Annotated in this window: 48 protein-coding genes and 2 pseudogenes (2 of these 50 only partly in view); 41 read left to right on the top strand and 9 right to left on the bottom strand. The window is 34.6% G+C overall.

What is annotated here, in order from left to right; genetic code table 11:
* The 3 genes from CM54_RS09450 to CM54_RS09440 form a co-directional block, all read left to right on the top strand.
* Positions 1 to 813, top strand: the 3' portion of a protein-coding gene (locus tag CM54_RS09450) for a phosphotransferase (protein ID WP_037550757.1). Its footprint begins 144 nt before the window's first position; only the last 813 of its 957 coding nucleotides appear in the window; its start codon lies off the left edge, out of view; it ends in the stop codon at positions 811 to 813.
* 15 nt (positions 814 to 828) lie between these two features.
* Entirely contained in the window at positions 829 to 1,707 is an 879-nt protein-coding gene (locus tag CM54_RS09445; RefSeq protein ID WP_037550755.1) for a T3SS effector HopA1 family protein, read from the top strand.
* Between the two features lie 94 nt (positions 1,708 to 1,801).
* A complete protein-coding gene (locus tag CM54_RS09440; protein ID WP_037550752.1) occupies positions 1,802 to 2,914 on the top strand; it encodes a quinone oxidoreductase family protein in 1,113 nt (370 codons plus the stop codon).
* 68 nt (positions 2,915 to 2,982) lie between these two features.
* Here CM54_RS09440 and CM54_RS09435 read toward each other — a convergent pair whose 3' ends face one another.
* The 3 genes from CM54_RS09435 to CM54_RS09425 all read right to left on the bottom strand — a co-directional run bounded on the left by CM54_RS09435 (position 2,983) and on the right by CM54_RS09425 (position 7,457).
* Complete coding sequence (locus CM54_RS09435; RefSeq protein WP_037550750.1) at positions 2,983 to 3,930, bottom strand: S41 family peptidase; 948 nt, start codon at positions 3,928 to 3,930, stop codon at positions 2,983 to 2,985.
* A gap of 166 nt (positions 3,931 to 4,096) precedes the next feature.
* Positions 4,097 to 4,798 (bottom strand): response regulator transcription factor, encoded by a 702-nt coding sequence (locus CM54_RS09430; RefSeq protein WP_037551010.1) that lies wholly within the window; start codon positions 4,796 to 4,798, stop codon positions 4,097 to 4,099.
* Between the two features lie 4 nt (positions 4,799 to 4,802).
* Positions 4,803 to 7,457 carry a sensor histidine kinase gene (locus tag CM54_RS09425; RefSeq protein ID WP_037550744.1) on the bottom strand — a complete coding sequence of 885 codons (2,655 nt, stop codon included), beginning with the start codon at positions 7,455 to 7,457 and terminating at the stop codon, positions 4,803 to 4,805.
* Between the two features lie 267 nt (positions 7,458 to 7,724).
* On the opposite strand from CM54_RS09425, the gene kdpA reads away from it, so the two are divergent.
* The 12 genes and pseudogenes from kdpA (at position 7,725) to cntE (ending at position 21,739) form a co-directional block, all read left to right on the top strand.
* A complete protein-coding gene (gene kdpA, locus CM54_RS09415) occupies positions 7,725 to 9,407 on the top strand; it encodes a potassium-transporting ATPase subunit KdpA (RefSeq protein WP_037550742.1) in 1,683 nt (560 codons plus the stop codon).
* A 19-nt stretch (positions 9,408 to 9,426) separates the two neighbouring features.
* Positions 9,427 to 11,448, top strand: a complete 2,022-nt coding sequence (locus CM54_RS09410) for a K(+)-transporting ATPase subunit B (protein WP_037550741.1) — start codon at positions 9,427 to 9,429, stop codon at positions 11,446 to 11,448.
* Positions 11,449 to 11,463: 15 nt separating this feature from the next.
* Complete coding sequence (kdpC, locus tag CM54_RS09405) at positions 11,464 to 12,024, top strand: potassium-transporting ATPase subunit KdpC (protein ID WP_030061405.1); 561 nt, start codon at positions 11,464 to 11,466, stop codon at positions 12,022 to 12,024.
* 553 nt (positions 12,025 to 12,577) lie between these two features.
* A pseudogene (gene cntK, locus CM54_RS09400) lies at positions 12,578 to 13,420 on the top strand (histidine racemase CntK).
* Positions 13,417 to 14,232, top strand: coding sequence for a staphylopine biosynthesis enzyme CntL (cntL, locus tag CM54_RS09395; RefSeq protein WP_030061407.1), 816 nt, complete (start codon positions 13,417 to 13,419; stop codon positions 14,230 to 14,232). Before cntK ends, cntL begins: the two are co-directional and overlap by 4 nt.
* A complete protein-coding gene (cntM, locus tag CM54_RS09390) occupies positions 14,225 to 15,535 on the top strand; it encodes a staphylopine biosynthesis dehydrogenase (RefSeq protein WP_037550740.1) in 1,311 nt (436 codons plus the stop codon). Before cntL ends, cntM begins: the two co-directional genes overlap by 8 nt.
* 50 nt (positions 15,536 to 15,585) lie before the next feature.
* On the top strand, positions 15,586 to 17,184 hold the full coding sequence (gene cntA / locus CM54_RS09385; RefSeq protein WP_030061411.1) for a staphylopine-dependent metal ABC transporter substrate-binding lipoprotein: 1,599 nt from the start codon (positions 15,586 to 15,588) through the stop codon (positions 17,182 to 17,184).
* Between the two features lie 12 nt (positions 17,185 to 17,196).
* Positions 17,197 to 18,129, top strand: coding sequence for a nickel/cobalt ABC transporter permease (gene opp1B / locus CM54_RS09380; RefSeq protein WP_037550739.1), 933 nt, complete (start codon positions 17,197 to 17,199; stop codon positions 18,127 to 18,129).
* Entirely contained in the window at positions 18,126 to 18,995 is an 870-nt protein-coding gene (gene cntC / locus CM54_RS09375; RefSeq protein ID WP_037550738.1) for a staphylopine uptake ABC transporter permease subunit CntC, read from the top strand. The genes opp1B and cntC overlap by 4 nt, the downstream gene beginning before the upstream one ends.
* The gene (cntD, locus tag CM54_RS09370; protein ID WP_030061418.1) at positions 18,992 to 19,822 is read left to right on the top strand and encodes a staphylopine uptake ABC transporter ATP-binding protein CntD; all 831 of its coding nucleotides are present in this window, start codon (positions 18,992 to 18,994) and stop codon (positions 19,820 to 19,822) included. Before cntC ends, cntD begins: the two co-directional genes overlap by 4 nt.
* Positions 19,800 to 20,549, top strand: coding sequence for an ABC transporter ATP-binding protein (locus CM54_RS09365; RefSeq protein ID WP_037550735.1), 750 nt, complete (start codon positions 19,800 to 19,802; stop codon positions 20,547 to 20,549). Before cntD ends, CM54_RS09365 begins: the two co-directional genes overlap by 23 nt.
* A gap of 11 nt (positions 20,550 to 20,560) precedes the next feature.
* Positions 20,561 to 21,739 carry a staphylopine family metallophore export MFS transporter CntE gene (cntE, locus tag CM54_RS09360; RefSeq protein WP_030061422.1) on the top strand — a complete coding sequence of 393 codons (1,179 nt, stop codon included), beginning with the start codon at positions 20,561 to 20,563 and terminating at the stop codon, positions 21,737 to 21,739.
* A 268-nt stretch (positions 21,740 to 22,007) separates the two neighbouring features.
* Here cntE and CM54_RS09355 read toward each other — a convergent pair whose 3' ends face one another.
* Positions 22,008 to 22,247 carry a hypothetical protein gene (locus tag CM54_RS09355; protein WP_227959558.1) on the bottom strand — a complete coding sequence of 80 codons (240 nt, stop codon included), beginning with the start codon at positions 22,245 to 22,247 and terminating at the stop codon, positions 22,008 to 22,010.
* Positions 22,248 to 22,491: 244 nt separating this feature from the next.
* On the opposite strand from CM54_RS09355, the gene CM54_RS09350 reads away from it, so the two are divergent.
* The 9 genes from CM54_RS09350 (at position 22,492) to CM54_RS09310 (ending at position 29,894) form a co-directional block, all read left to right on the top strand.
* Positions 22,492 to 23,040 carry a TetR/AcrR family transcriptional regulator gene (locus CM54_RS09350; protein WP_002454293.1) on the top strand — a complete coding sequence of 183 codons (549 nt, stop codon included), beginning with the start codon at positions 22,492 to 22,494 and terminating at the stop codon, positions 23,038 to 23,040.
* A gap of 135 nt (positions 23,041 to 23,175) precedes the next feature.
* Positions 23,176 to 24,066 carry a 3-keto-5-aminohexanoate cleavage protein gene (locus tag CM54_RS09345; protein WP_030056870.1) on the top strand — a complete coding sequence of 297 codons (891 nt, stop codon included), beginning with the start codon at positions 23,176 to 23,178 and terminating at the stop codon, positions 24,064 to 24,066.
* The gene (locus CM54_RS09340) at positions 24,063 to 25,025 is read left to right on the top strand and encodes a 3-hydroxyacyl-CoA dehydrogenase NAD-binding domain-containing protein (RefSeq protein ID WP_030056867.1); all 963 of its coding nucleotides are present in this window, start codon (positions 24,063 to 24,065) and stop codon (positions 25,023 to 25,025) included. Before CM54_RS09345 ends, CM54_RS09340 begins: the two co-directional genes overlap by 4 nt.
* 5 nt (positions 25,026 to 25,030) lie before the next feature.
* Positions 25,031 to 25,498, top strand: a complete 468-nt coding sequence (locus CM54_RS09335) for a thioesterase family protein (RefSeq protein WP_030056865.1) — start codon at positions 25,031 to 25,033, stop codon at positions 25,496 to 25,498.
* Between the two features lie 175 nt (positions 25,499 to 25,673).
* Positions 25,674 to 26,861 (top strand): betaine/proline/choline family ABC transporter ATP-binding protein, encoded by a 1,188-nt coding sequence (locus CM54_RS09330; RefSeq protein WP_037550727.1) that lies wholly within the window; start codon positions 25,674 to 25,676, stop codon positions 26,859 to 26,861.
* Positions 26,858 to 27,493: an ABC transporter permease gene (locus tag CM54_RS09325; protein WP_023350900.1), complete on the top strand. Its 636-nt coding sequence runs from the start codon at positions 26,858 to 26,860 to the stop codon at positions 27,491 to 27,493. Before CM54_RS09330 ends, CM54_RS09325 begins: the two co-directional genes overlap by 4 nt.
* Positions 27,494 to 27,511: 18 nt before the next feature.
* Positions 27,512 to 28,474: an osmoprotectant ABC transporter substrate-binding protein gene (locus tag CM54_RS09320; protein WP_023350901.1), complete on the top strand. Its 963-nt coding sequence runs from the start codon at positions 27,512 to 27,514 to the stop codon at positions 28,472 to 28,474.
* On the top strand, positions 28,464 to 29,111 hold the full coding sequence (locus CM54_RS09315; RefSeq protein ID WP_002454286.1) for an ABC transporter permease: 648 nt from the start codon (positions 28,464 to 28,466) through the stop codon (positions 29,109 to 29,111). Before CM54_RS09320 ends, CM54_RS09315 begins: the two co-directional genes overlap by 11 nt.
* Before the next feature lie 21 nt (positions 29,112 to 29,132).
* On the top strand, positions 29,133 to 29,894 hold the full coding sequence (locus tag CM54_RS09310; RefSeq protein ID WP_023350903.1) for an alpha/beta hydrolase: 762 nt from the start codon (positions 29,133 to 29,135) through the stop codon (positions 29,892 to 29,894).
* 241 nt (positions 29,895 to 30,135) lie between these two features.
* Here CM54_RS09310 and CM54_RS09305 read toward each other — a convergent pair whose 3' ends face one another.
* Positions 30,136 to 31,173: a PTS sugar transporter subunit IIC gene (locus CM54_RS09305; protein ID WP_002454284.1), complete on the bottom strand. Its 1,038-nt coding sequence runs from the start codon at positions 31,171 to 31,173 to the stop codon at positions 30,136 to 30,138.
* Between the two features lie 294 nt (positions 31,174 to 31,467).
* Between CM54_RS09305 and brnQ the strand changes: the two genes are divergently transcribed.
* Positions 31,468 to 32,826 (top strand): branched-chain amino acid transport system II carrier protein, encoded by a 1,359-nt coding sequence (brnQ, locus tag CM54_RS09300; protein WP_037550725.1) that lies wholly within the window; start codon positions 31,468 to 31,470, stop codon positions 32,824 to 32,826.
* Positions 32,827 to 32,947: 121 nt separating this feature from the next.
* Here the strand turns inward: brnQ and CM54_RS09295 are convergent, their stop codons facing one another.
* The 3 genes from CM54_RS09295 to argF all read right to left on the bottom strand — a co-directional run bounded on the left by CM54_RS09295 (position 32,948) and on the right by argF (position 36,670).
* Positions 32,948 to 34,513 (bottom strand): YfcC family protein, encoded by a 1,566-nt coding sequence (locus tag CM54_RS09295; RefSeq protein ID WP_002454282.1) that lies wholly within the window; start codon positions 34,511 to 34,513, stop codon positions 32,948 to 32,950.
* Between the two features lie 201 nt (positions 34,514 to 34,714).
* Positions 34,715 to 35,647: a carbamate kinase gene (gene arcC, locus CM54_RS09290; protein WP_030063354.1), complete on the bottom strand. Its 933-nt coding sequence runs from the start codon at positions 35,645 to 35,647 to the stop codon at positions 34,715 to 34,717.
* 21 nt (positions 35,648 to 35,668) lie between these two features.
* Positions 35,669 to 36,670, bottom strand: a complete 1,002-nt coding sequence (argF, locus tag CM54_RS09285; RefSeq protein ID WP_002469853.1) for an ornithine carbamoyltransferase — start codon at positions 36,668 to 36,670, stop codon at positions 35,669 to 35,671.
* Positions 36,671 to 37,127: 457 nt separating this feature from the next.
* Between argF and CM54_RS09280 the strand changes: the two genes are divergently transcribed.
* The 11 genes from CM54_RS09280 (at position 37,128) to CM54_RS09230 (ending at position 46,357) form a co-directional block, all read left to right on the top strand.
* Positions 37,128 to 37,352, top strand: a complete 225-nt coding sequence (locus tag CM54_RS09280; RefSeq protein WP_002435040.1) for a hypothetical protein — start codon at positions 37,128 to 37,130, stop codon at positions 37,350 to 37,352.
* A gap of 23 nt (positions 37,353 to 37,375) precedes the next feature.
* Positions 37,376 to 38,041, top strand: coding sequence for an MBL fold metallo-hydrolase (locus CM54_RS09275; RefSeq protein ID WP_030063359.1), 666 nt, complete (start codon positions 37,376 to 37,378; stop codon positions 38,039 to 38,041).
* Between the two features lie 121 nt (positions 38,042 to 38,162).
* On the top strand, positions 38,163 to 39,362 hold the full coding sequence (locus CM54_RS09270) for an MFS transporter (RefSeq protein WP_037550723.1): 1,200 nt from the start codon (positions 38,163 to 38,165) through the stop codon (positions 39,360 to 39,362).
* Positions 39,363 to 39,478: 116 nt separating this feature from the next.
* A complete protein-coding gene (locus tag CM54_RS09265; RefSeq protein ID WP_002434957.1) occupies positions 39,479 to 39,889 on the top strand; it encodes a MerR family transcriptional regulator in 411 nt (136 codons plus the stop codon).
* Complete coding sequence (locus CM54_RS09260; protein WP_030063535.1) at positions 39,882 to 40,439, top strand: NAD(P)H-dependent oxidoreductase; 558 nt, start codon at positions 39,882 to 39,884, stop codon at positions 40,437 to 40,439. The genes CM54_RS09265 and CM54_RS09260 overlap by 8 nt, the downstream gene beginning before the upstream one ends.
* Before the next feature lie 37 nt (positions 40,440 to 40,476).
* A complete protein-coding gene (gene fosB, locus CM54_RS09255) occupies positions 40,477 to 40,899 on the top strand; it encodes a FosB/FosD family fosfomycin resistance bacillithiol transferase (RefSeq protein ID WP_002454275.1) in 423 nt (140 codons plus the stop codon).
* 298 nt (positions 40,900 to 41,197) lie between these two features.
* Complete coding sequence (gene bioB / locus CM54_RS09250) at positions 41,198 to 42,163, top strand: biotin synthase BioB (RefSeq protein ID WP_030063538.1); 966 nt, start codon at positions 41,198 to 41,200, stop codon at positions 42,161 to 42,163.
* A 138-nt stretch (positions 42,164 to 42,301) separates the two neighbouring features.
* Positions 42,302 to 42,916 (top strand): hypothetical protein, encoded by a 615-nt coding sequence (locus CM54_RS09245; protein WP_030063540.1) that lies wholly within the window; start codon positions 42,302 to 42,304, stop codon positions 42,914 to 42,916.
* A gap of 371 nt (positions 42,917 to 43,287) precedes the next feature.
* Positions 43,288 to 43,533, top strand: coding sequence for a hypothetical protein (locus tag CM54_RS09240; RefSeq protein ID WP_002434939.1), 246 nt, complete (start codon positions 43,288 to 43,290; stop codon positions 43,531 to 43,533).
* Between the two features lie 134 nt (positions 43,534 to 43,667).
* On the top strand, positions 43,668 to 44,543 hold the full coding sequence (locus CM54_RS09235; protein WP_051600354.1) for a hypothetical protein: 876 nt from the start codon (positions 43,668 to 43,670) through the stop codon (positions 44,541 to 44,543).
* 368 nt (positions 44,544 to 44,911) lie between these two features.
* Complete coding sequence (locus CM54_RS09230) at positions 44,912 to 46,357, top strand: MDR family MFS transporter (RefSeq protein WP_030058818.1); 1,446 nt, start codon at positions 44,912 to 44,914, stop codon at positions 46,355 to 46,357.
* A gap of 81 nt (positions 46,358 to 46,438) precedes the next feature.
* On the opposite strand, the gene CM54_RS09225 is transcribed toward CM54_RS09230, so the two are convergent.
* Entirely contained in the window at positions 46,439 to 46,651 is a 213-nt protein-coding gene (locus tag CM54_RS09225) for a hypothetical protein (protein WP_002454270.1), read from the bottom strand.
* 391 nt (positions 46,652 to 47,042) lie between these two features.
* On the opposite strand from CM54_RS09225, the gene CM54_RS09220 reads away from it, so the two are divergent.
* From CM54_RS09220 to lip, 5 genes and pseudogenes are all read left to right on the top strand, one after another.
* A complete protein-coding gene (locus CM54_RS09220) occupies positions 47,043 to 47,819 on the top strand; it encodes a 3-hydroxybutyrate dehydrogenase (protein WP_030058821.1) in 777 nt (258 codons plus the stop codon).
* Between the two features lie 95 nt (positions 47,820 to 47,914).
* Entirely contained in the window at positions 47,915 to 49,162 is a 1,248-nt protein-coding gene (locus CM54_RS09215; RefSeq protein ID WP_030058823.1) for an MDR family MFS transporter, read from the top strand.
* 191 nt (positions 49,163 to 49,353) lie between these two features.
* Positions 49,354 to 56,519 (top strand): annotated as a pseudogene (gene ausA, locus CM54_RS09210) (aureusimine non-ribosomal peptide synthetase AusA).
* Positions 56,516 to 57,139 (top strand): aureusimine biosynthesis 4'-phosphopantetheinyl transferase AusB, encoded by a 624-nt coding sequence (gene ausB, locus CM54_RS09205; protein ID WP_030058827.1) that lies wholly within the window; start codon positions 56,516 to 56,518, stop codon positions 57,137 to 57,139. The pseudogene ausA and the gene ausB overlap by 4 nt, the downstream one beginning before the upstream one ends.
* Before the next feature lie 371 nt (positions 57,140 to 57,510).
* Positions 57,511 to 57,671: the beginning of a YSIRK-targeted triacylglycerol lipase gene (lip, locus tag CM54_RS09200; protein WP_030058830.1), read on the top strand. Its footprint extends 2,170 nt past the window's final position; only the first 161 of its 2,331 coding nucleotides appear in the window; the start codon lies at positions 57,511 to 57,513; its stop codon lies off the right edge, out of view.

The following is a 57,671-nucleotide window of genomic DNA, read 5'->3' as shown; positions in this document are numbered from 1 at the left end:
GATACTATTCGATTGAAGTCTCCAAAGTTGATTGACTATGATGAAGACAGTTTATCGCTTAAATATCAATGGATTGAAAATGCGACATCGTTAGAAGAAGAATTAGAACAACCATCCCCAAATTTTAAACACAAAATCGCAAAAGCTGCAGATATGTTAGCGATATTACATTTATCCGATATCAATGATGTGAATATAGATTCAGAAGATCAGTTACCGCAGCGTGAATCGTTGTTATATGCATTAAATAAATATGAATATGCCGGCTGTACGGGAGCAGAACTAGAGTTGTTTAGTTTATTGCAACAAGACTCAGAACTCGTAGAAACGATAATGCAGCAATCTCATGATAATGACGTCTGTATTTGTCATGGTGATATTCGTTTGGATCAGTTTATATTTACGGATGAGGACATTTGGATTATAGACTTTGAAGAATTACGTAAAGGGGATCCAAGTAGAGATTTAGCGGGACTAATTGGTTCTATTTATTTTGATTGCTTATTAAAAACTTTTACCGAAACGACTCAAGAAACTTCAGATGCTAAGGAGATAGAAGATCAGTTTATGGAACGAGGTCTTAATTACATTGAACAAATGAGACCTTTAATTCAATTAGCTTATCAAACATATGTATCTAAGAAAATGATTAATACCATACATCTTGCTCGAAATATTGGATGGTTTCTCGTGGAAAGAATCATGAGCAGAGCTAAATTTTCATTTCGTTTAACTGCCATAGATAAAGCGATACTTGGGATAGGTAGAGAAGTAATAGTGTTTCCAGAAAATCTAATAGAACTATTTGAATAAATTGGAGGACGTACTATGACAGAAAAAGTGAATACGTTAGAAGATTTAGCACATAAAATAGAATTAGAAACGGATTTAAACAAAGTTAAAATAGATAACGAAACATATGATGACGTCCTTGAAAATCAAAAAAGTAAGTTAAAACAGTGGTTATATTCGATGTTACATACTGGAAATTTGAACAATCAAGTCAAACAATCATCAAAAACATTTAATGATTTAAACCAACAAATTGCCAGTAGTATTAAAGATCCTGGGATTCGAGTAGAGACGAGTACACAAAACTTTAACGGTCAAACCTACCATGTTACTCAAGGGATTCGAATCAAAGAAGAAGTAAATGAAGGTAATAGTATTGTTGTGCCTTGTTCTAGACCTAATTTGACGCCTGGATTTTTCATGTTCGTACATACAAACAATGGTGTACATATTAATAAGGTTACACGTCATTATATTTATGCAGACACGCCTCAATATGCTATAGAGTTATGGAGTAAATGTGTAAATGAGTTAGTTGAAAAGAGCGTGAGCTTTTCTGCTAAAATTTTATCTTCCTCTGATAGTTACCCAAGAAATGACGCACTCGTGTTTTACAGTAGCGAAGATAAAGACAAAGTTGAAAAAGTATTAATTGAACATGTTAAAAAGGCTCCTATAAAGATTAAAAAAGGCTCTCAACTTGCGAGTCAATTAACATACAACCTCTTTACAGCTGAAGAACCTATTCAAACTAATGGTATTCAACAGAGCTTTGGTGAACATCGTTGTAGTGCTATAGCCGACGCCATTCAAGACTACTTTATTACAGGTGCCTCCTTCAAATTATTACTAAAGCAAAGATTTATTGCGAATCAGATAGATACTAAGGATGTGTCTAAAAATGTAGTGAAGTGAACATAGATTTAAGGCGCGTGCGCTACATTATGAAAATGCTCTATCCAAAAGTTTTAAAAGTGTGTGACTTATACTGATAGGAGTGACTCAGCTTATGAAAGTTTTAGCTTTAATTAATACAAATTTAGTATCAGAAGAAGATGTAACGATGTTACCTGATGTAAGTATTGCAGGAACACCCATTCATTGTGGTTTGATTGAATTAGAACGACCAAGTTTTAACGAAGATGCATCAGAGAACGAACATTTCGTGTTAGTAAAAGTTGATGCGTTTTCTTGTAATTACAGAGATAAAGCCATTATTTTAAAAGCCGCTTTAAAAATGCAAGAAGATGTAAATTCTCAAGCTCCACCATTCGATTACTTTGGGTCTGACTTTGTAGGGAGAATTGTAGCTAAAGGATATTCTGTTGATGAATTTGAAATTGGACAACGTGTGATACCCAACTGTGCGTATCCCGACCCTCCTTTTCCAGGTGTGGCACCTGGAGCAGTCACAAACGAAGCTTCAAAAGGATGGCTCAGATTACATAAATCAAAGCTTATCAAAATACCAGAACATATGAATAACGCAGTTGCAGCAGGCTTCTCAATAGGTAGTCAAACTTCAACAAGCATGGTAAGACGCGTAAATCTTAAGCAGAATGAACGTGCACTAGTACTGAGCGGTCGCTCTAATACGTCTATGTTTATTATTAATAACTTAATCAGTAAAGGAATCGATACGACAATATTAACTACATCGGAATGGACGCCTGAAGAACAAGCACTCCTTCGGCCAGCTAAATTACATAAAGTAGATAGGAACATGCAGAAGTGGGAAGAATACTTAGGTGAATTTGACGTCATATTTGATCCTTATTTTGATTTACATTTAGAAAAAGCAGTGAATCAAATGAAAGTAGGCGGACGCTATATTACATGTGGTTATAAAAACCAACATCCCGACTTTTCTGAAAATGAAGATGAAAAAACACCTAACCATCTGAAAAATATTCTGTTAAAAGTTATGCTTAATAATCTTTCATTGATAGGTAATTGTATCGGAACTTGGGAAGACTTAGAAAAAGGTATTTCAGATTATAATGAAAATGAGTTTATTGTTCCAATCGATAGAAGCTACTCTATAGAGGAAGGTAGTGCATTTGTTGACCGTACCTATAACACACGAGGACGTCTAGGCAAAGCAATCATGTTATATGATTAAAGTAAAAGATTAAAAATAGCTAGATGAATGAGACGGTGTAATCTCTTATCTAGCTATTTTAATTCAATTTAATGAGATTGTTGTTTTAACCACTTCATGGCATCTTGTTTAGGTTCGTTTGTTTTAGAATCTGGTTGAATCGGATTATTTTCATATACATGTCCTGTATTATCTTTAATTTTATGTGTAGTTAAATTCATTATGGCATTATCATACAATTTAATTGATGTATTAGATGAAGTATATCCTGCAGTATTTTGACCAAAATATTTAACTTTTTTATTCCCTCTAAATGATAAAGCTGTAATTTCACCGGAACTGGCTGTTTTATTATTAAGTAATATTGCTATAGGAACGTCATTAACTTTTTTAGAGTGTTTAAGCTTCACTGGTGTTCCACCATTTTCGGTTTCGCTACCATCTAATTTAACACTAGCCTTATTATTATCTTTATCGAGAAAGGTCATTAACTTTCCATTTTTAATTAAGGATGATACCCCTGCAATCATAGGTCCCATATCTCCACCAGTGTTATTTCTCAAATCTAAAATGACGCCATCATATTTTTTCTTCTGTAAAGCGTGATTAACGATATTAGCATAGTGTTTACCTTCCTTTTGTTTTCCTGTAAATTCGGGCAACTTAATAGTTAATTTAGAGTGATTGAGAGAAGTTTTAGGGTAAGTTACATTATTACTTGAGTTGTGATTGTTATTTTCTTTTTCTAAAAACGAATGTTTTCTCCCAGCTACTCTTAGAGCTTCCTCTATGTATGGGTGTGTCTCTTTGTAGGATTTGGCATGTTTAGTGTTCTTTAGTACTTTTGATTTAGTTTCCTCCCATTTTTCACCTTTAGCATAGAGACCTTGCAATTCCATTTGATCGATGGCATTTTTAGCATAAGCTTTGGGTGAAGGTGGTATGAGATAAAAGTTAAATAGCGGGCCTATTTTAATTACACTAAATAATAAGAAGACAATAACTAGAGGTATGCTTATCCAAAGTAATTTTTTCATTAGTAATTTAATCCTTTCTATAAGATCCCAAAAGACAACATCACATTATCATTTTTTATAAAAAATGTATAATGTTAATAGTATATTTATCATAAAAAACGCCACAATCCTCTTCAACAAAGAATGTGGCGTTTACATTGTTATTAATTTATACAAAGCTTTAATATCACTCCAAATGTTGCATTTGATAACCTATTCTTGGATGGGTGATAATGAGTTTTTTCATACTACCTTCATATGTTGCATCACTGTTATTAAGCTTCTTCCGCAGTGAAGCCATATGTACTCGTAATGACGACATGTCGCACTTATTAACGTATCCAAATAGTGCTTTTAATAAAACCTGATATGTTAATACCTTACCAACGTGCTGACTTAAAATTTCTAATAATTGGAATTCATAAGGTGTTAGGTGAATAGCCTGTCCCATCATATAAACAGAATTACCGCTGAAATCAATGATTAACGGGCCGTTCTCAAAGTTATTTTGCATCGCGTCAGGCCGTTTCGAAACGCGAAGTGCAACCCTGATACGTGCTTGTAATTCATCAATATTAAAGGGTTTAGTCATATAATCATTCGCCCCGTAGTCTAACGCTTTTACAATAGTTTCCTCTTCTGTTCGCGCACTGATAACGATAATAGGGGTGTCCACACATTCTCTTAATCGTTTAATTAAAGAAAGCCCATCAATATCTGGCAAACCTAAATCAAGTAATATAATATCTGGATGTTCTGTTCTAATGCGGAAGTCCGCTTCTCTACCTGTTTTCGCTTTAATAACTTTATAGTAACTCATAGTTAATGCTACATCGATTAAATGTAAAATTGCTTCATCATCTTCAACAACTAAAAGTGTAGATTTCATCATCTCACCCTTCCATTTTTATTTGTTCTTTATCTAAATAAAAATAAAATATACTGCCACTTGGTTCATTGGATTGATATTCTAATTTACTGTGATGCTGTTTTAATATAAGTTGGACTAAATACAAACCGAGTCCTAGACTGTCCTTTTTATTATCTTTAAAGTAATCCCCCGAATAATATGGATTGAAAATTAAATCTCGCTCTTCTTTAGGTATACCTTTACCATTATCAATGATTTCAAATAATATCTTTGAGTCTTGTTCATGCACGCGTATGGTGATAACAGAATGCGATTCAGAGTGCTTTAATGCATTTTCTACCAAATTAAATAAAACTTGTAGCATTAATTTGCTGTCGATATAAACCAAAGCGAAAGTTCCATTATCCTCAATAGTGACTTTATGATTTTGATGACGTCGCACGAGTCCATCTTCAAATTCTTCGAGTAGCTCCTCTACAAGGTATGAGGTGCGCTTAATTTGTATATCTGAACGTTCTAATTTTGTTAGAGAAAGTATATTTGTGACTAACGTATATAAATATTGTGCCTCTTCGTATGAAGCGGTTAACAATTGCGCGCGTTCATTTTTATCCAAGCCATCATTATGATATTTCACTACATCTAAATTACCGATAATAGATGTTAATGGCGTTCTAATATCATGTGAAATAGATTGTAAGAAATTTGATCTTGTAGCTTCTCTTTCAGCTATTACCATCGACTGTCTCGTTTGCTTGAGTAGGGCGACATTCTCAACGGCAAGGGTCAAATCGTTTAACATTGAATCTAAGATAGAATTGTCGTATGTATCGATGTAATCCTCATCTGTAAACTGAATCGAAATGATACCCTTAACTGGTCTTGTACCAATTGGAATACACAGAAATTTACTACCTGGGAAGGTATCGGTGAGTCTACCCGCACGTCTTTCATTCTCTATTACCCAACTTAACGTTTCAGCATCCTCAGTCCCATGGTTATGCGCACTCGAGCTAACTCCAAACGATGCGGACTGCATCACTTTCTTAGCTTCGATTTGAAATACAGTAACATCCTGCTTTAATAATTGGTGAATTTGATCACCTGCCACACTCAGCAATTTCATAGTCGAATATGATTCCTTAATCGACTGATTAAATTGCAACATAATATCCGTACGGTATAACTGACGTTCAGTGAGGGAGTGCTGATATTTTAAATTTTTCAATATGCCACTCGTGAAAATGCTAGCAAATATGCTCGTCACAAAAGTGATGGGATATTCAAAGCGGTACATTTCAAGCGTAAACCTCGGCACAGTAAAGAAATAGTTAAAGACGAAGACATTTAATATCGATGCGAAGAAACCAATTAAATATGACTGTGTCCAAATGGAAAGTACGATAATGCCAATAAAAAACATTAAAAGAATAATAGCACTAGACTCATTCTTATCCATCTTATAAATCCACATTCCTAATAGTACGCATACGATTTGGATGGTTAACATTTTAACGATATCGATTGATAACGTGAGTTGGTAGGGTTTTTTATCTTTTTTACGGCTACTCCGATCACGATTTTGCTTATCCGAATAAATCTGATGTATCGGGACAATCTCTAATTTAAAGTGATGCGTAGTATGATTAATTTGTTCAATTAATGACTTCTTAAAGTACTCTTTCCAAGGTGGTTGTTCAGACTGACCGAGCACCAATTTAGTCACAAATGATTTATCGCACCAATCAATCAAAGTCTTCGCAATATCTTGTGCATATAACACCTTAATCTCAGCACCTAGTGATTTGGCAAGCATCAGATTTTTATGAACATAGTGATCTTGTGCACGACTTTCAGAACGTGTTTCAAAGGTGTCGATATAAATAGCAGTAAACTTTGCATGCTCTTTATAAGCTGCGCGTCTTGCTTCACGAATCACACGTTCATTATAAATACTTCCACTTACAGCTACTGCAATATGAGGCGTAACATCAGTATGCTTCGTTTTATACTGTTGCTCTTTTTGACTCATAATATCCGCAACAGTTCTTAGCGTAAGTTCACGTAACTCTGTCAGGTTCTCATATGTGAAAAAATTGGAAAAAGCAGTATCCAAGCGTTCTCTTTTATATACCTTTCCAGACTTAAGGCGTTGAATCAACATATTCGGCGAAATATCAACGACTTCATAAGCATCAGCAGACATTATAAATTGATCTGGAACACGTTCTGATACTTGGATACCTGTCATCAGTGCTATTTGTCCACTCAAACTTTCAATATGTTGAATATTAAGTGTCGTCCAAACATCAATGCCATGAGAAAGAATTTCTTCAATATCCATGTAACGCTTTAAATGTCGTGTTTTTGAGATATTCGTATGGGCCAACTCGTCGATAAGCACAACATCTGGATGCGCCTCAACAATTTGATTCACGTCGATAAAGTGAAAGAGATGACTCCCAAATTTTCGGCTAGAGGTCTTAATTTCTGGTAGTTGTTTAGCAAGCGCACTTGTCTCAGGACGTTGATGTGGCTCTATATAGCCAATTTTAATATCGACACCTTCTTTATAAAGGTCGATACCGTTCGATAGCATTTCATATGTCTTTCCAACACCAGGGCTATAACCTAAATAAATGGTGAGTTTACCTCTGTGTCTATGTGAACTTTCCATATGCCACCACCTCTTAATTACATATTAATTAAGATTAATCTATTTATCCATTTTTATTTTTATTTAATTTCTTATCTTTATATTTCCTTTATAACTTTGTTCAAATATTAATACTTTAATTACAGTGCTCTTGCTAAGATGTCCATGAAAGTGAGGAGGACGCACAATGATTTCATTTTTAGCCTTCATAATCATCGGAATAATTTTATTTCTATTTTATGCATTACTTTGGAGTGAAAAATTCTAGTAGCGAAAGAAGGAAATATCATGAGTATGATTCTATTTTTAATCACATTTATCGTGCTCTCATACGTGATGAGTCGATACTTATATACAGTGGCTTTAATCGTACCGTCTAAGATGGATGTCTTATTTTCACCTATTGAAAAGGGACTCTACAAATTGATTGGTACGTCACTAGAGCACATGTCAGGTAAAACATATTTAAAACACTTTTTATGTTTTAACGGTTTAACTGGTGCACTAGCATTTATCTTACTACTGACACAACAATGGCTATGGTTAAATCCCAATCACAATTTAAGTCAATCAGTGTCTCTCGCATTTAATACGGCAGCCTCGTTTTTAACGAATACAAATTTACAACATTATGCGGGCGAAACGGGATTAACGTATTTCACGCAAATGGGTGTCATTACGTGTCTGATGTTCACTTCAGCCGCTTCAGGTTACTCAGTATGCATCGCAATGTTGCGTAGACTAACGGGTATGACAGACGTCATAGGTAACTTCTATCAAGATGTCGTGCGATTTATCATACGTGTCTTAATTCCATTTGCACTCGTGTTAAGCATATTCCTTATCAGTCAAGGTACACCTCAAACGTTACATGGCAATCTAGTTGTTGAAACCATGTCAGGTGTGAAACAGACCATTGCATATGGACCGATGGCTTCATTAGAGTCAATTAAACATCTTGGAACGAATGGTGGAGGGTTCCTAGGTGCCAACTCATCCACGCCATTTGAGAACCCAACCTATTGGTCTAATTTCGCAGAGGCATTAAGTATGATGTTAATTCCTGGATCGCTTGTTTTTTTATTTGGCAGAATGCTGAACGCTAAACAGCACATCCATCCCCATGCGGTAATGGTCTTTATTGCAATGTTTACGATGTTTGTCTTGCTTTTACTTATTTGTCTACATTATGAAACTGCAGGAAGTCCGATTTTACACCACTTAGGAATCGATGGAGGCAATATGGAGGGCAAAGAAACACGTTTCGGTATTGCTCAATCAGCTTTATTTACAACTATTACGACAGCTTTTACGACTGGTACTGTTAACAACATGCATGACAGTCTCACACCTATGGGTGGCATGGTTCCAATGATTCTTATGATGTTAAATGCCGTTTTTGGTGGTGAAGGTGTCGGTCTAATGAATATGTTGATCTATGTGATGTTAACTGTTTTTATTTGCAGTTTAATGATTGGAAAGACGCCCAGTTATTTAAGTATGAAAATCGAATCCAAAGAGATGAAATGGATAGCACTCACATTTTTAGTCCATCCATTATTGATATTAATATTTTCAGCATTGGCATTTATCATTCCTGGCGCGAAAGATGCGATAACAAACCCACAATTCCATGGCGTTTCTCAAGTCATTTATGAATTTACATCTTCATCTGCTAATAATGGTTCAGGTTTTGAAGGTTTAAAAGACAACACTGTATTTTGGAATGTTTCGACAGCAATTGTGATGCTCGTCGCACGTTATATCCCTATCGTCTTACAACTGTTGATTGTGTCTAGTTTGGTCAACAAGAAAACATATCAACATACCGATGACTCACAAGATGTACCGATTAATAACCTGTTCTTTAGCACCGTGTTGATTATCTTCATCATTTTACTCAGTGGTTTGACCTTCCTACCAGATTTAATGCTTGGACCAATAGGAGAACAACTACTGTTGCATTCGTGATGAAAGGAGACTATAGAAAATGATGAAAACATCAAAAATATTTGAATCAAGTTTGGTTAAACAAGCACTTAAGGAAAGTGTTGTGAAATTAAACCCAAAATATATGGTGAAGAATCCTATCATGTTTGTTGTAGAAGTGGGCATGCTACTATCATTTTTATTAATTTTTGTACCTCATTTATTTATACAAGAACATGTATCGCGTATGTATGTGGTAAGTATATTCATCATCTTATTGCTAACACTTATTTTTGCCAACTTTTCAGAAGCGTTAGCAGAAGGGCGAGGGAAAGCGCAAGCGAATGCCTTACGCCAGACACAAATAGAAATGACGGCGCGATTAATTAAAGAAGACGGCAGCTACGAAGTGATAAATGCTAGCAATTTGAAAAAAGGAGACATCGTTCGTGTAGAAACTGGAGAACAAATACCTAATGATGGCCAAGTTATTAAAGGTTTAGCAACTGTCGACGAATCTGCGATTACCGGTGAATCAGCGCCAGTGATTAAAGAGAGTGGCGGAGATTTCAATAATGTTATTGGAGGCACCTCTGTCACTTCTGACTGGTTAGAAATAGAAATCACTTCGGAACCAGGTCAATCATTCTTAGATAAAATGATTCATTTAGTTGAAGGGGCGACAAGAAAGAAAACACCGAATGAAATTGCATTGTTCACGCTCTTAATGACGCTAACTATTATCTTTCTCGTCGTAATTATGACGATGTACCCCTTAGCACAATTTCTTCATTTCAATTTATCAATTGTGATGTTGATTGCCTTAACAGTCTGCTTAATTCCAACAACAATTGGAGGGTTGTTATCTGCTATTGGTATCGCTGGAATAGATCGTGTGACTCAGTTTAATATTTTAGCGAAAAGTGGCCGTTCCGTAGAGACATGTGGTGATGTAAATGTGTTGATTCTAGATAAAACTGGAACGATTACTTATGGTAATCGTATGGCAGATGCATTTATTCCTGTGGCATCAACGAGTTATGAAAGATTAGTGCGAGCAGCATATGAAAGTTCCGTAGAAGATGATACACCTGAAGGAAGTAGTATTGTTAAACTTGCACAAAGCCAAGGCATCACATTACCTCAAGAAAGAGGCGAATATTTCCCATTTACTGCGGAGACTCGTATGAGTGGTGCGAAGTTTGAAGATCATGAAGTGTATAAAGGTGCACCTAATAGCATGATTAAGCGTGTTAAAGAAGCGGGTGGATCTATTCCTAATGATTTAGATGAACGCGTCACTGAAGTCTCTAAAAAAGGCGGCACGCCACTCATTGTTATTGAAAATAATGAAATTTTAGGTGTCATCTACTTAAAAGACGTAATTAAAGACGGTCTTGTTGAACGATTTCAAGAATTACGCGAGATGGGTATCGAAACCGTCATGTGTACAGGTGATAATGCACTTACTGCAGCAACGATTGCGAAAGAAGCGGGTGTAGATCGTTTTATCGCAGAATGTAAACCAGAAGATAAAATTAATGTTATTAGAGAAGAACAAGCTAAAGGTCATATTGTGGCGATGACAGGTGATGGTACAAATGATGCACCTGCTCTAGCAGAAGCTAATGTTGGTTTAGCTATGAACTCTGGTACAACAAGTGCGAAAGAAGCGGCAAATTTAATTGATTTAGATTCTAATCCTACAAAGTTAATGGAAGTCGTATTAATTGGTAAGCAATTATTGATGACACGCGGATCTTTAACAACGTTTAGTATTGCGAATGACATCGCGAAATATTTCGCAATTCTACCAGCTATGTTTATGTCTGCAATGCCAGCAATGAATCGCTTAAATATTATGCATTTACATTCACCTGAATCAGCAGTGTTATCGGCACTCATTTTCAATGCATTAATTATTGTGTTACTCATACCAATTGCGATGAAAGGCGTGCAATTTAAAGGCGCTTCAATGCAAACGATATTAATGAAAAATATGTTGGTCTATGGATTAGGCGGTATGATTGTGCCATTTATAGGTATTAAATTCATCGATGTAATTATTCAATACGTTGTCTAAAGGAGGAGATGTAGAATGGCAACGATACGAAAAAGTGTTGGACTTGTAGTAGTACTATTTGTCCTTTGTGGGTTTATATTTCCGCTAACAGTGACTGCAATAGGTCAAGTCGCATTTCCCTATCAAGCTAATGGAAGTTTAATTAAACAAGATGGTAAAGTAATTGGTTCAGAATTAATTGGTCAACAATGGAACGATTCTAAATACTTCCATGGTCGAATAAGTGCCGTGAATTATAATATGGACAAGAAACTTTTGAAAGCGAACGGTGGACCTTCATCAGGTGGTTCAAATCTAGCAAATTCTAATCCTCAATTTAAACAGCGTGTTGAAGATTCGATTCATAAAGAAGGACATCATCTTACTGCAGATGCTGTGACTGCTTCAGGGTCAGGATTAGATCCAGATATCACCGTTTCAAATGCCAATGCTCAAGCGAAAAGGATTGCGAATGAACGTGGTATCGAGGAAGCAACAATTCAACGCATGATTCAACAATATAAACAATCCTCACCCATGACTGAAGATTACGTGAATGTACTTAAAATGAACATTGCACTTGATAAAATGAAATAACGTTAAAAACTAAAGAAAAAACACTATTCCATCTATTGTTAAACTATATGTTTCTCTAGACATAGATATATTCAAAGTAGATTTAGAAGAACTTTCACTTGAAGATATATTTCTTAAAAGTAGCGAGCATGAAAGTCATCATTAAAACAACTTATCATAAGTGTAAGTGAGAAGAAATTGCTTTAAATCCTCTTTATAAGATCTTCTTAAAATTTATGGGTAAGACTTCGGTTTGTCTGATGTAACACATCGGGAAGTCTAATTATATACCCCTTTTAAGCTAGCATTGGCTTGTTTTTAGCCAATTTGCTAGCTTTTTTTATCTTCAATCGCTCTTCACAATGCACAAATTGTCCTTTCCACCGAACTCATCTAAATGAAATTTATTATCAATTATATTGACAATATTATCCGACTCGTATACTATAATCTTCAAATCGTAACTATTATGATTTATTTTGTACAACTAATTTAAGGTTATTGATAACTCTACATACAATTATTTTTTTATCAATAACCTTAATAGAGAATTTACAACATAAAGGAGCATCATATGCATCGACAGATAGTTGAATTTTCTAAGTATAATCCATCAGGAAATATGACTATACTTGTTCACTCTAAACATCATCCTGAAGAATATGCATCAATCGCTAATCAATTAATGGAGACGACACATGTGTGTTGTGAACAAGTTGGTTTTATTGAATCTTGTGATTATACCAATGGGGATCAATTTCATTTAGTAATGAGTGGGAATGAATTTTGTGGGAATGCAACGATGTCATACATACATTATTTACAAGAACATCAATTGCTTGAAAGTGAGCAGTTTCAATTAAAAATATCAGGTTGTTCTCAAACCGTGTCATGTACCGTTCATAACCAGCAATATTATGAGGTCGGGATGCCTCAAGTGCAAAGTATTGTACCAAGACAATTAATTATCGCTGGTCAACCATACGATGCGCTCGAATTAATTTATGAAACTTACATACACTATGTTATTCAAACGCAAGAGACTACAATGAACTTCAAATACCAAGTCGAACAATTTGTCAGAGAACAACAATGGCATACTACATTTAAAACTATTGGAATCATGCTATTTGATTCACGACAACACTTTTTAATGCCACTTATTTATATACCTGAAGTGTAAAGCTTAATTTGGGAAAATAGCTGTGGCTCAGGTGCTGCTTCAATTGGTGTTTTCCAACAATATCAAACGAATCAACCATGTAAAGATTTCAAAGTGAAGCAACCAGGGGGAAGTATAGTGGTTTCTTCGACATACAGTAATAAAAAGGGATACATCACATCAATCAAAGGTCAAGTTTCAACTGTCGCAACAGGACTAGCATATATAGAACAGGAGACAAAGACACAATTATGAACCCAAAACACGGTATAAACAAACAGTTACAAGAATATCTAAGGCAATTTGAAACACTATATTACCAAGTATTAGAAGATGAGCATTATATCCAGGCATTGGAAACGCTAGTTGACCATTATAGTCAATTTATTTTAAATCCCATTGCTAAACATCAATTTGAAGACTGGAGCAACAATGAAGCAAAAGCAAGTTTAACTCACCAGCTTCAAGATATAACGTCACAGTGTGTAAAACGTGTTGAAGAAATACGTGCTAAAAGATTACTAGATGGACGATCCTCTACATCTGGTTACTTTGACAATGTAGAACAGTGTATTCATGAAGAATTCGGCCAATTTCATTTTGGTAAAGAAGATAAATTATTACTAATTGGGTCAGGTGCTTATCCTATGACGCTTGTTCAAGTAGCTAAAGAAACAGGTGCTTCTGTAATAGGCATTGATATCGATTCACAAGCAGTTGATTTAGGACAACGAATTGTTCAGGTGCTTGCTCCAAACGAAGATATAGTTATCACCAATCAAACTGTTGAAGAAATAGACGATATGCAGACGATTACGCACATCATTTTCAGCTCTACCATCCCTGTTAAATACGATATTCTAAATCAATTACACGCTATAACAAAAGATAACGTGGTTGTAGCGATGCGTTATGGAGATGGTATTAAATCGCTATTCAATTATCCATCTCAGCAAACAGAGGAAACAAAATGGCGTTGTGTCGAACGGCTCTCACGACCTGAACACATCTTTGATATTGCATTGTACCGCAAAGCTTCTAATAAAGGAGGTGCGATGCATGTCTAATACTTTAATAGTTGGAAGTGGACCTGTGGCCATTCAACTTGCTCAAATATATAGCCAAATGGCGCATCAAACTATTGATATGGTAAGTCGTGTTAAGACTTCAGCCAGCTCCCAACGTGTTTATAATGCGTATCAACGTGACGGTTATTTTAAGGTCACCACTCAAAATGCTGCACATCAACAACTTTCAGGTGAATTTAAAGTGCGACAATTTTATAAAGATATACAGGAAGTGAGTAGTACTTACAATACTCTAATCATGGCGTGCACGGCTGATGCGTATCGCTCAATATTAAATCGACTTGCAAAGGCCACAGTTGAGTGTCTACAACACATTGTTCTAGTATCTCCGACTTTAGGTTCTCATATGGTAATAGAACAACTGTTGTCAGAGTTAAATCTAGATGTAGAAGTAGTGTCCTTTTCAACATATTTAGGAGACACACGAGTAGTTGATACTACTCAACCACATCAGGTGCTCACATCAGGTGTGAAGTCAAAGTTATATGTTGGATCGACTCATACCGATTCAAGATTTATAGATCGTATATGTGTACTATTTAATCATTTGAATATCCAAATCGCTGTAATGGATACACCGTTACATGCTGAAGTACATAACAGCTCGCTCTATGTTCATCCTGCATTATTTATGAATGACTTTTCATTACAAGCAGTTTTCAAAGGGACAACAGTTCCTGTTTACGTCTATAAGTTATTTCCTGAAGGACCTATCACGATGAAACTGATACGAGAAATGCGTCAAATGTGGGTAGAGATGATGAAAATTTTAAACGAATTAAGAGTGCCGTCCGTCAATCTTTTAAAATTTATGGTCAAAGAGAATTATCCGGTCAGACCAGAAACGCTAAGTGAACGAGAAATTAATCAATTTGAAGACTTACCAGCGATACATCAAGAATATTTACTCTATGTTCGTTACACTGCTATTTTAATCGATCCATTTTCTGAACCAGATTCGAATGGACATTACTTTGACTTCTCGGCAGTACCATATAAACGTCTTTATATTGATGAAGAAGGCGTTACACACATTCCGCGAATGCCAAGTGAGGATAGCTATCGAACAGCTATGATTCAAGCTGTAGGGAGGGCGCTTAACGTTAAAACACCAATGATTGATCAATTTTTAGCACGTTATCGTAGCTATTGTGATGGCTACCGTGCAGAACACCCTAAACAATCTCTATCAGCTCAATTTGACTCACATCAGTACGATGAGGACATTGCTTTGGTAAAACAATTTTTAAAAAATAAAACTGAACATAATGCGACACATTAATACTTAAAGAACACACAACAATTATTATCAACATAGAAAGAGGAAACAAAATGAATAGATTAACAAAGATGAGTACGATTTTACTTGCATCAGGGATGTTATTAGCAGGTTGCGGTGGTAGTGAGGGATTAGAAAAGAAAAAAGAACAAAAGACATTATCTTATACAACTGTTAAGGACATCGGAGATATGAATCCTCATGTCTACGGTGGTTCAATGTCAGCAGAAAGTATGATTTATGAACCTCTGGTACGTCATACGAAAGAGGGGATTAAACCATTATTAGCAAAGAAATGGGATATTTCTGAGGATGGTAAAACATACACTTTTCATCTTAGAGAAGATGTAACTTTTCATGATGGTACAAAATTTGATGCTGAGGCAGTAAAGAAAAATATCGATGCTGTACAACAAAATAAAAAGTTACATTCTTGGTTAAAAATTTCCACACTTATCGACAATGTGAAAGTTAAAGATAAATACACAGTGCAGCTTCACTTAAAAGAAGCATATCAACCAGCCTTAGCAGAGCTTGCTATGCCTCGTCCATATGTATTTGTGTCTCCTAAAGACTTTAAAAACGGCACAACAAAAGATGGCGTGAAATCATTTGATGGTACAGGTCCGTTTAAAATGGGTCAACATCACAAAGATGAGTCAGCAGAATTTAATAAAAATAATCAATATTGGGGCGAAAAAGCTAAATTAGATAAAGTCGAAGCGAAAGTTAAACCCGCTGGAGAAACAGCATTCTTATCTATGAAAAAAGGTGAAACTAACTTTGCGTTTACCGATGATAGAGGAACTGACAGCTTAGATAAAGATAGTTTGAATCAACTCAAGGACACAGGACAATACCAAATAAAACGAAGTCAGCCAATGAATACGAAAATGCTTGTGGTGAACTCAGGTAATAAAGATAGCGCCGTTAGTGATAAGACAGTAAGGGAAGCACTAGGATATATGGTAAATCGAGATAAAATATCTAAAGACATTCTAGATGGTCAAGAAAAACCGGCAACTCAGTTATTTGCGAAAAATGTGACGGACATTAACTTCAACATGCCAACACGTCAATTTAATACTAAAAAAGCAGAAGCGCTATTAGATGAAGCTGGTTGGAAATTGTTCAAAAACAAAAACCTTCGTCAAAAGAATGGTAAAGTTTTAACCTTATCAATGTATTACGATAAAGGATCCTCTAATCAAAAGGAGCAAGCGGAATACTTACAAGCAGAATTTAAAAAATTAGGAGTTAAATTAGATATTAACGGAGAAACGTCAGATAAAGTTGCTGAAAGACGTACATCTGGAGATTATGATTTAATGTTCAATCAAACTTGGGGATTATTATATGATCCACAAAGTACGCTTGCAGCACTTAAAACCAAAACAGGATATGAAAGTGCAACCTCTGGCATTAAGAATAAATCAAAATTATATAAAGATATCGATGAGGCATTCAAAATACAGAATTCAAAGGATCGTTCTAAAGCATATCAACACATTTTAAAACAAGTAGATGAAGAAGGTATCTTCATTCCGATATCTTACGGCAGGATGACTGTGGTAGCACCTAAGGACTTAGACAAAGTGTCGTTTACACAATCACAATATGAATTACCATTTAACGAAATGCAATATAAGTAAAGGAGCATCTCGATGGTCAAATTTATAATAAAACGTATTGCACTCATGTTCCCTTTATTGATTGTAGTGAGTTTTATGACATTCATGATGACATACCTGACTAAAGGTGATCCAGCTGTTACGATTTTACATGCTCAAGGCACACCAAACATTACACCTCAGTTAATTGCAGAGACGAGAGAGAAGTATGGATTCAATGAACCCATATTGATTCAATATATGAATTGGCTTATTGAAGCTATACAGTTTAAGTTTGGTTCGAGTTACATTACTAGAGAATCAGTTTCAGAGCGCATTGGGCCTGCCTTCTTCAATACTTTCAAATTAACGTTGATTTCAAGTATTTCAGTTATTATCACATCTATTTTACTAGGGGTTATAAGTGCTCTAACTAAAGGGAAACTGACAGATCGCATTATTCGCTCAATCGCATTTTTCTTAACAGCACTACCATCATATTGGATTGCGTCGATGTTAATTATTTATATATCTGTAAAATTAAATGTATTACCAACTTCAGGTTTAACAGGTCCAGAAAGCTATATTTTACCTGTTCTTGTCGTCACTATTACTTACGCAGGTATTTATTTCAGAAATGTGAGACGTGCAATGATTGAGCAACTGAACGAAGATTACGTGTTGTATTTAAGAGCAAGCGGCGTGCATACGTTGACGTTATTGCCACATGTTTTACGTAATGCTTTACAAGTTGCAGTGTCCATCTTCTGTATGTCAGTGCCAATGATTATGGGCGGTCTTGTTGTTATTGAAAATGTCTTTGCCTGGCCAGGTCTTGGACAATTAAGTATTAAAGCGATTGTCGAACATGACTTCCCAGTTATACAAGCGTATGTATTAATTGTCGCTGTTTTATTTATCATATTTAACACATTGGCAGACATTATCAATGCATACTTAAATCCCAAATTAAGGGAGGCAATATGATGATACTTAAAAGATTATTGCAAGATAAAGGTGCAGTAATAGCAATGACCATTATCTGTGTATATGTGGCATTAGGTTTACTAGCACCTATCGTCACATTTTATGAACCTAATCAAATTGATACGGTGAATAAATTCGCAAGTATAAGTTGGTCACATTGGTTAGGGACTGATCATTTAGGACGAGATGTACTTACACGAATAATTTATGCTATTAGACCGAGTTTATTATATGTTTTCATTGCCTTAATTATTTCCGTTGCGATAGGAGCAATATTAGGATTTATTTCTGGTTATTTCCCAGGTTATATAGATGGCATCATCATGCGGTTATGTGATGTCATGTTAGCTTTTCCAAGTTATGTGGTGACATTAGCATTAATTACATTGTGTGGTATGGGTGTAGAAAATATTATTTTAGCATTCATACTTACGCGGTGGGCATGGTTCTGTCGAGTCATTCGCACAAGCGTCATGCAATATACTGAATCAGATCATGTAAAGTTTGCTAAAACAATTGGTATGAATCATATGACGATCATTTGGAAACATATTTTGCCACTCACGCTAGCGGATATCGCTATTATTTCAAGTAGTTCAATGTGTTCAATGATATTGCAGATGTCGGGGTTTTCATTTTTAGGGTTAGGTGTCAAAGCGCCCACTGCTGAGTGGGGAATGATGTTAAATGAGGCACGTAAAGTGATGTTCACGCACCCTGAAATGATGATCACTACAGGAATCGTGATCGTTATTATCGTAATGGCATTTAACTTCTTATCGGATGCGTTACAAGTTGCAATCGACCCGCGCATTACTTCTAAAGAGAAACAACGTGCTTTAAAGAAAGGTGTGATGTCGTCATGACACTTTTATCGGTTGAACATCTTCAAATCATAGATAGTTGGACGAACATTAAATTGGTAGAAGATGTGCACTTTAGTGTAGCTCATGGTGAAACATTAGGGATGATTGGGGAAAGCGGTAGTGGCAAATCCATTTCATGTAAAGCTTTGACAGGTTTAAACCCTGAACGTCTTCATGTGACAGGTGATATTTATTTTGAAAATCAAAACCTCATGCACTTATCCAAAAGGGATTTACGTCATAAACGAGGAAAGGATATTGCGATGGTGATGCAACAGGGTACACGTGCATTTGACCCTTCCACTCCAGTTGGTAAACAAATGTTTGAAACGATGCGTATACATACAATGTTATCTCAATTGCAGATTAAACAAACACTAGTAGAATATATGACATTTATGAAGCTGAAAGAGCCAGAAAAGATTTTAACGTCATATCCGCATATGTTGTCAGGTGGTATGTTGCAGCGTTTGATGATCATTTTAGCATTAGCGTTAAAACCTAAATTGATTATTGCAGATGAACCAACTACAGCTTTAGACACGATTACGCAATACGATGTGCTCAAAGCATTTCAAGATATTAAACATCACTTTAATTGTGCAATGATTTTTATTTCACATGACTTATCAGTGATTCATCATATTGCAGATCGAGTCATAGTGATGAAAGATGGGCGCGTGATTGAATCAGGAGCTACAGACGCTATACTGAACCAACCTAAGGATGCATATACACAATATTTGATATCCGCTAAAAAGAAAATAAATGAGCATTTTGAACGTGTGATGAGAGGTGAAATACATGCTAAAAGTAACCAATGTTGAGAAGTCATATGGTAAGAAACCTTTATTTCGTTCTGATTCCCAATTAATTATTAAAGGTATCTCATTTGAATGCTCAGTGGGTGAGAGTATTGGTATTATTGGAGAAAGTGGAAGCGGTAAGTCTACCCTCAGTCGGATGATTTTAGGTATTGAAAAACCGGACAAAGGACTAGTTACGCTAAATGAGCAGCCTATATTCCGAAAGAAAGTAAGACGACATCAAATAAGTGCAGTATTTCAAAATTATACGTCTTCGTTGCATCCTTTCCAAAAAGTACAAGAAATCATGTTTGAAGTGATGTGTCGTTGTCACCATAAGCGAAAAGATGAGTTAGAAGTAGAAGTGATTCGACTATTAGAAGAAGTAGGGCTATCAGCAGAATACTTAGATAAATATCCGCATATGTTATCTGGTGGAGAAGCTCAACGTGTGGCGATTGCACGTGCTATTAGTATAAATCCTCAATATATTTTATTTGATGAGGCCATTAGTTCATTAGACATGTCTATTCAAACTCAGATTTTAGACTTATTGAGACGATTAAGACGTACACGTCATTTGAGTTATATCTTTATCACACATGATATTCAAGCAGCAACTTATGTGTGTGATCGGTTAATCATTTTTAAGGGCGGTCAAATCGAAGAATGTATAGCGACGCACGATTTACATTTAAGTCGTCATCCTTATACGACAGCATTGATTCATAAACAATTGATATTCTAAGGAGTGAGACAATGAAAGGAGCCATGGCTTGGCCATTTCTAAGATTATACATACTGACATTAATGTTTTTCAGTGCAAATGCAATATTAAATGTATTTATTCCATTACGCGGGCATCATTGGGGTGCTTCTAATTCAGTTATCGGTATTGTGATGGGGGCTTATATGTTAACAGCAATGGTATTCCGTCCATGGGCAGGACAGATTATTGCGCGTGTAGGTCCCATTAAAGTATTGCGGATGATCTTATTAATTAATGCGTGTGCGTTAATATTATACGGTTTCACAGAGATAGAAGGATACTTTATAGCAAGAGTGATGCAAGGTGTATGTACAGCATTCTTCTCTATGTCCTTACAACTTGGTATTATCGATGCACTACCGGAAGAGCATCGTTCAGAAGGAGTATCCTTATATTCGTTATTCTCAACAATTCCTAATTTAATAGGACCGTTAATTGCTGTTGGTATATGGAATTATGGACATATGTCTATTTTTGCAATAGTGATGATAGGGATTGCAGCGATGACGACATTCTTCGGTTACCGAGTGACCTTTGTTGAATCAGAGCCCGACACAAGTGATAAGATTGAACCATTACAATTTAACGCTTTTACAGTATTTGCCCATTTCTTTAAAAATAAAGAACTTTTTAATAGTGGGTTAATTATGATGATTGTATCTATTGTCTTTGGGGCAGTAAGTACATTTGTGCCACTGTATACAATACAATACGAATTTGCAAATGCAGGAATATTTTTAACGATTCAAGCCATAGCAGTGGTACTAGCGCGGATGTATTTACGTAAATATATACCATCAGATGGACGCTGGCACCCATTATATATGGTGAGTGTACTGTTGTTACTCGCCATTGCGTCATTGATTGTGGCAATAGGACCTCATGTACATGTAGTTATCTTTTACCTAAGCGCTATATTCATTGGTGTTACACAAGCACTTGTTTATCCAACACTTACATCGTATTTAAGCTTTGTGTTGCCTAAATCTGGACGAAATATGTTACTTGGATTGTTTATTGCCTGTGCAGATTTAGGAGTTTCACTAGGTGGAAGTATAATGGGACCCATATCGGACTTAGTTGGATTAAGTTGGATGTATGTGATTTGTGGAATATTAGTCATGTGCATGATGTTGATGAGTATCATGAAAAGAGGTAATGTCATTTAACTAAGATGAAGTGAAATAATTTGAAATAATATATGAAAAGAACAACAATATATTAAATTTGATACATTCTTTTCTCTAAAGTAATGAGAAGATAAATTAAATCACAATTTACCGAAGAATAATTATCAAGCGCAAATTTGAAATGGGTGGATTTCAGGTTTGCGCTTTTTTAGGTCTATAAATAAAGTCATTATATTAAGTCTACCTATTAAAAAACATCTACCTTGGTTGCGTTAAAATCTCACAACGGGTAGATGTTTCTTATATATTACGATTGACTTTTACCTTTATTTCCATGGCATTGGAATATGTAAGTGTAATAAGTCGAATTTTTAATTAATGAGCCAATAATAGATGCTAAGATCAATCCAGTTACTGCAACTGCAGCAATCGTGATAATTGATTTAATAGGAGTATTGAATCCGAATAATACAATCGTACCAATTGCCATTAACAAACTTATTAGTCCTAGAATATTTGTAATTACCGTGCGTGGAGTGCTAGCCATATGCATAATGTTAATGAGTATGATGAAACACCGAAGTGTGAGTTGAAAATTCATAAATTCTAAATATTAATTTTTATCGTACTAAAGCATGCAGACCTCTGAATTTTGGTAATTAAATTTTCAAAGTTGGACTTTTATGAGTAAAAGTATTTATAATGAAACATACTATCTTAGTCATATTAATTGTTAAACGTGTATGAAAACATTGATTATAACAATTTTCAAAATAAAGGAATGAGGCGTAATGGCTAGAGTATCGAAAAAACAATACATTCTTGAATCCGCGGCCAGTATTATTAATGAGCAAGGTGCAGACTATTTAACTTTAGATGCTGTAGCAAAAAAAGCTGGTGTTAGTAAAGGTGGTTTACTTTATCATTTCAAAAGTAAAGAGGGACTCATTCAAGAGCTTGTGAATTATGCAAATAATCTTTACCAAGAAAAAGTTAATAAATATGTTAATTCTGATTCTGATGAGTCTGGACAATGGTTAAATGCATTTATAGAAGCGACACGTGAACATAGAACGGAAAATGCGCCTATTACATCAGGAATGCTTGCTGCCCAAGGTTCTAATAAACTATTATTATCACCTTTACGTGAGTCTTATCAAGATTGGCAAAATCATATTGAGAGTGATGGTTTAGACGAAGTGGATGCGACAATCATTAGGCTAGCTGTAGATGGTTTATGGTTGTCAGAAATATTTGGTATTAGTGCAATAGATGAAAAAATGAGAGAACAAGTCATTCAAAGATTAAAAGAACAAGTTCAAAAAAATAAAAAAATTTAAAATTTCTATAAGCATAGAGCTGAGTGGTGTTAGACGCATTACTCGGCTCTATTTTTTTATAGAGCTGTTGAAACTAAACCGACTGGTTGGTATAGTAACTACTGTCTTAAAACTAAAAATATAGAGGTGTTAAAGATGAATAAAGTTCTATTAACAGCAGCCATCACAGGTGCTGGCGATACAATTCAAAAAAATGAAAATGTTCCAGTTACACCACAAGAACTCGCTGATTCAGCAATTAAATGTGCCAGAGCAGGAGCTACAGTTGCTCATATTCATGTTAGAGATCCAGAAACTGGAGGCGTAAGCCATAATCCAGAACTTTACGCAGAAACAGTAAGACTTATAAGAGAAGCAGAAGAAGATATTATTATCAATATTACTTCTGGAGGTGGGGGTGACTTTATTCCAAGTCTAGAACATCCAGAAACAGGTGGAGAAGGCACTTGGATTCAAACCCCAGAAGAACGTCATAAACCCGTTGGAGATTTATTACCAGAGATGTGTACATTAGATTGTGGCAGTGTCAATATGGGTGATTCTGTTTATTTAAGCCCCGCATCTTGGTTACGTAAACAAGCTGAAATGGTTAAAAATGCTGGGGTTAAACCTGAACTAGAATGTTTTGATACAGGCCATGTCAGTTTCGCTAAACAAATGATTGAGGAAGGCCTTATCGATGGCGATCCAATGTTTCAATTCTGCTTAGGCATACCTTGGGGCGCTGAAAATGATCCAGAAACAATTGATTATTTAAAATCACGTATCCCTGATAATGCACATTGGTCAGCATTTGGTATTGGGAAAATGCAATTACCGACAGTGAGAGAAGTTGCTCAACGTGGCGGAAACATACGTGTGGGCTTAGAGGATAATATTTACATTTCTAAAGGTGTTAAAGCAACAAACGAAGCACTTGTCGAAGAAGCTAAAAAGATCTTAAAAGAACTAGATATCGAACCATTAACACCAGCAGAAGCTAGAGAAAAATTCAATCTCAGAACTCCTAAAGGAGGCCAATCATGAAAGTAGCAGTTGTAGGAACAGGTGTTATAGGAGGTGGTTGGATTACTCGAATGCTTGCCCACGGACATGAGGTCATCGCTACAGATCCAAGTGAAGGCGCATATGAGAGAATGTTGGCGCAAGTGAAACAGAATTGGCCATATGCTGAACAAATGGGGCTTGCCGACAACGCATCTCTAGAGAATTTGACATTTACCACAGATTTAAAAGAAGCTGTTAAAGAAGTTGAACACATACAAGAAAATGTACCTGAAGTTGAGGAAATTAAAGATACAGTTTTAAGAGAGATTGATTTTTATGCATCACCTTATGCAACAATTGGCTCAAGTACTTCAGGAATTATGCCTTCAGAATTACAGAAAAATTTATCACACCCAGAGCGCTTAGTCGTTGCACATCCATTCCATCCTGTGTATATCTTGCCACTTGTAGAAATTGTACCTGGTAAACAAACTTCAGAGGAAAATACTATAAAAGCTAAACAATTCTATGAAGGTATTGGAATGGACGTGTTACATGTACGCCATGAAATTGAAGGTCACATTGCCGACCGTCTAATGGAAGCATTATGGAGAGAAGCATTACACATTGTTAACGACGGTATAGCAACAACTGAAGAGGTAGATAAAGCTTTCACTCACGCAGCCGGTTTACGTTATGCACAATATGGCCCATTTATGACTTTCCACTTAGCTGGAGGCGAAGGTGGTATGCGTCATATGCTTAAACAGTTTGGTCCGGCGCTCAAAAAGCCATGGACGAAACTTGTTGCACCTGAGTTAACAGAAGATTTATACGACAAGGTAGTTACAGGAAGTGAAGCATCTTCACAAGGTTATACAATGTCAGAATTAGACCAAAAACGTAATGAATTCCTAATAAAAGTCAAAGCGTTGGCAGAACAATATTGGCCTGAAGGTTCAGATATACTTAAAAATTCGAGTCAGGAGGTACGTTAAACGTAATGAAGCAGTATCAATATGACACGAAAGTGATTCAAGAATGGGTGGATCATAATGGACATATGAATGATGCAGAATACAATCGCGTATTAAGTGATGCAACAGATGATTGGTTAGCACATCTAGGTTTAACTCTAGAGACCATTAAAACGTTGCATTATACTGTCTTCACTTTAGAGAATCATTTGACCTTTTTAAAAGAAATGAAACTTGATGAAGATATTAGTGTTAAAGTCCACCTTTACGATTATGACAGTAAACGACTCCATGTATTTATGGAAATGTTGAATTCTGAACAAGCGCTTACATCGACTTATGAAGTGATGTTAATGGGGATAGATACTGAAAACGGAAGACCTTCGCCATTCCCTGATTCAATAGCTCATAATATTGAGGCATATTACAAGAAAGATGAGATGACAACTCGACCTAAACAATTAGGTCATCAAATTGGTATTACAAGAAAATAGCATGCTTAGTGTTAAGCACGACGCACTTGATTAGTGCGGTGAGATTACAAGTTGAACTTGATACATTTAAGGACTTACTGTGCCTTGTTTTTACTTAGTTACCTTTGTATAACATCCACATTAAGTCCTTAATTTTTAAGCAAAATCATTAAAATAAACAGAAAGGAATGGACGTATGTTAAGTATTAAAAACTTATCAAAAGTCTATGCAGGTAAAAAAAGAGCTGTAGACAACATGAATATCGATATTGAAGAAGGAGATTTCGTTGCGTTTATAGGTACAAGCGGTAGTGGTAAGACAACGGCATTAAGAATGATTAACCGCATGATTGAATCAACAGATGGTGAAATTACTATCAATGGCAAGAACATTCGTCAGATGAACGCAGTGGAATTACGTCGCAGTATTGGTTATGTCATTCAACAAATTGGACTCATGCCACATATGACTGTCAAAGACAATATTGTATTGGTACCCAAATTATTAAAATGGTCGCAAGAGAAAAAAGATCAAAAAGCGAAAGAACTAATTCGTTTAGTAGACTTACCTGAAGATTACTTAAATCGCTATCCTTCAGAATTATCAGGCGGACAACAACAACGTATCGGTGTAGTTAGAGCACTTGCTGCCGAACAGTATATCATTTTGATGGATGAGCCTTTCGGAGCACTTGATCCTATTACAAGAGATACATTACAAGATTTAGTAAAGAAACTTCAGAAACAGTTAGGTAAAACCTTTATATTTGTCACACATGATATGGATGAAGCGATTAAGCTTGCTGACAAAATTTGTATTATGTCTGAAGGTAAAGTCATTCAATATGATACACCTGATAACATCTTACGTCAGCCAGCGAATGATTTCGTCCGTGATTTCATAGGACAGAACCGTCTTATTCAAGATAGACCCAATATTCGTACAGTCGAAGATGCCATGATTAAACCAATTACTGTTCATGTGGATCGTTCTTTAGATGAGGCAGTTAATATCATGAGACAACGTCGTGTTGATACGATATTTGTTGTAGGTAATGATGAGCATCTATTGGGTTACTTAGATATTGAAGATATTAATCAAGGTCTACGTAAGAAAAATGAATTAATAGACACAATGCAAAGAGATATTTATAGCGTTCGAATTGATAGTAAGTTGCAAGATTCTGTTCGTACAATTTTAAAACGAAATGTAAGAAATGTTCCTGTAGTTAGTGATGACAATAAGACACTTGTAGGTTTAGTAACAAGAGCGAATCTTGTTGATATTGTCTATGACAGCATTTGGGGAGAAGACGGTAACGTGAGTTCCCAGGAGAATGATGGAATCATTGAACCTCATACATCAGGGGTTGATGAACGATGATTAAATACTTAACCGACAATGCAAGTGCACTATTTGAGAAAACGCTAGAGCATCTTTATATTTCAGTATTTGCTTTGTTAATAGCAATTATTATAGCTATTCCTTTAGGTATTTTACTGTCTAAAACTGATAAACTCTCGAAAATTTCGTTAACAATTGCTGGTATATTACAAACGATTCCAACTTTAGCAATCTTGGCACTTATGATTCCTTTATTTGGTGTCGGTAAAACACCAGCAATTATAGCTTTATTTCTATATGTTTTACTACCGATATTAAATAATACGATTATTGGCGTTCAAAATATCGATAGTAATGTTAAAGAAGCGGGACGTAGTATGGGGATGACAGGTATTCAACTAATGAAAGATGTTCAATTACCACTTGCATTACCAATGATATTGAGTGGTATTCGTTTATCTTCAGTATATGTAATTAGTTGGGCAACACTTGCAAGTTATGTTGGTGCTGGAGGACTAGGTGACTTTATTTTTAATGGTTTAAACTTATTTGAACCAGCGATGATTATAACTGCAACAATTCTCGTTACATTATTGGCACTTATCGTAGACTTCTGTTTATCAATGATTGAGAAATGGTTGGTCCCTAAAGGTTTAAGAATTACCGGATAATTAGAGAAGGAGGACACTATGAACAAGTATAAAAAGTATATAGTAGTTTTAGTATTATGTTTAACCGTGTTATCTGGATGTAATTTACCCGGTTTGAAAAATAGTAATTCAGATGACGACGTTAAAATTACAAGTTTAGGTACTAGTGAATCACAAATTATTTCACATATGATGAGATTACTTATTGAACATGACACACATGGTAAAATCAAACCTACTTTAATTAATAATTTAGGATCTAGCGTCATACAACATAATGCAGTGGCAAGTGGTCAAGCAAATATGTCAGGTACTCGTTATACCGGTACAGATTTAACAGGTGCACTTAATGAAAAGCCAATTAAAGATCCTAAAAAAGCAATGAAAGCTACACAAAAAGGCTTTGAAGAGAAATATCATCAAAAGTTCTTTAATTCATATGGGTTTGCTAATTCGTATTCTCTTATAGTGACAAAAGAGACAGCTAAAAAATACCATTTAAACACGGTCTCAGATTTGAAAAAACATGCCAAAGATCTACGTGTAGGTATGGACAGCTCTTGGAAAGATAGAAAAGGAGATGGCTACCCTGCATTCAAGAAGGAGTATGGCTTCGACTTTGGTACAGTAAGACCAATGCAAATTGGTTTAGTTTATGATGCATTGAATTCAGGAAAATTGGACGTTGCGGTGGGGTACTCAACAGATGGACGTATCGCAGCTTATGACTTAAAGGTATTAAAAGACGACAAAAAATTCTTCCCTCCATACGATGCAAGTCCACTCGCAACTGATCAACTATTGAAAGAACACCCAGAACTAAAACCGATATTAAAGAAAATGGAAGGCAAAATTTCAACTAAACAAATGCAAAAATTAAACTATCAAGCTGATGGTAAAGGTGAAGAGCCCGCTACAGTAGCTGAAAAATTCTTAAAGAAACATAATTATTTTGAAGATGATAATTCAAAGAAGAAAGGTGGTCAAAATAATGAAAGGTAATTTACTTCAACAGTTGGGACATTATTATCAAACGAACTTTGGCTACCTTTGGGAATTATTTGTTAATCACTTACTTATGTCAGTTTATGGTGTGATATTTGCTTCAATTGTTGGTATACCACTTGGAATACTTATTGCACGTTTCGGTAAATTATCAACGCCAATAATGACACTTGCTAATATTATTCAAACGGTACCAGTAATCGCGATGTTAGCCATCTTAATGTTAAGTATGGGACTCGGTATGAATACAGTTATATTTACTGTGTTTTTATACGCACTTTTACCTATTATCAAGAATACTTATACCGGCATAAATGGTGTAGACGCGAACATTAAAGATGCTGGTAAAGGAATGGGAATGACACGTAATCAGGTACTTCGAATGATAGAATTGCCATTATCATTGTCTGTAATCATAGGTGGTATACGCATTGCACTTGTGGTTGCTATTGGTGTAGTGGCTATTGGTTCATTTATTGGTGCGCCTACATTAGGTGATATAGTTATTCGTGGTACAAACGCAACTGATGGTACATTATATATTCTTGCTGGTGCAATTCCGATTGTAATTATTGTCGTACTTATTGATGTAATTTTACGTTTGCTTGAGAAGAAGTTGGACCCTGCAAATTAATATTTCGGGAGGAACAAGATTATGGCACTTTTACAACTTAATTATTTATCTAAAACGATTGGAGCACACCATTCTCTAAATGTGATACTTCCAGAAGATGAGAGCTTTTTTGATACAAATCGAGAAGCCAAACCTTTAAAATCTATGCTAGTGCTACATGGACTATCAAGCGACGCCAACTCTTATATTAGATATACAAGTATTGAGCGATATGCAAATGATCATCAACTTGCAATTATCATGCCTAATGCAGATCATAGTTTCTATACTAATATGGTTTATGGCCATAGTTATTACGACTATATTTTGGAAGTGCATGACTATGTCCATCAAATTCTACCATTATCTAAGAAGAGAGAAGATAATTTTATAGCTGGTCATTCAATGGGAGGCTACGGTACGTCTAAATATGCTTTAACACAAAGCCAACGATTCTCTAAAGCAGCAATGTTATCTGCTGCATTCAATGTTTCATTACTTAGAGAGTATGAGTATTATGACTTTTGTCCAGAAGCCATTGTTGGTGAAAATGAGGACATCAAAGGTACACCTTTCGATCCTTATTACTTAGTTGATAAAGCTGTTACTAATAATGTAGACTTACCTGAATTATTAATCATGTGTGGCACTGAAGATGCATTATATCAAGATAACTTAGACTTTATTAGATATTTAAATGAAAAGGGTGTGAACTACCACTTTGAGAAAAGTTCAGGTGATCATGATTATGCCTATTGGGATAAGGCAATTAAACAAGTCATCGAGACCTTTACACGTGGATAGTACGTTTAGTGTGAAAAGTTAGATTGTAATCTTTAATGAAGAAAGTTCTAAGACATTTCAAAGTGAAGTGATCTTAGAGCTTTTATTATGAGAGTAATTATTCAATATTGAAGTGACCTGAAATGTTTAGTTTAGTATTTTAAATAGTTTACTTATATATCTATGTAATTTGCATAATAAAATAAAAAACATCTACCTTGGTTGCGTTAAAATCTCACAACGGGTAGATGTTTCTTATATATTACGACTGACTTTTACCTTTATTCCATGGCATTGGGATATGTAAGTGTAATAAGTCGAACTTTTTAATTAATGAGCCAATAATAGATGCTAAGATCAATCCAGTTACTGCAACTGCAGCAATCGTGATAATTGATTTAATTGGACTATTGAATCCGAATAGTACAATTGCACCTGCCATAGGTGTTGCCATACCAGTGACACCTATTTTTAATCCGCTGAATGCGATGATACAAGCGTTCACCATACCGATAATTGCATTCGTTCCGTATAAGACGGGAGCGTATTTTACGATTAAATCAATTTGTGTCAATGGTTCGATAAATACTGCAAATCGATTTGGTTTGTCGCCAATTTTTAGGATATTAAATAACGTAAAGTTAACAAATGATGCGCCAGTACATACAATTGCGCCAATTGCCATTGGTAAACCTGTTAGTCCTAAAATACTTGCAAGTACCATTGAACTTAATGGTGTCATACTTGTAACTGGGATGATGAGTCCTAAGATAATAGCTAAGGCATATGGACTGCTATCACCAACTGAGTTTACAGCTTTCGCAATTTGATTTAATACTGCAGTTACGCTAGGATTAATCAATGATGCTAAACCGTATACGAGCGCTGGAGCTATAAATATAACGACGATTAAGTCTAAGCCTTCTGGAACTTTCTTTTCAATAAATTTAATCACAAATGCTGTGAGGTATGCTGCGATAAATGCAGGTAGTAAGCTAAAGTCCTTTAATACTAACCCTACGATAACTGAGAATACAGGTGAAACACCTAAATTAATACATGCAAGGATACCAACTGCAATCCCGCCAAGACTTCCTGCAAGGTCACCAATCTCCTGTAGGAATTTAATATGGAAAATGCCTCCAATAGCGTAACTTAAGAAAGCCTGTGGTAGAAATGTTGCACAAGCAGCCCCTGACAGTGCTTGTAGACCTTCCTTACCATAAGGTGCAAACTTTAAGAACAATGTCATAATGATTAAAACTACGACTAATGTTCCTACTCCTAATAATATATTCATTTTTCTGACCCCTTTAGTATAAATCTAAATATGTTTCCCAAAACATTTCATAATTGTAACACAGTTAATAGAATTAAAATTAAATTACATTTAAGTATTAATACGAATTTAATATTTTTGAAAATTCGAAAGTGCAACAATAATGTAAAATTAGTTGTGCAGCATTTTAGAAAAATAAAAATTAACAGTATCTCAGGGAGAAAGATGTCATACTTTTTTCTGAAAATTGGCATTAATTTATAGAGAATTTCATGTATAATGGCTAATAACATAGACATAGGAGATATACATATTATGATGAAAAACAAACTCACGATTAAAGAAAATATTTTTATTGGATCGATGTTATTTGGCTTATTCTTTGGTGCCGGTAACTTAATCTTCCCAATTCATTTAGGGCAGACTGCCGGCGCTCATGTGTTTACTGCTAATTTAGGATTTTTAATCACAGCGATAGGATTACCATTTCTAGGTATTATTGCCATTGGTGTGTCTAAAACGAACGGGATTTTCGAAATTTCCTCAAGAGTAAGTAAAATATATGCGTATTTATTTACGATTGGTTTATATCTTGTGATTGGGCCATTTTTCGCATTACCAAGGTTAGCGACAACGTCATATGAAATTGCATTCTCGCCTTTTATTTCGCCAGTCCAAGCTAAATTTGTGCTACCAATATTTAGTATTTTATTCTTCTTGGTTGCATGGTTCTTTGCTAGAAAGCCTTCAAAAATTTTAGATTATATAGGTAAATTCTTAAATCCTGTATTTTTAGTTTTACTTGGTATTGTAGTGTTACTTGCGTTTATTCATCCTATGGGAGGCGTGAGTCATGCGCCAGTGAGTGCGCAGTATAAAGAAGGTGCTCTACTTAAAGGATTTATTGATGGTTACAATACTTTAGACGCTTTAGCATCTCTAGCATTCGGTATTATTATCGTTACAACAATTAAGAAACTAGGAGTCACTCATCCTAACACAATAGCTAAAGAGACATTTAAGTCAGGTACGATTAGTATCGTAGGTATGGGACTTATTTATAGCTTGCTAGCCATTATGGGTACGATGAGTTTAGGTAATTTTAAAGTTAGTGAAAATGGAGGCATCGCACTCGCACAAATCGCTCAACATTATCTAGGTGACTACGGTATCATAGTGCTTTCACTTATTATTGTTGTGGCATGTTTGAAAACAGCTATTGGTTTAATTACAGCATTTTCAGAAACATTTACTGAGCTCTTTCCTAAACAGAAATACATTATGTTCGCGACAGTAGTCAGTGTATTAGCATGTATATTTGCGAATGTTGGTTTACCCAAGATTATTATGTATTCAACACCAGTACTGATGTTTATCTATCCACTCGCAATTACATTAATTCTGCTGACTTTAGCAAGTCCATTATTCAATCATTCTAAAATTGTGTATCGATTTACAACATTCTTTACAATGATTGCTGCATTTATCGATGGCGTAAAAGCGAGTCCTGAATTCTTCGTGAAGACAAGTTTCGCTCGTTTTATTATTTCTTTAGGTGAAAAGTATTTACCATTCTTTACGATAGGAATGGGTTGGATTATTCCAGCATTGATTGGGTTCATTATCGGATTGATAGTGTTTAAAGTTCGAGGAAGTAAGCAACCACAATCATAATAAAGTTAATTAAATTGAAAAGCTATGTTCATCACACGAATGAAAGATGAACATAGCTTTTTTTCTACCATAATACAATATGGTGCTATTATGGAACTTCATTTTCCGAAATGAAATCTTTCTAAGAATAAATTAATACTTGTGCGATGAGTAGACCTCCACCGAAGACAAGCACGAAAGCGACCACAGGCCAGACGAACTTCAACCAATGGGAGTAGCGCATGTTAAGCATCTGCAAGGTTGCCATGACGAGCCCTGTTGGTGCAAGGAATAACATCGCATATTGTCCAAATTGATAAGTGGTAACAATAACGAATCTAGGTATGCCAACTGTATCGGCAAGTGGTGCGAATATTGGCATAGATAGTACGGCTAAACCAGATGATGACGGTACGATAAAACCTAGGAAGAAGAAAATGACTAATAGTACGATAATAAATAATGGGCCACTCATATGTTGCACGATAGAAGATGAGAAGTGCAAAATCGTGTCTGAGATTAACCCTTTATTTAACACTAAGTTGATACCGCGTGCTAGACCGATGATGAGTGACACTCCGACAAGACTTGATGCGCCATTAACAAATGCATCTACAGTACCTTTCTCTCCTAGACCATATCTGCCCATGCCTGCAATAAACATAATAATAATAGTAAATATTAGGAATGCAGATGCCATAACTGGGAACCACCAGCCTTGAGTCATAACGCCCCATACCATGATAGGGAAGGGTATAACGAACAAGGTGAGGATGATTTTCTTACGTAATGTAAATTCTGATGAACTGTTTTGATCCATCACTGACCATTGTTTCTCAAATTCAGCTTTGTCTTCATATGCGTATGACGCTTTAGGTTCTTGCTTAATTTTTTTGCAATACCAATAGAGATAACAAACAACGAATATCGTTCCGACGACACATGCACCTATTCTCCAGTACAACCCGTCTGTAAATGTGGTTCCTGCTGCGTTAGACGCGATGACTACTGAGAAAGGATTAATCGTTGAAAATGTACTACCAATAGAACTTGCTAAAAAGATGGCTCCCACAGACACGATGGAGTCATATCCTAGTGCGATGAAAATGGGAACGAGTACAGGATAAAAGGCGACAGCTTCTTCCTCGATGCCACAAAGCGTACCTCCAAGAACCATTAAAATAGCGACGAAAGCAATTAACATGAATTCATGACCTTTGGTCTTTTGAGTTAAAGCAAGTAAACCGGATTCGAACGAACCACTTGCCTGGACTACGCCGATAAGTCCACCTAATACAAGTATGAATACCATAATATCTACAGCTTCTATGGTACCTTTAACCATACTACTCGTTATTTGATCGAGCCCTGCAGGATGTTGTTTTAAACGCTCGTACGTATTTGGAATTGAAACAGGTTTATTAATCGCGCCAGATTTAAATTGTTCAATTTTAATTTTTACGCCCATCTTATCAAGCTCTTTTTGAGTTCCTGGGACTTTTTTAACATGATGATGTGGATTGACGATTTTTAATTCCTGTGAAGCGGGTTCGTACGATAATTTTGAATAGGCTCCTGCAGGAATAAGCCATGTTGCTATTACAGCAACAACAGTTAATAAGAATAGAATCATAAATGCCCCGGGCATCCGCAACTTGAATCGCTTTTTCTTTTTATCTGGTTTGATAGCATCTTCCAATTGAGTCATCTCCTTTATAATCTAATAACCGAGAATCATGAAGATTATGTTTATTTATCAAGAATAATTGATTAAACTTTCATTAAATAAGTGCACCCTGTTTCATTTGGGGAGTGGAGGGATGCAGGGTGCACCATTTTGTCAGTATTCATCATGAAAATTGCATATATAATAGTTAAATGATGTTAGTTTCTAGTACAACTTAAGATATTATTTTTTGATAAGTGTACCAATTTTACCTTCAAGTGCGTTGTCTAATTGATCTAGTGAAGTAATTAAAACGCTACCTTTAGGATTATTCTTAATAAATGAAATGGCCGATTCTATTTTGGGAAGCATGCTACCTTTAGCAAATTGATCCTCTTTAATATAAGCTTCCAATTCTTCAGGTGTTACCGTTTTGAGGGCTTTTTGATTGTCAGTGTTATAGTTAACGTAAACATAGTCAATAGCTGTCAAAATAATTAATTGATCACAGTTAATATCTGCGCCAAGGAGAGCACTTGTTTTGTCCTTGTCTATGACCGCATCAACGCCTTTAAAGCTATCGTGTTGTTCACGAATGACTGGTACGCCACCGCCTCCTGCTGCAATAACAAGTGTGCCATTCTCGATTAAAGTTTTGATACTTTCTAATTCAACAATGGACTTAGGTTGAGGTGAAGGGACCACACGTCTGTAGCCACGACCGGCGTCTTCAATGAAGCTATAATGTTTTTCTTTTTCAATACGTTCAGCAGTCTCTTTATCATAAAAGAGACCAATGGGTTTTGTAGGATGACTAAAGGCTTTATCATCTGGATCAACTTCAACTTGCGTCACTAGTGTAACCACTTGTTTGTCTATGCCCAACACATGTAATTCATTTTGCAAACTTTCTTGGAGTTGATAGCCTATATACGCTTGACTCATTGCACCACATTCTGCGAAAGGGAAGGCAGGACCTTGATCATGTTCAGCCGCGTAGTTTAATCCTAAATTGATGCTACCGACTTGAGGACCATTACCATGACTAATAACAATTTCATGCCCTTTAGTTATGAGTCCGACGAGTGATTTAGCAGTGTTTTTTACTAATTCGAGTTGTTCTTTTGGCGATTGACCTAACGCATTACCGCCTAATGCTACAACAATTTTTGCCACTTGAATAACCTCCTGTCTGTCTTAGAATTCACCTAAAGTAGCAACCATAACTGCTTTTATTGTGTGCATTCTATTTTCAGCTTCTTGGAATACTACAGACGCTTTACTTTCAAATACCTCATCTGTAACTTCCATTTCACTTATGCCGTATTGTTCATAAATCTGTTTGCCGATTTTAGTGTCAGTATTGTGGAATGAAGGTAGACAATGTTCAAAAATCACATTTGGATTGCCTGTTTTATCCATTAATTCTTTGTTTACACGGTATGGTTCTAATAATTTAAGACGCTCTTGCCATACCTCGTCCGGTTCACCCATAGATACCCATACATCTGTATAGATAACGTCAGAGTCTTTAACCCCTTTATCGATATCATCTGTAATAAGGATGTTGCCTCCATTCTCATCGGCGATACGTTTGCAACGGTTAAGTAATTCATCAGTAGGATTTAATTCTTGCGGACAAACAAGGTGGAAATTCATGCCCATGATAGCAGCGCCTTGCATTAATGCGTTTGCAACATTATTACGGCCATCACCGACATAAGTGAAGTTGATTTCGGAGTAGTCTTTCTTCAATACTTCTTTAGCAGTTAAGAAATCTGCAAGGACTTGCGTTGGGTGGTCTTCATCAGTTAAGCCATTCCATACTGGCACTCCTGAAAATTCAGCCAACGTTTCAACTGTACGTTGTGAGAAGCCTCGGTACTCAATACCATCGTACATGCCTCCTAGAACTCTTGCGGTATCTTTAGCAGTTTCTTTTTTACCCATTTGAGAGCCTGTAGGGCCTAAATACGTAACATTAGCTCCTTGATCATGAGCTGCGACTTCAAATGAACAACGTGTTCTTGTAGAGTCTTTTTCAAAAAGAAGAGCAATATTTTTATTTTTAAGCATAGGTTTTTCATTACCTATGTATTTGGCATGTTTCAAATCTTCAGCAAGATTTAATAGAAACTCCACCTCTTTCTGTGAAAAATCTAATAAAGTAAGAAAACTTCTGTTGCGTAAATTTTGCATTCTTTACAACTCCTTAAATTTGATTTCAAGGTCATTGTAAGCGTTAACTAATTAATATCAATAAAATTAAAAAGTTGTCATTTTTTATTAATAAATAATTGAAAAGTTTTTTAAAATTTTATGTAATTTATGAAAAATTTGAATAAAAGGAGTATGTTTGTGGTATATCTGTTTTTAGATTGACGAATTTTTAAAGAATATCATAATTATTTAAATATGATTTTCTTAATTTTAAAAAGTAAAAAAATCGTAGATAATAACATGAATTGTTAGCTTTTAAGTCATTAAAATTTAAGATAGACGTCAGTCTATTTAATAAGATTGTGACGCAAAATATTAATAAACTTTTAAAAACGTTTGGCACGTTTGGTTTTCTAGAAAAAGGGCATATGACACTATTGATAGAAAAAATACTTTAGAAAGATTCGGGCATATTAAATTTGAGGGGGAATTTCTCATGAAGATTTATAGGTTAGATTATCAACATCATAAAGATATTGTAGATGACAATGTGTTAACTGTATTTGTAGCGGCTAAAAATAAGAGTGAAGTAGAGGCATTTGCTAAAAAGTTAAGTTATTCTATTGAAACAATTACTAAATTAACGCATAAAGAATTTGAGGAACAAAAAGCTGAAATCGAGCATTATAAACTTGAACATGCTGATCAATATTTAGATTAAATTGTTTATGGGGGAGAAACGTTATGGCTAATAAGCAATTCGAAACATTAACGGAAATCGCAAATGGTTTATATGTAACACCTACATCAGAATTGCCATTTGATAAACGTTTCCGTTTTAAATCATTTTTACTTCAACGTTCAGAAGGTAATGTAATGATTTATCATTCTGGTAGAATTGATGAGGCTGCAAAGGATATACAAGAATTAGGTGGCGTTGATAAAGTATTAATGAATCATCAACATGAATCGTTAGGTGGAGAGACAAATTTTGATGCACCTTACTATATTCACGAAGATGATAAACAGGACGTTACCGATACCCTTCAAGTTACTGGTACATTTAAAGAACGGCAACATTTACATGAAGATTTAGAGGTGATACCTGTCCCTGGACACACACCTGGAACGACATTATATTTGTGGGATAATGGCGAGCATCGCTATTTATTCACTGGTGACTTCTTATGCTACGAAGGTGATGAATGGCGAACTGTAATACTTCCTTCAAGTGACAGAGAGGCTTCGATTAAGAGTCTTGAATTGATTCGGGATCTGGACTTTGACGCACTTGTACCATGGGTGTCAATTGAAGGTGATTCACCTGTGTTCTTTGTTGAAGATGACGAGGATAAAAAACAACGTGTACAAAAAATTATCGACCGTGTAAGTGACGGGGAAAATACTTAAAACATGATAGTAAATTGAAAGGTATATCTGGCTGAATGTTGGATGTACCTTTTTAAAATTAAAAATTTATAATGTTTCATTTCACTGCGATAGAGATATACAAATGTTGAGGTGAAGCAACTTGCAAAATTCTAAACATCAAAATCATAAAGTAAACTGGGGATTAATCAGTGCAGCCTATGCATTTCTTATTGTGATGATGGGGACGACATTACCTACACCACTCTATCCAATTTATAGTAAAGTATATGATTTATCACCATTAATGATTACAATCATTTACGCTGTCTATGCTGCTGGTGTGATTGGAGGATTACTCGTATTTGGTCAATTGTCAGACCGCATAGGACGCCGTTATGTACTTATTCCAGGAGTGATTTTATCTGCAATCAGTGCGCTAGTGTTCTTATTTGCTACCAATGTAGGTTTATTACTTGCTGGACGAGTGATTTCCGGACTGTCAGCGGGACTTTTTACAAGTACAGCAACGACAACGATTGTTAATTTAGCTGCTGATGATAAAAAGGGCAGAGCCTCTACAATTGCAAGTAACGTGAATATGCTTGGTTTAGGCTTTGGTCCATTGCTATGTGGCATACTCGCACAATATCTTCCATATGCGATGCGTTTAATCTTTATCGTTGATTTTATTCTTATCATTCCGGCATTTATTGGAATATGGTTTATGCCAGAGCCTGTTAAGAATAAACAAAAATTTAAAATTGAAGTTCAAAAGTTGAGTGTACCGTCAGACATTCGCTCTACATTTATTTATGCTGTTATTCCTGTATTCGTAGGATTTTCAATGCTTGGTTTATTTACTGCGATTTCACCAAACTTTTTAGGAGACATATTGAACATTACAAATAAAGCAGTCATAGGTGTCATGGTATTCTTGATATTCTGTGCATCTACGCTAGGCCAATTATTGTTTAAAAGTAAATCTGATTATCACATATTGATGTTAGGTAGTGGCACATTAATTGTAGGCGTAATATTAGTAGGTTTATCTATTCAATTTGAATCATTCTTAATTTTATTTATTGGAGCTATCATTTCTGGATTTGGACAAGCATTCAGTTTCCGAGCTGGATTGTCCACAGTGAATGCCGTAGCACCTGAAGACAAACAAGCCGAAATTACATCCACTTTCTTTACCATTGCCTATATAGCTATTTCAATACCAGTTGTAGGTGTAGGGTTATTAGAACTAGGATTAGGCATCAAACTTGCAGGTATTGTGTTTAGTATCATAATCGTGATACTTGCGATACTTTCTTTAATTCTTCTACTAGCTAATAAGAAAAAATCAAATTCTTAAAGTAATTAGAATGGAAATCTCTATTTATTTAAGTAGAGATTTCCATTTTTATTTTTGACATTAAAGTATGGTTTAATGATAAGTTTCAAGTATCAAATTGGTAGGGGGGACTAAAAATGAAAATTAGTGAAGTTTCATCTATGTTGAAAATACCAAAGTCCATGATTAGATACTATGAAGAAAAAGAAATAATTAATATTCCTAGAGATGAAAATAATTATAGATATTTTGATGAGGAAACTATATCGTACTTGAAACTAATTATTGATTTAAAGCGATTGAATTTACAATTAAAAGATATAGCATATGTAATAAATCTTTTTAAAAAACCTGTTTCTAAGGACTGTAATAACAAAACGCTGAATTACCTAGATGATCTTATAAAACAAATCAAAATAGATATTAATCGTCAAAACACAATTTTAAATCGATTGGAATCAGTTAAAGATTTATCAAAAGATATGAATTATGAAAAAAATAAGAGTTTGATTTTAAATAAACTTTCAGGGGTGGAAGAAATTGATTAGTCTAATATATGGTGGAAATCAAAAAGGTGTTGGCTTTGATATCTATAATAAGTTAAAAGAGGAGCTTTGTAATAAAAAATTAGAAATTTTCAATTTACAGGAGATGGTTGGCGACATTCCTATTTTATCCGAAGGCTATAATTCAGAAATAAGCGAAGCTCAGTTTCGAAATACTGAAATAATAGATAATAGTAATATGTTGATTTTTATTTACCCTATCTATTGGTTGAATGTGCCTATGCTATTGAAAGGTTTTATTGATAGTACCTTTTGGCCTAATAAAGCATTTAGTTTTAATAATAAACAATACTTTAAAAGAGGATTATGGAAAGATAAAGATGCAATAGTTATATATACTATTGGAGGTTCAGAGTGGTTTCATAAGTTTAAAGGACATCTAGGTTATAAAGTTATTAAATATCCATTAAATCTCGTTGGAATTTACAATATTAAAAGATTTTATATAGATAATTTAAATAAATCGAATGCTCAAAGTATAAGTAATAAAGTTGAAAAAATCGTAAATCAAGTAACGAAGTTAGTTGATTAAAATTATTTTTCTTAGTAATAAATTGGGTGGTGTAGTTATGAATATTCAAGGTATTAATCATATATGTTTTTCAGTTAGTAATTTAGTTGAATCAATTAAATTTTATAGAGATGTTTTAAAAGGGGAATTATTAGTTAGTGGCAAAACTACTGCGTATTTTGATATTGGTGGTCTATGGGTTGCTTTAAATGAAGAGGTTAATGTACCTAGAACAGAAATTAAATATTCTTATACACATATTGCATTTTCAATTAATGAAAATGAGTTTGAAGAATGGTACAAATGGCTTCAAAAACATAATGTAAATATATTAGAAGGACGAAAGAGAAGTCATCAAGATAAAAAGTCAATTTACTTTACTGATCCAGATGGTCACAAATTAGAATTACACACTGGTACTTTAAACGATAGATTAGATTATTATAAAAAAGAAAAAACACATATGACTTTTTATTACTAGTCTCTAAAATACTATTTAACTTCATAATAAAAGGTTGAAAACATCGAGAGTTAAATAAAATTTAAATCGAATAAACAAATTGATTTTTAATATATGGGAAATTAGACGGTTCATAAAATGTAAATATATGCTAGATAGCTATGCCTATACACGTACGTATTGGCATGGCTTTTTTTATTTTAGTAAGCAAGGTTTCATTCATCAAAGTATTAATGTAAACTTATAAATATATAAAGTTTACATTAATAAGGGCATCACTTGCTGAACTTTAATTTTCAAAAATGAGGGGTTAATTATCATGAATTTAAACTTAGCTGAACGTGTTCTTTATCACGAAGGATTATCACAAGATGAATGTTTGAAGATATATGAAGATCCAAATATCGATACGTTTGAACTCTTGAATGAAGCGTACATCGTAAGAAAACATTACTATGGTAAAAAAGTGAAATTAAATATGATTCTTAATGCGAAAAGTGGAATTTGTTCTGAAGATTGTGGTTACTGCGGTCAATCGGTAAAGATGAAGGAAAAACAACGCTATGCATTGGTAGATCAAGATCAAATTAAAGCGGGAGCACAGGTTGCTACAGACAATCAAATTGGCACATATTGTATTGTCATGAGTGGACGAGGACCCACGAATCGAGAAGTAGATCATATTTGTGAAACGGTTGAAGATATTAAGAAAGTGCACCCACAATTAAAAATTTGTGCATGTCTAGGACTTACAAAAGAAGAACAAGCTGAAAAACTTAAAGGAGCGGGCGTAGATAGATATAACCATAATTTAAATACAAGTGAGCGATATCACGATGAAGTGGTGACTACGCATACATATGAAGATCGAGTGAATACAGTTGAAATGATGAAAGCTAATAACATTTCTCCATGTTCTGGTGTTATTTGTGGCATGGGTGAAACGAATGAGGATGTAATCAATATGGCATTTGCATTGAAAGAAATTGATGCAGACAGCATTCCGATTAATTTCTTACATCCGATTAAGGGAACAAAATTTGGAGGTCTAGACTTATTGTCGCCAATGAAATGTTTAAGAATCATAGCAATGTTCCGTTTAATCAATCCCACGAAAGAAATTAGAATTGCTGGTGGACGAGAAGTTAATCTGCGCTCACTACAAGCAATAGCCTTAAAAGCAGCTAATTCTATTTTTGTTGGAGACTACCTTATTACGGGTGGTCAACCTAACGAAGAGGATTACCACATGATTAAAGATTTAGGGTTTGAAATAGATAGTTAAAGCAGATATTTAGAATTGTATTATAGCTATAGACGGAGTGCATAAACGCTGTCTATGGCTTTTTTAAACAGTGGTTAGTAAATTTATTGAGGTGTAATATACGTTATTAGGGATATTGAACATGTGGGAGGGAGAACGATGGAGGATTATATACTATCTTTAAATCTATTAGATAATCGTTTAAATAAATTAGTTCATATTCATAATGATTTACATGATGAAGTAGACCAAACTTTAGATGAAAAAGAACCAAATAATATAACATACATTAAAAACGCGACTTTGATTTTAATAAAGCTTTATTTATATAAACTCTCTAAAAACAAAGCACGTTATGGTAAAGCAACATCTAAAAACAGCTTAATACATATGTTAAAGGATGAAGAAGCTTATTATGCATTTTATGAGTTTAATAGTGATTTAGAAATTGAAGAGCTTGCACTTACACCAAATTTAGAAAAAAAGTATGAAGAAGATGCATTGAGTTTGTTAAATATTAGAGGCAAACTAACACCTTTTATGAATGTAAGTGAAGATGTTTGGGAATTTGAGAAATTTAACGAAGATATAACTCTAGTTATAAGAAACATTATAAAAAATAATGATGGCATCCTGACAGAAATTCTAGAAGATAACTATAGAAAAGAAAAATTAGACGAGGTTATTAAACTTACATTTATAGACACATACCAAACAAGAAATATGAATAATAAAGCTAGCAATGTAGCTGAAAAATTAATATCTGATTCATAAAAATTTTGAAGAAGGCGAGTTTTTATATTTATAAAGACACGTTTCTAGATAAATTTTTAAGATGTTGGGACAAAGCTGTTAATAACTGCACTTCGAATTAATGTATTTTACATACAAATGTTTTACGTGAAACATGTTTAACTTTTATGAGGCGTAATGAGCGTTAATTATAAGTGATAGTTTTGGCAACTTTAGACCATTTAAATTTGTATTTGTAGCTATACTTGATAAAGCTAAATATAAAGAGGAGGCGACAAGAGAATTCAAAAATTATCTAAAAAAGCAATGAATAAATATCTAAATTACGTTATTATGAAAAATGATAATACATAAAATATAATAGTTTTAAATATTGGAGGATACTTAAGTTTATGGAATATTTACATAAATTTTTACCGATAATCATTTATGTTCTTATTATGGCAATTCATTATGCTTTATCTAGAACAGGTATAAAACTTTTAGGATTTGTAGTACCTGTGATTGTTACGGCTGGATTAATCTATACTTATAAGACCGGAGATTTACAATTAAATTTAGTTGGAACGATTATAATGATAGTTATTTCACTACTAATTTTATCTGTAGAATGGGAAGATGCTCAAAAACGTAATTAAGAGAAATAAATTTTGTGGTTTTTGATAAAAATAAGTTAGCTTTACATAAATAATTTTATTATAATAAAAAATAATTATACAAAATAAAAGTAACCCACCACACCATGACTAAACACCGAGAGGATTTACATTTTATGAAGAAAATAATAATACTCATCACAGTATTTTCACTATTTTTAGGCGCATGTAACACCGACAATTCTACAGAACATAAAAATGATAAAGCAGAAAATCCGACTAAAAAAGATAAAGACAACAAAACATCCCACAAAGAAGCTTCATCAAAAAATACTAATACTGATATCAAAGCTAAAGATAAAGTGGAGAATTTATCAGAAAAGATGAAATTAGCACTTATCTTTTGCGCTGATGATAAAGGGAAATACACATTAACTAAAAATAATATTTTGATAGGTTCTTTTAGAAATGATAAAGATGAATATCGAAAGATAGGACAATTTGTATTAGTTAACTATCCAAAATTCACCAACGCGCCTAAAGGTATGAAGTTTTATTCAATATACCCTAGTAATCATGAAGCCCAAGCAATAGTTGGTATTAGTGACAAAAAGATTATCCTAAGTGGATCTCAAATTCGTATCAAAGATTATCAACAGTTATTAGAGCATGGCAAAGAGTATAGTACCCAAAAGGTCTATGACAAAGTTAAAAATAATAGGGCGCTTCCAGAACTTGCGAATAAGATGCACGTGAGCAATCAATTACCTATCTCAAACGATGAATGGAAATACAATGGATTATCACCAAGAGAATTGTATGAACGTGGTGGAGTCATGGCTCATGGAAGTAGCCAAGTATATAAATTTATTTCTGAACTTGAAGGCGGTTCATTAGATAATGATAAACATCTATGGGATGTTGTTCATTGGCTAAAAGATGGAAACTGGAAAGTTAATTGTCGTAATAAAGATGGTGAAATTGTAGCTACTTATACAACTGTTAATGGCAAAGTAGCTAAGTTTGATGAAAATGGTAAAAGAATTAAATAATACAAGCTAAACTGGTTCTCAATATTAATAGAGAACCATTTTTTATATGTTGACCAAATAACAGTTAGGTATTTTAACTCAACTTTTAAGAATAATGATTCACTGTCGTATTTATTTTTGTTACATTATTCAATGGATATTTTTAGCATTCAACATTAAAAAGTTTGTTCACTTCATACACCATGCTCACTTCATAAGCTTCTTAGCAACGATGTTAACTCAATTTACAAATCTAAAAGCTATCAAGAAAATACTTTTTTTAAAATCAAATTAAACTGAAAATCAAATTATAAACTTAAATAGTTTGCTAGGCTAACCAAAAGTGATACAGTTTTTAATGGACTTATTTTTCAAAGGGGTAAGATGTCATGGCGAGTAATGAAATGACAACCGCCAAACGTAACACCATTGTGTTAGTGATGCTTATTAGCGCATTTGTGGCAATGTTAAACCAAACGATCTTAAATACTGCATTGCCCGCAATTATAAAAGGATTGAACATTACAGAAACAACTGCACAATGGTTGATCACAGGCTTTATGCTAGTGAACGGAATCATGATACCACTCACAGCATTTTTAATGGATAAATATACGACACGTAAACTTTATATCTTTTCTATGGCAGCGTTCCTCATTGGTTCAATTATAGCTGCTTTATCTCCAGGATTTGAAATCCTAATGGTTGCTCGTATTATACAAGCAATCGGTGCTGGAATATTACTTCCACTAATGCAATTTACAGTGTTTACACTATTCCCTGTAGAAAAACGCGGATTCGCAATGGGTCTCACAGGTATAGTGGCGCAAACAGCACCAGCGATTGGGCCAACACTTACAGGATTACTTATCGATTTCTTTAGTTGGAGAATGCCATTCTACATCGTTGCAGCAATCGCACTTATCGCATTCGCAATTGGGTTCTTCTTTGTTGAGAATAACGGTCAAACTAAAGAAACAGTACTCGATAAAATATCAGTCGTTTATTCAACATTTGGTTTCGGCTTAATTCTATTCGCATTTAGTAGTGTAAGTACATTTGGAATCGCATCGATCCCAGTCATCACTACATTTATTCTAGGTTTAATCGTGATTGCAATTTTTACATTCCGTCAATTAAAAATCGACCATCCATTATTAAACTTAAGCGTATTTAAAAGCAAAGTATTTACATTATCTGCTATAGCTTCAATGCTTGTCTTTATAGGTATTGTTGGACCTGCTCTACTTATTCCTATGTACGTTCAAACTGGATTAGGTCTCTCAGCATTACTTTCAGGTTTAGTGATACTACCAGGTGCAGTGTTCAATGCATTTATTTCAGTTTATACTGGTAAGATTTTTGATAAATATGGCATCAAGGTACTTGTTATTCCTGGATTTACAGTATTAATCATAATGACGATATTACATGCATTCTTAACTACAGAAACGCCATTCTGGTATGTTGTAGTGATTTACGCAATACGTATGATTTCTGTAGGTTTACTTATTATGCCACTTAATACAGTAGGTCTTAATGCGCTTAAACCAGAAGAAATTTCACACGGCACAGCAATTATGAACTCTCTACGTATCATTGCAGGTGCGATGGGAACTGCTATCAGTATTACAATATTATCAATTGTAGCTAAGAATTATACGGCTACGCATCATACGATGTCTAAAGTGAAATTAGCACGAGAATCAACAGTTCAAGGTGTCGATGCAGCATTTATCTTCACCACAGTATTAATTGTGATTGGCTTTATACTTGCGTTATTTATTAAAGAGAATCGCAACGCCAAAGATACAGATTCTTCCTCTGAAAAATAAAACTCACAATTAAATAGCACAAAGAAAGATGGTCATTTCCTAGGTAATAGGAAATGACCATCTTTCTTTTTATATATGTAATTAAGCATCTTTTTGTCGTGCTCGTTCTTCTCTATGTCTTTGACGTCTTTGTTCTTCTTTCGAAAGGTGATTTGGGTATTTCTCAGGGTGTTTATAACCATCGATTGCACCTAAAAACATGCCTTTAACAAAACTTGTAATCCCTTTACCAATACCGAAAACAAATCGAATCATACCATAAATCGCAAAAATCCATAGCAATATATAGCCCATATTGAAACTCCTTTTTTATTTTACAATAACATAAAAAGACAATTTCGATGAAATTTATAAAAAACTTTGCTGGTAAATTTTTTAATACATAAAATATCGTAGCTACTAGTCTAAAAAAATTTAGGGGTAAGACTGCGCACCGTATGCATTAATTCCATTCTTATCGTGCTTTTTTAAAAATATCCTCAAGTGATATTCACGTTTTTTATAAAAAGTTAAAATGCAGTTGCCTATTGTATAAAATGTTACATCACACTATGATGTTGTTAATAGTTTTAAATAAAAAAAGAGATAGAAAAAAATTACATGTCGATATTTAATTAATTTAATGTAATATAAATATAACTAATACATTATTTGATATTTTAATAAAGTGAAGGGAGTTATACATATGATTAAAGATCAAGTAGCTATTATTACTGGCTCAGCGAGTGGTATTGGTTTAGAAATTGCTAAATCCTTTATTGAACAAGGCGCCAAAGTTGTCTTCTCAGACATTAATGAAGAAGGCCTTAATAACGTCTTCCACCAATTTCAGCGACAAGGCTATGACTGTCGGGCTATCAAAGCGGACGTCTCTAATGAGGAAGATGTGAAGCATCTTATCGCTGAGACGAGACATCAATATGGTCGTATAGATATTGTTATTAATAATGCTGGTTTACAGAATGTAGCTAATATAGAAGACTTTCCAACTGAAAAGTTTAAACAGATGATAGATATCATGCTTGTTGGTGCCTTTTTAATGACAAAGCATGTTCTTCCTATTATGAAGGCGCAACACTATGGCAGAATCTTAAATATGTCATCTATTAATGGTGTCATCGGTTTCGCAGGAAAATCAGCTTATAATAGCGCTAAACATGGAATTATTGGTTTAACAAAAGTAACAGCTTTAGAAACAGCTGAGGACGGTATCACAGTGAATGCGATTTGTCCTGGATATATCGACACACCACTTGTTAGAGGACAGATGGAAGACTTAGCACAAATGCGAAATGTAGACGTAGCGCAAGTGATGGATGAAGTGTTGTTCCCATTAATTCCTCAAAAACGATTAATCGATATTCAAGAAATTGCCGATTATGCCATATTTTTAGCAAGTAAATCGACGAAAAGTGTGACAGGACAAGCTATTATTATAGATGGTGGTTATACAGTCCAGTAATAGTATGACCTCTTAATTAAAAATAAAATACTGTTAAGCTAAGAAAAGTATCTACAATTTAATACTTATCAAGCTTAAGGGGGAGAAAAGATAGAATGAGAAAAATGAGCATCACCTTAAAAGTAAGATTAATATGTAGTTTCTTTGAAAATTTAATTGTTATGGCATTTTTGCCTTTTATAGCTTTATACCTAACGGATATGGTCAATCAGGCCTTTTCAGGTATATTTCTTTTTATTTTAGTTTTAATCAATTTTCCAATTTCGATGATTTCGGGGCATATTATTGAGCGTTATCCTAAAAAACGCACAATGCTTATATATCAAATTATTGAGTGTATAAGTTTGCTTGCAATGGCATTTTCAGTCTCTAATCAGACATTGCTTATCATCATATTTTGCATAGCTTATACGGTTTTTAGTATTTCGTCTGGTATGATTGCACCGCTTATAGAAACGATGATCATGGACGCGATTACGCCAGAAGTTGAACATTACATATATAAAGTAAGTTATTGGCTTACTAACGTAGCCGTTGCTTGTGGTGCATTTTTAGGAGGAGCCATGTATCACGCGAATAAATCGGCGTTGTTTTTGATCGCTTTTGTGATTTTCGTACTTGTATTCGTGGCTTTATATATTTGGATTCCTAATGATAACGCCAAACCGTTGAATAAAGAGGGACAAACTTTTAATAATGTATTAAGTTTGAAAGGCTTTTTACGTAATTATCAGCTTGTGCTAAAAGATAAATTATTTATGTATTTAATTATCGGCTCAAGTATTCTTTTAATGGGTGAATTATCCACGTCATCTTATGTTTCAATTAGACTTAAAAAGGAATTCGAAACTTTATCAATGTTTCATGTCTCAATTGATGGAGTTAAAATGTATTCAATTTTAATTATGACTAATACGCTAGTTGTAATAGCTTTAACGTATTTTGTATCTAAATATATCTTGAAAATGAATAATCAAAAAGCGTTATTTGTAGGTCTCATCATGTATGTAGTAGGTTATTCAGGCATTACCTATTTAAATGATTTTACTTTACTTATGATAGTTATGGTTATAGCCACGTTAGGTGAGATGATTTACTCTCCGATTACTGAAGAACATAGATATAAGATGATTCCTGCACAGAAGAGAGGCACATATTCTGCAATACGTGCATTAAGTTTTAACTTTGCGCAATTAATTGCAAGACTGGGTATTATTTTAGGCGTATTGATGAACGCCCTAGGTATGACGATTTATATGGCGCTGATTCTTACTTTAGGAAGTATATTGCTCTATCGTGCGGTGTACCAATTTAATTTAAAGGCTAATAATGAAAATCATTAATTGTGAATTTTATAACCTACTAAATTGCTCGTGATTAAAAATAAAATATATTTATTAAGATTTTGTAAAAAATTCACTTTAGTAATTGTTTTCAAACCTTTGAATGTACTAATATATAGCTTATCTAGAGAATATATGTAAGTTATTTGTTAGTGAGTATTATAAAGTATGAGTACGAAAGAAGGACTTGAATGACTATTGAAACATTGCATTTTCAACACTATTTTTATCAAAAATATTTACAATCAACTTCAACTACAAAGAGGGTGACGTACTGGGTTCGATTAGATCAAGATATCGAGCGTCATCGATTGATGTATGCACTGCTAGATGTAGTACAACATCAGCCACAGTTGAGGGCGACATTCAAGCATTGTAACGACCAATTGCGCATCAATGTGCGAGAATTTTTCCCATTTATACAGATTAAAGAAGTGAATCAATGTTCTAAAAAAGTTGATATCACGACTTACCTCAACCAAGAGTTGAATTCCTACTATTTCAATCAATTACCTCTATTTAATTTTACAATTTATCAATTTTTAGATGAAACGTTCTTACTTTTAGATTTCCATTCCATGATTTTCAATGATAGCCAGTTAGATGATTTCTTTAAACAACTAAATATCGCGTATAGCTATGGTCTATTTCATGAACATACTGTATCGGATTTTTATCACATGATTAAAGAAATGAATGTAGCGACTGATGCTTCAAATGAGGACAATCAACAACATTTAAATCACTTTGAAATGGCTCATGCCGATCAAGATTGTGAATCATACATGCCTATAAAACGAAATTCAGAACAACCACAAGTTGAACATACAAGTGTAGATCTTGAATCATTTGATATGACTCGTCTAGTTACAAGCACTTATTTAGCGAATTACTTTTTGAGTCAGTCCAATCAAGTGACGTTGGGAATTCATTTTCCAATGGAATATGACAAAACTGACGATATGATGTTACTTAACACACTTGTAGCACCACTGAGTTAAATATAGACACTACGCTTTCTGCAGACGTAATTATGAATGAATGGGAATTAGCGATAGATGATATGAAAGCCAACGGGACAGGTTTCTTAAGTGAACCTAATGCAAGTGATATGGAATTCGAAACAATCATACATGCAACGCAATTTAACGAGTACTTTGAGTTAAATCACACCGAACATAAAGTTCATCGATTGCATAGTGATAGTTCTTTATTAGCTGACATAGAAATATATCCACGTCCTCACCAAGGCTTTGATATTGTATACAATACAAATGCCTATGATGAGCTAACGATTCAAACATTAGTTAGTTTAATTAGAAGTATTAATATGCAATTAACACATAATCCTTCAAAGATAATTAAAGATATAGAATTATGTAATGAAAATGATTTTGAAATCTATCAAAACATCAACCATTCAACAAGTTCATCACTTTATCAAACGGTAATGGAACGTTTTGAATATCAAGTAGAACAGTATCCAAATCAAATAGCATTGCAATATGAACAACAATCCATGACATATGCGGAATTGAACTACCATGTGAATCGTTTGGCACAATATTTGCGACACACTTATCATGTACAACCCAATGATATTATCGCGCTCTTGGCAGAACGAAGTATCGAAATGGTTATAGGTATGTTAGGTATTTTAAAGGCAGGCGCTGGATACTTACCGATTGATCCAGATTATCCTGAAGATAGAACAACCTTTATTATTGAAGATGCACAGCCTAAAGCAATCGTGACATATCAAGCGACAATACAGTCTGACGTTCCTCAAATTGAACTAGACACATTTGATTGGAATGGCGACGAAGCGGAAACTGACAACCCAAGTCATATCAATACTGATGAGGATACTGCATACATCATTTATACTTCAGGTACAACAGGTAAGCCTAAAGGGACAGTGGTTCCTCATAGAGGGATTGATCGTTTAGTTCATGAACCTAATTATGTTGAATTAAATGATCAAACGGTTATTTTATTATCGGGAACTGTAGCGTTTGATGCTGCCACATTTGAAATTTATGGTGCGCTATTAAACGGTGGATGTTTAGTATTAACGTCGAAAGATACTTTACTTAACCCTGTTCAATTAGGTCAAACAATTGTGAATCAACAAGTCAACACGATGTGGTTAACGTCATCCCTTTTCAATCAAATTGCAAGTGAACGTATCGAGGCGCTAGAACCCTTAACGTATCTATTAATTGGTGGTGAGGTGCTAAATGCGAAATGGGTGAATCTATTAAACTCACGTCAACGCCATCCTCAAATCATTAACGGTTATGGTCCAACAGAGAATACGACATTCACGACGACTTATGCGATACCTGATGAGATGCCAAATCGAATTCCTATTGGTCAACCAATCAATGGAACAACGGTTTACGTGATGCAAGGTGAGCACTTATGTGGTGTAGGTGTGCCTGGGGAATTATGCATAGGAGGCGCTGGTCTGGCGAAGGGATATTTAAATCAACCAGAGCTCACTGCTGAAAGGTTTATCACCTCTCCCTTTGAAAATGAGCGCCTATACCGCAGTGGGGATTTAGTACGTCTTCAAGAAGACGGTCATATTGATTATCTCAGTCGTATCGATAAGCAAGTTAAAATTCGTGGCTTTAGAATTGAACTATCAGAAATTGAAAAAGCAATTGAAGCGATTAGAGATATTAATAAAGCAGTCGTTATTGTGCGTGAAGAGGAGCAAGACAAGCAAATTGTGGCATATTATGAAGCGCAACAATCTCAATCGACGAGTCACTTGAAAGAAGTGTTAAGTGAAACATTGCCACAATATATGATTCCAGTTCATTTCATGAAAATAGATAAAATACCTATCACTATCAATGGTAAATTAGACAAGCGAGCTTTACCGGATATTGATAGAGTTGATTTATCAAACTATGTGGCGCCACGTAACGAAGGTGAACGTATTATATGTCAAATCTTTGGAGATATCTTACATGTCGACCAAGTAGGTATTAAAGATAATTTCTTTGAACTTGGTGGGCACTCATTGCGTGCAACGTTAGTTGTGAATCGTATCGAATCCCAACTTAAGAAACGTTTAAAAGTCGGAGATATTATGAAATTACCGACTGTTGAACAATTAAGTCAACACATTATGGAAATGCAAAATGAAGACTATGAAGTCATACCTAAAGCGCAAAGAGCTGAGCAATACGAATTAAGTGCTGTTCAAAAAAGTATGTACTTATTGTGGAGTGTCAATCCTGAAGACACTGTTTATAATATTCCGTTCTTATGGCGATTGTCTTCTGAATTAAACGTAGAGCAATTGAAGCGAGCGTTGAACCAACTTATTGCTCGTCACGAAATTTTAAGGACTCAATATATAGTGGATGGCAATGAAGTGAAACAAAGAGTAGCAGACAATGTTGCTGCTGATTTTAAAGAAGTGACGACACGACTTACAGATGAACAACAAATTATTCAGGCCTTTATGCAACCGTTTAATTTAGAGCAACCTAGTCAAATGCGTGTAAGATATATCCATGGTCCACATGAGGATTATCTGTTTATGGATACGCATCACAGTATCAATGACGGTATGAGTAATACGATTTTATTAGCAGATTTAAATGCTTTATATCAAGAAAAATCACTTCCTAATCTATCACTGCAATATAAAGATTATAGTGAATGGATGGCTCATCGAGATTTATCTATTCAACGTCGCTATTGGTTACAACAATTTGAAGATGGTGTTCCTGTATTAAATATGCCAACAGATTATCCAAGACCTAGTATTAAGACGACACATGGTCAAATGTTGACGTTCCATTTTGATAAGAACTTAAAATCACAGTTGCAAAATTATGTGGAGAAACATCAAATGACTGATTTCATGTTCTTTGCAAGTGCAATAATGGTATTGCTTCATAAATATACACGCCAAGATGACATTGTCATAGGGAGCGTTATAAGTGCCCGCACTCATCGTGACACTGAAAATATGCTTGGTATGTTTGCGAATACACTACTTTACCGTGGCCATCCAACGAACGATAAAACATGGGAACAATTGATGTCTGAAGTGAAAGAAACAAGTCTCGGTGCGTATGAACATCAAGAGTATCCATTTGAAAGTCTTGTTAACGATTTGATGGATGAACGAGATGCTTCGCGTAATCCATTATTCGACGTAATGCTTGTATTACAAAACAACGAAACAAACCATGCTAACTTTGGACATAGTCAACTGACGCACATTCCACCTCAAACGACAACAGCTAAATTTGACTTGTCGTTTATCATTGAGAAAGATCGAGACGACTATGTGGTTAATATTGAATATAATACAGATTTATATGCGGAAGAGACGATTCATAATCTTGCTTACCAGCTTGAAAATATCATCCAACATGTGACATCTACTCAAGCTTTAAAAATTCAAGATATTCAAGAATCTCCGGATATGCTGGAATGGGTTGAAACAAATGTTAATCATCATACCCTATATTTCCCGGAAAATAATTCCCTACAGCAATTATTCAATCATGTAGTTAATGAGAAGAAAGATGAGATTGCACTGAAAATGAACGGGCAATCAATGACGTATGATGAATTAAATCATTATGCAAATCGTATAGCCAATGAGCTTATGAAAAATGGAGTGACATATGGAGAGCGAGTTGCATTATTAATAGATAGAAGCTTTGAAATGATTGCGAGTATGATTGCATCATGGAAGATAGGTGCGTCGTATGTTCCAATTGATATCACGCATCCTGATAAACGTATTGAGTTAATGATTGAAGATGCTCAAGTGTCAGCCATTTTAACTTATGGTAAGGAGTTTGATTCTAACCTATTAACGATTGCATTAGAGTCTATTGATAAAGAATCGCCCGTTGAAAAGTCATTTTCTGAATATGAGGGTAGTCTAGAAGATGAACTTTATAGCATTTACACATCTGGAACAACTGGCATGCCAAAAGGTGTGGCGGTAAGACAACGTAATGTTTTAAACTTGGTAAATGCTTGGACAGAGAGACTTGAATTATCGGAAGATGAAACGTTTATTCAATATGCGAATTACGTCTTCGATGCATCTGCGATGGATATCTATTGCAGTCTGTTAAATGGTTATACACTTGTGATTGCAAACAATGAAGAACGTACTGATACAGAGCAACTACAACGACTGATTGAAAGAGAACGTATTACGGTTGCATCTATACCACTTCAAGTTTGTAACGTCATGGAAGATTTCTATATACCTAAGTTAATTACTGGTGGTGCAACAAGTACTCCAACGTTTGTGCGTCATATTTCAGAGCATTGCGATACGTACTTTAATGCGTATGGACCTTCTGAATCCACAGTGATTGCTTCAAACTGGTCATACACTAAAGGTGAGCCTATTCCATCAGCAATACCTATAGGACAACCTTTAGCTAACATTCAAGTATACATTTTATCGGGTATGCAATTGTGTGGTGTAGGTGTTTCAGGAGAATTGTGTATCGTAGGTGAAAGTTTAACGGCTGGTTATTTAAATAGACCTGAACTTACTGCTGAATCTTTCATAGATAATCCATTTGGTGAAGGCAAATTATATCGCAGTGGTGACCTTGCAAGATATACACATGATGGTCAAATTGAATTTATGGGGCGAATAGATAATCAAGTTAAAGTCAATGGTTACCGTATCGAACTTGGAGAAATCGAAAACATTATCAATTTAGTAGAGGGCGTTTCTGATAGCGTAGTTATCGTTGATCAACAAGGAGAACATGAAGTTCTACATGCCTATTATGTAGGCGATAAAGACATTAAGTCAGACATCGTAAGACAGTTAAATCAATACTTACCTAAGTACATGATTCCAAAAACTGTCACAGCAATTGATGTTATTCCGTTAACACGTAATGATAAAGTAGATGAATCAAAATTACCTCGTCCACAAATTCAAAGAAATGGATATGTAGAACCTAGAAATGATATGGAACGCCAATTCGCTTCAATATTTGCTGACGTGTTAGAGCTTCCGACGATAGGCATAGACGATGACTTCTTCGAAATAGGTGGTACGTCACTAGATGCGATGGTTGCGGTATCTAAGCTTAAATCTCATGATATAAATCTCACTATGCAAGATATATATCAATATAAATCAATAAGACATTTGGCAGAAGTCTTTGAAGGCGGAAAAGAGCTAGTGGAAGTTGAACTTCCAGATCACTTGTCTCAACTTCAAGCATTAGTCAAACGTCGTTACCAATTGAATGTAAGTAATGAGACTCAAAACTCACTTGGAAGAGTTCTCCTTACTGGAGGTACTGGTTTCTTAGGTGCATATCTAATTAATGAGTTACAAGACCAAGCTACTAAAGTGACATGCTTAGTAAGAGGTCAAGTTATCAAAGATGCACGTGCTAAAGTTGAAGCGAATTTACTTAGCTACTTCGAGGCAGATAAAGTTGAAGAACTCATGGATAAGGTAGAGGTAGTTCTAGGAGACTTAGCAAACTTAGATGCATTTAACGTTGAAGATACAATTGATACAATCATTCATGCTGGGGCGCGTACAGATCATTTCGGAGATGATGAAAACTTTATTCACGTAAACGTACAGAGTACCGAAGCTTTATTAGCTCTAGCACAGCAACATCAAGCGAAATTTATATACATTTCGACAATTAGTGTTGGAGCAGTCTTTGATGTCCACACCGAGGATAAGGCTTTTTCTGAAAAAGATGTTTATAAACAACAATTATTTACATCACCTTATACAAAAAGTAAATTCTATAGTGAAATCAAAGTTTTAGAAGCGGTTAATGATGGTTTAGATGCTCAAATTATGAGACTAGGGAATTTAACAAGTGCTTATTCTGGCGCGTTAAACATGACAAATCTTACGACAAACCGTTTTTCAATTATGATGCATGAATTATTAAAAATATCATCTATTGGAGAATATTTCGGTAAAACATCTGTAGACTTATCATTTATTGATATTACCGCACGTCATGTTATGAAGATTGCTGCATCCCAAGCGCAATCAATTATTTATCATATTTATTCTCCTCATACGAGAACTATGCAAAGCGTATTAGAGAATGCAAAACAAACTCAGATGAATATCATTAGTGACGAGGAATTTGAACAAATGTTGCTTAATAATGGTATGCATGAGGTTATCGGTTTAAGTAGCGGAGATACAACCCAAGTTCCCGCACAAATCGAATCTGAGATGACCCAACATGTTATAGCACAGTTAGGTGACGGATGGCCTCATGTCACTTCTCAATGGTTACGTGCTTGGAGAGATTTACTCATTGAAAAATTTAAAGAATCTGAGGAACATGAATGACACTATTTTTAACGAAAATAAATGATGACATAACAAATATTGAACATCGTTTATTTCAATCATATCGACAATTAAAGAAACCTGAACGTTCAAAATATCGTTTTAAAAAAGATCGTGTCATGCATCAAATAGGAGATATGTTGATTCAGTACTGTATCGAGCAATGTTATGGTCTGAACATAAATCAGTGGAAGTATCATGTTACAAAGAATGGTAAGATTGAGATTCAAAGTAGGAAACATATTAATGTGAATCTTTCATACAGTTTTCCGTATATTGTATGCGCTATTGATCAACATCCAGTAGGCGTCGATATTGAAGAAATTAAAGATTTGAATTATTTAAACTTGGCTACACAATTTTCCGTAAATGAATTTAACCAAGTACGACAATTAAAAGATTTTTATACAATTTGGACGAAAAAAGAAAGTTATACGAAATTGATAGGAGAAGGGTTACTCAAAGGCTTAGATGTTTATGACGTAACACAGCCCTTATACTATCAAGATGACAAGGTGTTCTTTCAAGAATATATATGCCAAGATAGAATGATTCATTTGTGTTCAAATCATAGTCGTAAACATGAGATAGTTAAAAAATCACTAGATTGTTTACTTTAATCACTAGTAATTGAAAAGAAAAGTCATCCATACTTCTTTATTCCACTTAATACTTATACATTAACGTGCAACTGTACGTCTAAATTATAAATCATAGAATTTTATCAAAGACACTTTCTATTTGAGGTAATAGGAAGTGTCTTTTTGTATGTCTTTAACAAGATGTAAAAGTAACTTCATGCTAGCTTAATGTTCGTATTTTATGATAAGGGTGCCTTTAGGTGTTTGTAAGGTATTTTTAATAGAAAGGAGTATGAAGATGATAAAAGCATGGTTGAGTAAAATATTTGAGTTAATTCCACGCGCTATCGTAAATATTTTCGTTTAAAGCAAGCTTCTAAACTAAAAAATTAAAACTGAGGTGCTAAAAAATGAAAAACAGAAAGAACTCTTACAGTATTCGCAAATTAAGTGTTGGTGCGTCTTCAATCATTGTCGCATCGATGTTATTTATTGGGGGCGGCGCTGCACACGCGGCAGAACAGGATGTACAAGGGAATTCTGAAAGTCATACAGCACAATCACACGGGGC

This window comes from Staphylococcus sp. TE8 (genome assembly GCF_000692055.1).
Lineage (GTDB): Bacteria > Bacillota > Bacilli > Staphylococcales > Staphylococcaceae > Staphylococcus > Staphylococcus capitis.
Note: the sequence above shows the minus strand (reverse complement) of the source record. Positions and strands in the feature narration are given on the sequence as shown.

Excerpts from the sequence above, each read along its gene's own strand:
- CM54_RS09445 (WP_037550755.1), top strand. The coding sequence starts at position 829 with ATGACAGAAAAAGTGAATACGTTAGAAGATTTAGCACATAAAATAGAA.
- CM54_RS09440 (WP_037550752.1), top strand. The coding sequence starts at position 1,802 with ATGAAAGTTTTAGCTTTAATTAATACAAATTTAGTATCAGAAGAAGAT.
- CM54_RS09435 (WP_037550750.1), bottom strand. The coding sequence starts at position 3,930 with ATGAAAAAATTACTTTGGATAAGCATACCTCTAGTTATTGTCTTCTTA.
- CM54_RS09430 (WP_037551010.1), bottom strand. The coding sequence starts at position 4,798 with ATGAAATCTACACTTTTAGTTGTTGAAGATGATGAAGCAATTTTACAT.
- CM54_RS09425 (WP_037550744.1), bottom strand. The coding sequence starts at position 7,457 with ATGGAAAGTTCACATAGACACAGAGGTAAACTCACCATTTATTTAGGT.
- kdpA (WP_037550742.1), top strand. The coding sequence starts at position 7,725 with ATGAGTATGATTCTATTTTTAATCACATTTATCGTGCTCTCATACGTG.
- CM54_RS09410 (WP_037550741.1), top strand. The coding sequence starts at position 9,427 with ATGATGAAAACATCAAAAATATTTGAATCAAGTTTGGTTAAACAAGCA.
- kdpC (WP_030061405.1), top strand. The coding sequence starts at position 11,464 with ATGGCAACGATACGAAAAAGTGTTGGACTTGTAGTAGTACTATTTGTC.
- cntL (WP_030061407.1), top strand. The coding sequence starts at position 13,417 with ATGAACCCAAAACACGGTATAAACAAACAGTTACAAGAATATCTAAGG.
- cntM (WP_037550740.1), top strand. The coding sequence starts at position 14,225 with ATGTCTAATACTTTAATAGTTGGAAGTGGACCTGTGGCCATTCAACTT.
- cntA (WP_030061411.1), top strand. The coding sequence starts at position 15,586 with ATGAATAGATTAACAAAGATGAGTACGATTTTACTTGCATCAGGGATG.
- opp1B (WP_037550739.1), top strand. The coding sequence starts at position 17,197 with ATGGTCAAATTTATAATAAAACGTATTGCACTCATGTTCCCTTTATTG.
- cntC (WP_037550738.1), top strand. The coding sequence starts at position 18,126 with ATGATGATACTTAAAAGATTATTGCAAGATAAAGGTGCAGTAATAGCA.
- cntD (WP_030061418.1), top strand. The coding sequence starts at position 18,992 with ATGACACTTTTATCGGTTGAACATCTTCAAATCATAGATAGTTGGACG.
- CM54_RS09365 (WP_037550735.1), top strand. The coding sequence starts at position 19,800 with ATGCTAAAAGTAACCAATGTTGAGAAGTCATATGGTAAGAAACCTTTA.
- cntE (WP_030061422.1), top strand. The coding sequence starts at position 20,561 with ATGAAAGGAGCCATGGCTTGGCCATTTCTAAGATTATACATACTGACA.
- CM54_RS09355 (WP_227959558.1), bottom strand. The coding sequence starts at position 22,247 with ATGGCTAGCACTCCACGCACGGTAATTACAAATATTCTAGGACTAATA.
- CM54_RS09350 (WP_002454293.1), top strand. The coding sequence starts at position 22,492 with ATGGCTAGAGTATCGAAAAAACAATACATTCTTGAATCCGCGGCCAGT.
- CM54_RS09345 (WP_030056870.1), top strand. The coding sequence starts at position 23,176 with ATGAATAAAGTTCTATTAACAGCAGCCATCACAGGTGCTGGCGATACA.
- CM54_RS09340 (WP_030056867.1), top strand. The coding sequence starts at position 24,063 with ATGAAAGTAGCAGTTGTAGGAACAGGTGTTATAGGAGGTGGTTGGATT.
- CM54_RS09335 (WP_030056865.1), top strand. The coding sequence starts at position 25,031 with ATGAAGCAGTATCAATATGACACGAAAGTGATTCAAGAATGGGTGGAT.
- CM54_RS09330 (WP_037550727.1), top strand. The coding sequence starts at position 25,674 with ATGTTAAGTATTAAAAACTTATCAAAAGTCTATGCAGGTAAAAAAAGA.
- CM54_RS09325 (WP_023350900.1), top strand. The coding sequence starts at position 26,858 with ATGATTAAATACTTAACCGACAATGCAAGTGCACTATTTGAGAAAACG.
- CM54_RS09320 (WP_023350901.1), top strand. The coding sequence starts at position 27,512 with ATGAACAAGTATAAAAAGTATATAGTAGTTTTAGTATTATGTTTAACC.
- CM54_RS09315 (WP_002454286.1), top strand. The coding sequence starts at position 28,464 with ATGAAAGGTAATTTACTTCAACAGTTGGGACATTATTATCAAACGAAC.
- CM54_RS09310 (WP_023350903.1), top strand. The coding sequence starts at position 29,133 with ATGGCACTTTTACAACTTAATTATTTATCTAAAACGATTGGAGCACAC.
- CM54_RS09305 (WP_002454284.1), bottom strand. The coding sequence starts at position 31,173 with ATGAATATATTATTAGGAGTAGGAACATTAGTCGTAGTTTTAATCATT.
- brnQ (WP_037550725.1), top strand. The coding sequence starts at position 31,468 with ATGATGAAAAACAAACTCACGATTAAAGAAAATATTTTTATTGGATCG.
- CM54_RS09295 (WP_002454282.1), bottom strand. The coding sequence starts at position 34,513 with ATGACTCAATTGGAAGATGCTATCAAACCAGATAAAAAGAAAAAGCGA.
- argF (WP_002469853.1), bottom strand. The coding sequence starts at position 36,670 with ATGCAAAATTTACGCAACAGAAGTTTTCTTACTTTATTAGATTTTTCA.
- CM54_RS09280 (WP_002435040.1), top strand. The coding sequence starts at position 37,128 with ATGAAGATTTATAGGTTAGATTATCAACATCATAAAGATATTGTAGAT.
- CM54_RS09275 (WP_030063359.1), top strand. The coding sequence starts at position 37,376 with ATGGCTAATAAGCAATTCGAAACATTAACGGAAATCGCAAATGGTTTA.
- CM54_RS09265 (WP_002434957.1), top strand. The coding sequence starts at position 39,479 with ATGAAAATTAGTGAAGTTTCATCTATGTTGAAAATACCAAAGTCCATG.
- fosB (WP_002454275.1), top strand. The coding sequence starts at position 40,477 with ATGAATATTCAAGGTATTAATCATATATGTTTTTCAGTTAGTAATTTA.
- bioB (WP_030063538.1), top strand. The coding sequence starts at position 41,198 with ATGAATTTAAACTTAGCTGAACGTGTTCTTTATCACGAAGGATTATCA.
- CM54_RS09245 (WP_030063540.1), top strand. The coding sequence starts at position 42,302 with ATGGAGGATTATATACTATCTTTAAATCTATTAGATAATCGTTTAAAT.
- CM54_RS09240 (WP_002434939.1), top strand. The coding sequence starts at position 43,288 with ATGGAATATTTACATAAATTTTTACCGATAATCATTTATGTTCTTATT.
- CM54_RS09235 (WP_051600354.1), top strand. The coding sequence starts at position 43,668 with ATGAAGAAAATAATAATACTCATCACAGTATTTTCACTATTTTTAGGC.
- CM54_RS09230 (WP_030058818.1), top strand. The coding sequence starts at position 44,912 with ATGGCGAGTAATGAAATGACAACCGCCAAACGTAACACCATTGTGTTA.
- CM54_RS09225 (WP_002454270.1), bottom strand. The coding sequence starts at position 46,651 with ATGGGCTATATATTGCTATGGATTTTTGCGATTTATGGTATGATTCGA.
- CM54_RS09220 (WP_030058821.1), top strand. The coding sequence starts at position 47,043 with ATGATTAAAGATCAAGTAGCTATTATTACTGGCTCAGCGAGTGGTATT.
- CM54_RS09215 (WP_030058823.1), top strand. The coding sequence starts at position 47,915 with ATGAGAAAAATGAGCATCACCTTAAAAGTAAGATTAATATGTAGTTTC.
- ausB (WP_030058827.1), top strand. The coding sequence starts at position 56,516 with ATGACACTATTTTTAACGAAAATAAATGATGACATAACAAATATTGAA.